The organism is Pseudomonas sp. B19(2017) (genome assembly GCF_002113165.1).
In the GTDB taxonomy this organism is placed as follows: Bacteria; Pseudomonadota; Gammaproteobacteria; order Pseudomonadales; family Pseudomonadaceae; genus Aquipseudomonas.
Map to the genome: position 1 here is coordinate 114,299 of NZ_NEJR01000011.1, position 57,169 is coordinate 171,467.

Annotated in this window: 49 protein-coding genes, 1 tRNA gene and 2 pseudogenes (1 of these 52 only partly in view); 30 read left to right on the top strand and 22 right to left on the bottom strand. The window is 64.1% G+C overall.

The window, feature by feature from the left end; translation table 11 throughout:
- Positions 1-104, top strand: the 3' portion of a protein-coding gene (locus CAF70_RS16465) for an HDOD domain-containing protein (RefSeq protein WP_085625866.1). The gene continues 703 nt to the left of window position 1, outside the view; only the last 104 of its 807 coding nucleotides appear in the window; the start codon falls outside the window, past its left edge; its stop codon occupies positions 102-104.
- Between the two features lie 114 nt (positions 105-218).
- Here the strand turns inward: CAF70_RS16465 and CAF70_RS16470 are convergent, their stop codons facing one another.
- Both CAF70_RS16470 and CAF70_RS16475 read right to left on the bottom strand, forming a co-directional pair.
- A complete protein-coding gene (locus CAF70_RS16470; RefSeq protein WP_085625865.1) occupies positions 219-1,598 on the bottom strand; it encodes a sensor histidine kinase in 1,380 nt (459 codons plus the stop codon).
- Positions 1,591-2,262, bottom strand: a complete 672-nt coding sequence (locus CAF70_RS16475; protein ID WP_085625864.1) for a response regulator — start codon at positions 2,260-2,262, stop codon at positions 1,591-1,593. Before CAF70_RS16475 ends, CAF70_RS16470 begins: the two co-directional genes overlap by 8 nt.
- Positions 2,263-2,461: 199 nt before the next feature.
- Between CAF70_RS16475 and CAF70_RS16480 the strand changes: the two genes are divergently transcribed.
- The 5 genes from CAF70_RS16480 to CAF70_RS16500 all read left to right on the top strand — a co-directional run bounded on the left by CAF70_RS16480 (position 2,462) and on the right by CAF70_RS16500 (position 7,915).
- Positions 2,462-3,751: an OprD family porin gene (locus CAF70_RS16480; RefSeq protein ID WP_085625863.1), complete on the top strand. Its 1,290-nt coding sequence runs from the start codon at positions 2,462-2,464 to the stop codon at positions 3,749-3,751.
- 46 nt (positions 3,752-3,797) lie between these two features.
- Complete coding sequence (locus CAF70_RS16485) at positions 3,798-4,778, top strand: tripartite tricarboxylate transporter substrate binding protein (RefSeq protein ID WP_085625862.1); 981 nt, start codon at positions 3,798-3,800, stop codon at positions 4,776-4,778.
- A 136-nt stretch (positions 4,779-4,914) separates the two neighbouring features.
- A complete protein-coding gene (locus tag CAF70_RS16490) occupies positions 4,915-5,373 on the top strand; it encodes a tripartite tricarboxylate transporter TctB family protein (protein WP_085625861.1) in 459 nt (152 codons plus the stop codon).
- Positions 5,374-5,376: 3 nt separating this feature from the next.
- Entirely contained in the window at positions 5,377-6,891 is a 1,515-nt protein-coding gene (locus CAF70_RS16495; protein WP_085625860.1) for a tripartite tricarboxylate transporter permease, read from the top strand.
- The gene (locus CAF70_RS16500) at positions 6,884-7,915 is read left to right on the top strand and encodes an AbrB family transcriptional regulator (protein WP_085625859.1); all 1,032 of its coding nucleotides are present in this window, start codon (positions 6,884-6,886) and stop codon (positions 7,913-7,915) included. Before CAF70_RS16495 ends, CAF70_RS16500 begins: the two co-directional genes overlap by 8 nt.
- 120 nt (positions 7,916-8,035) lie before the next feature.
- On the opposite strand, the gene ung is transcribed toward CAF70_RS16500, so the two are convergent.
- Positions 8,036-8,728, bottom strand: coding sequence for a uracil-DNA glycosylase (gene ung / locus CAF70_RS16505; protein ID WP_085625858.1), 693 nt, complete (start codon positions 8,726-8,728; stop codon positions 8,036-8,038).
- Between the two features lie 126 nt (positions 8,729-8,854).
- Here ung and CAF70_RS16510 point away from each other — a divergent pair, with 126 nt between their 5' ends.
- On the top strand, positions 8,855-9,961 hold the full coding sequence (locus tag CAF70_RS16510) for an enoyl-CoA hydratase/isomerase family protein (protein WP_085625857.1): 1,107 nt from the start codon (positions 8,855-8,857) through the stop codon (positions 9,959-9,961).
- A gap of 35 nt (positions 9,962-9,996) precedes the next feature.
- Here the strand turns inward: CAF70_RS16510 and CAF70_RS16515 are convergent, their stop codons facing one another.
- Positions 9,997-10,446 carry a hypothetical protein gene (locus tag CAF70_RS16515; protein ID WP_085625856.1) on the bottom strand — a complete coding sequence of 150 codons (450 nt, stop codon included), beginning with the start codon at positions 10,444-10,446 and terminating at the stop codon, positions 9,997-9,999.
- A 143-nt stretch (positions 10,447-10,589) separates the two neighbouring features.
- On the opposite strand from CAF70_RS16515, the gene CAF70_RS16520 reads away from it, so the two are divergent.
- From CAF70_RS16520 to CAF70_RS16555, 7 genes and pseudogenes are all read left to right on the top strand, one after another.
- Positions 10,590-10,802 carry a cysteine-rich CWC family protein gene (locus CAF70_RS16520; RefSeq protein ID WP_085625855.1) on the top strand — a complete coding sequence of 71 codons (213 nt, stop codon included), beginning with the start codon at positions 10,590-10,592 and terminating at the stop codon, positions 10,800-10,802.
- 9 nt (positions 10,803-10,811) lie between these two features.
- On the top strand, positions 10,812-11,504 hold the full coding sequence (locus CAF70_RS16525; RefSeq protein WP_085625854.1) for a pseudouridine synthase: 693 nt from the start codon (positions 10,812-10,814) through the stop codon (positions 11,502-11,504).
- Between the two features lie 448 nt (positions 11,505-11,952).
- Positions 11,953-12,840 carry a (R)-3-hydroxydecanoyl-ACP:CoA transacylase gene (phaG, locus tag CAF70_RS16530; RefSeq protein ID WP_085625853.1) on the top strand — a complete coding sequence of 296 codons (888 nt, stop codon included), beginning with the start codon at positions 11,953-11,955 and terminating at the stop codon, positions 12,838-12,840.
- 112 nt (positions 12,841-12,952) lie between these two features.
- A tRNA-Gly gene (locus CAF70_RS16535) sits at positions 12,953-13,026 on the top strand.
- Between the two features lie 165 nt (positions 13,027-13,191).
- Positions 13,192-14,898 (top strand): SulP family inorganic anion transporter, encoded by a 1,707-nt coding sequence (locus CAF70_RS16545; RefSeq protein ID WP_085625851.1) that lies wholly within the window; start codon positions 13,192-13,194, stop codon positions 14,896-14,898.
- 163 nt (positions 14,899-15,061) lie between these two features.
- The gene (locus CAF70_RS16550) at positions 15,062-16,069 is read left to right on the top strand and encodes a DUF4917 family protein (RefSeq protein ID WP_085625850.1); all 1,008 of its coding nucleotides are present in this window, start codon (positions 15,062-15,064) and stop codon (positions 16,067-16,069) included.
- A gap of 148 nt (positions 16,070-16,217) precedes the next feature.
- Positions 16,218-16,748 (top strand): annotated as a pseudogene (locus CAF70_RS16555) (helix-turn-helix transcriptional regulator); the annotation flags it as partial.
- 3 nt (positions 16,749-16,751) lie between these two features.
- Here CAF70_RS16555 and CAF70_RS16560 read toward each other — a convergent pair.
- Both CAF70_RS16560 and CAF70_RS16565 read right to left on the bottom strand, forming a co-directional pair.
- The gene (locus CAF70_RS16560; protein WP_085625849.1) at positions 16,752-17,975 is read right to left on the bottom strand and encodes an SAM-dependent methyltransferase; all 1,224 of its coding nucleotides are present in this window, start codon (positions 17,973-17,975) and stop codon (positions 16,752-16,754) included.
- A 185-nt stretch (positions 17,976-18,160) separates the two neighbouring features.
- Complete coding sequence (locus CAF70_RS16565; protein WP_085625848.1) at positions 18,161-18,778, bottom strand: TPM domain-containing protein; 618 nt, start codon at positions 18,776-18,778, stop codon at positions 18,161-18,163.
- 186 nt (positions 18,779-18,964) lie between these two features.
- Here CAF70_RS16565 and bglX point away from each other — a divergent pair, with 186 nt between their 5' ends.
- The 4 genes from bglX to CAF70_RS16585 all read left to right on the top strand — a co-directional run bounded on the left by bglX (position 18,965) and on the right by CAF70_RS16585 (position 26,089).
- Positions 18,965-21,256, top strand: coding sequence for a beta-glucosidase BglX (gene bglX / locus CAF70_RS16570; protein ID WP_085625847.1), 2,292 nt, complete (start codon positions 18,965-18,967; stop codon positions 21,254-21,256).
- Between the two features lie 148 nt (positions 21,257-21,404).
- The gene (locus CAF70_RS16575; protein ID WP_085625846.1) at positions 21,405-23,162 is read left to right on the top strand and encodes an ATP-binding protein; all 1,758 of its coding nucleotides are present in this window, start codon (positions 21,405-21,407) and stop codon (positions 23,160-23,162) included.
- Positions 23,156-24,490, top strand: a complete 1,335-nt coding sequence (locus CAF70_RS16580) for a sigma-54 dependent transcriptional regulator (protein WP_085625845.1) — start codon at positions 23,156-23,158, stop codon at positions 24,488-24,490. Before CAF70_RS16575 ends, CAF70_RS16580 begins: the two co-directional genes overlap by 7 nt.
- A gap of 279 nt (positions 24,491-24,769) precedes the next feature.
- Entirely contained in the window at positions 24,770-26,089 is a 1,320-nt protein-coding gene (locus CAF70_RS16585) for an MFS transporter (protein WP_085625844.1), read from the top strand.
- A 134-nt stretch (positions 26,090-26,223) separates the two neighbouring features.
- Here CAF70_RS16585 and CAF70_RS16590 read toward each other — a convergent pair whose 3' ends face one another.
- Complete coding sequence (locus CAF70_RS16590) at positions 26,224-26,976, bottom strand: hypothetical protein (protein ID WP_085625843.1); 753 nt, start codon at positions 26,974-26,976, stop codon at positions 26,224-26,226.
- Between the two features lie 344 nt (positions 26,977-27,320).
- Here CAF70_RS16590 and CAF70_RS16595 point away from each other — a divergent pair, with 344 nt between their 5' ends.
- The gene (locus CAF70_RS16595) at positions 27,321-27,686 is read left to right on the top strand and encodes a hypothetical protein (protein WP_063913218.1); all 366 of its coding nucleotides are present in this window, start codon (positions 27,321-27,323) and stop codon (positions 27,684-27,686) included.
- Between the two features lie 118 nt (positions 27,687-27,804).
- Entirely contained in the window at positions 27,805-28,410 is a 606-nt protein-coding gene (locus CAF70_RS16600) for a flavin reductase family protein (protein WP_085625842.1), read from the top strand.
- Here the strand turns inward: CAF70_RS16600 and CAF70_RS16605 are convergent, their stop codons facing one another.
- Entirely contained in the window at positions 28,411-28,644 is a 234-nt protein-coding gene (locus CAF70_RS16605) for a hypothetical protein (protein WP_085625841.1), read from the bottom strand.
- An 82-nt stretch (positions 28,645-28,726) separates the two neighbouring features.
- Positions 28,727-29,020, bottom strand: coding sequence for a putative quinol monooxygenase (locus CAF70_RS16610; RefSeq protein ID WP_085625840.1), 294 nt, complete (start codon positions 29,018-29,020; stop codon positions 28,727-28,729).
- 202 nt (positions 29,021-29,222) lie between these two features.
- Here CAF70_RS16610 and CAF70_RS16615 point away from each other — a divergent pair, with 202 nt between their 5' ends.
- Positions 29,223-30,143, top strand: coding sequence for an AraC family transcriptional regulator (locus CAF70_RS16615; protein ID WP_085625839.1), 921 nt, complete (start codon positions 29,223-29,225; stop codon positions 30,141-30,143).
- Between the two features lie 135 nt (positions 30,144-30,278).
- Here CAF70_RS16615 and CAF70_RS16620 read toward each other — a convergent pair whose 3' ends face one another.
- A complete protein-coding gene (locus CAF70_RS16620; RefSeq protein WP_085625838.1) occupies positions 30,279-31,916 on the bottom strand; it encodes a 5-guanidino-2-oxopentanoate decarboxylase in 1,638 nt (545 codons plus the stop codon).
- A 112-nt stretch (positions 31,917-32,028) separates the two neighbouring features.
- On the opposite strand from CAF70_RS16620, the gene CAF70_RS16625 reads away from it, so the two are divergent.
- Positions 32,029-32,904 carry a LysR substrate-binding domain-containing protein gene (locus CAF70_RS16625; protein ID WP_085625837.1) on the top strand — a complete coding sequence of 292 codons (876 nt, stop codon included), beginning with the start codon at positions 32,029-32,031 and terminating at the stop codon, positions 32,902-32,904.
- 98 nt (positions 32,905-33,002) lie between these two features.
- On the opposite strand, the pseudogene CAF70_RS16630 reads toward CAF70_RS16625, so the two are convergent.
- Both CAF70_RS16630 and CAF70_RS16635 read right to left on the bottom strand, forming a co-directional pair.
- Positions 33,003-33,625 (bottom strand): annotated as a pseudogene (locus CAF70_RS16630) (NAD(P)-dependent oxidoreductase).
- A 27-nt stretch (positions 33,626-33,652) separates the two neighbouring features.
- Entirely contained in the window at positions 33,653-34,528 is an 876-nt protein-coding gene (locus CAF70_RS16635; protein WP_085625836.1) for an MBL fold metallo-hydrolase, read from the bottom strand.
- 103 nt (positions 34,529-34,631) lie between these two features.
- Between CAF70_RS16635 and CAF70_RS16640 the strand changes: the two genes are divergently transcribed.
- Positions 34,632-35,537, top strand: a complete 906-nt coding sequence (locus CAF70_RS16640) for a LysR family transcriptional regulator (RefSeq protein ID WP_085625835.1) — start codon at positions 34,632-34,634, stop codon at positions 35,535-35,537.
- A 22-nt stretch (positions 35,538-35,559) separates the two neighbouring features.
- On the opposite strand, the gene CAF70_RS16645 is transcribed toward CAF70_RS16640, so the two are convergent.
- Positions 35,560-36,429 carry an oxaloacetate decarboxylase gene (locus tag CAF70_RS16645; protein WP_085625834.1) on the bottom strand — a complete coding sequence of 290 codons (870 nt, stop codon included), beginning with the start codon at positions 36,427-36,429 and terminating at the stop codon, positions 35,560-35,562.
- Between the two features lie 439 nt (positions 36,430-36,868).
- Here CAF70_RS16645 and CAF70_RS16650 point away from each other — a divergent pair, with 439 nt between their 5' ends.
- The gene (locus tag CAF70_RS16650) at positions 36,869-38,320 is read left to right on the top strand and encodes an MDR family MFS transporter (protein WP_085625833.1); all 1,452 of its coding nucleotides are present in this window, start codon (positions 36,869-36,871) and stop codon (positions 38,318-38,320) included.
- Positions 38,321-38,422: 102 nt separating this feature from the next.
- On the opposite strand, the gene ttgR is transcribed toward CAF70_RS16650, so the two are convergent.
- A complete protein-coding gene (ttgR, locus tag CAF70_RS16655) occupies positions 38,423-39,055 on the bottom strand; it encodes an efflux transport transcriptional regulator TtgR (protein ID WP_025340482.1) in 633 nt (210 codons plus the stop codon).
- A gap of 258 nt (positions 39,056-39,313) precedes the next feature.
- Here ttgR and ttgA point away from each other — a divergent pair, with 258 nt between their 5' ends.
- From ttgA to CAF70_RS16685, 6 genes are all read left to right on the top strand, one after another.
- Positions 39,314-40,468 (top strand): toluene efflux RND transporter periplasmic adaptor subunit TtgA, encoded by a 1,155-nt coding sequence (gene ttgA / locus CAF70_RS16660; protein WP_085625832.1) that lies wholly within the window; start codon positions 39,314-39,316, stop codon positions 40,466-40,468.
- 3 nt (positions 40,469-40,471) lie between these two features.
- Positions 40,472-43,624, top strand: coding sequence for a multidrug efflux RND transporter permease subunit TtgB (ttgB, locus tag CAF70_RS16665; protein ID WP_085625831.1), 3,153 nt, complete (start codon positions 40,472-40,474; stop codon positions 43,622-43,624).
- Entirely contained in the window at positions 43,621-45,078 is a 1,458-nt protein-coding gene (locus CAF70_RS16670; RefSeq protein ID WP_085625830.1) for an AdeC/AdeK/OprM family multidrug efflux complex outer membrane factor, read from the top strand. The genes ttgB and CAF70_RS16670 overlap by 4 nt, the downstream gene beginning before the upstream one ends.
- A 344-nt stretch (positions 45,079-45,422) precedes the next feature.
- On the top strand, positions 45,423-46,679 hold the full coding sequence (locus tag CAF70_RS16675; RefSeq protein ID WP_085625829.1) for an OprD family porin: 1,257 nt from the start codon (positions 45,423-45,425) through the stop codon (positions 46,677-46,679).
- A gap of 202 nt (positions 46,680-46,881) precedes the next feature.
- Entirely contained in the window at positions 46,882-47,805 is a 924-nt protein-coding gene (locus CAF70_RS16680; protein ID WP_085625828.1) for a LysR family transcriptional regulator, read from the top strand.
- Positions 47,806-47,999: 194 nt separating this feature from the next.
- Complete coding sequence (locus tag CAF70_RS16685; RefSeq protein WP_085625827.1) at positions 48,000-48,524, top strand: DUF962 domain-containing protein; 525 nt, start codon at positions 48,000-48,002, stop codon at positions 48,522-48,524.
- 131 nt (positions 48,525-48,655) lie between these two features.
- Here CAF70_RS16685 and pcaC read toward each other — a convergent pair whose 3' ends face one another.
- The 8 genes from pcaC to CAF70_RS16725 all read right to left on the bottom strand — a co-directional run bounded on the left by pcaC (position 48,656) and on the right by CAF70_RS16725 (position 57,107).
- Entirely contained in the window at positions 48,656-49,051 is a 396-nt protein-coding gene (pcaC, locus tag CAF70_RS16690) for a 4-carboxymuconolactone decarboxylase (RefSeq protein ID WP_016488879.1), read from the bottom strand.
- A 10-nt stretch (positions 49,052-49,061) separates the two neighbouring features.
- Positions 49,062-49,853, bottom strand: coding sequence for a 3-oxoadipate enol-lactonase (gene pcaD / locus CAF70_RS16695; protein WP_085625826.1), 792 nt, complete (start codon positions 49,851-49,853; stop codon positions 49,062-49,064).
- Positions 49,854-49,864: 11 nt separating this feature from the next.
- The gene (locus CAF70_RS16700) at positions 49,865-51,217 is read right to left on the bottom strand and encodes a 3-carboxy-cis,cis-muconate cycloisomerase (RefSeq protein ID WP_085625825.1); all 1,353 of its coding nucleotides are present in this window, start codon (positions 51,215-51,217) and stop codon (positions 49,865-49,867) included.
- Positions 51,218-51,226: 9 nt separating this feature from the next.
- On the bottom strand, positions 51,227-52,516 hold the full coding sequence (locus tag CAF70_RS16705) for an MFS family transporter (protein WP_085625824.1): 1,290 nt from the start codon (positions 52,514-52,516) through the stop codon (positions 51,227-51,229).
- 167 nt (positions 52,517-52,683) lie between these two features.
- A complete protein-coding gene (gene pcaF / locus CAF70_RS16710; protein ID WP_178076395.1) occupies positions 52,684-53,889 on the bottom strand; it encodes a 3-oxoadipyl-CoA thiolase in 1,206 nt (401 codons plus the stop codon).
- Positions 53,886-54,665, bottom strand: a complete 780-nt coding sequence (locus CAF70_RS16715) for a CoA-transferase subunit beta (protein ID WP_015271653.1) — start codon at positions 54,663-54,665, stop codon at positions 53,886-53,888. The genes pcaF and CAF70_RS16715 overlap by 4 nt, the downstream gene beginning before the upstream one ends.
- A complete protein-coding gene (locus CAF70_RS16720) occupies positions 54,662-55,522 on the bottom strand; it encodes a CoA transferase subunit A (RefSeq protein WP_015271654.1) in 861 nt (286 codons plus the stop codon). Before CAF70_RS16720 ends, CAF70_RS16715 begins: the two co-directional genes overlap by 4 nt.
- Before the next feature lie 238 nt (positions 55,523-55,760).
- Complete coding sequence (locus CAF70_RS16725) at positions 55,761-57,107, bottom strand: MFS transporter (protein ID WP_085625822.1); 1,347 nt, start codon at positions 57,105-57,107, stop codon at positions 55,761-55,763.
- Positions 57,108-57,169: the final 62 nt, after the last annotated feature.

Genomic DNA, 57,169 nt, shown 5'->3' on the forward strand with positions numbered 1-57,169 from the left:
ACCGGCCGCTGGCGGCACTGCCGGCGTACCGCCACCTGGGCTTGCCGTTTGGTACCGAGCTGGAAGTGGATGAACTGATCGAGGCGCGGAGCATGTTGCGCTGATCTGCGCCAGCCTGTGCCGGCCCTTTCGCGGGCACGCCCGCTCCCACAGTGGCAGCGCAAGCCTGAACCTGTGGGAGCGGGCTTGCCCGCGAAAGGGCCCGTACCGGCGCTGCATCAATCTGCGATAAAACTCACCCGCACCCGCAACCCACCCTTCGCACCGTCATGCAGGCTTACCTGCGCCAGGTGAGCCCGGCAGATCTCGCCAACAATCGCCAGGCCAAGCCCACTGCCCTGCGCACTGCGCCGGTAGAAGCGCTCGAACACCCGCTCACGCTCGGCCTCGGGAATCCCCGGCCCGTCGTCCTCCACCTCGAGCACCGCCGGTGCCAGCACCCGCAAGATCACGTTGCCGCCTTCGGGGGTATGGGCCAGGGCATTGTCCACCAGGTTGCTCAGCAGCTCATTGAGCAACATCGGCTCGCCCTTCAACCACACCGGCGCTTCGGCTTCCAGGGCCAGCGCTACCCCGCGCTTGTGCGCCAGCGGTGCCATGGCCATACCCAGCTCGCGAGCCAGCTGGCTCAGGTCCAGGCGCTGCGCGCCGCCCTCGGCTATCGCCCGTGCGCCGTTCTCGATCCGCGCCAGCGACAGCAGCTGGTTAGCCAGGTGGGTCAGCCGATCGGTGCCCTGGGCCGCAGACTCCAGCGTCTGCCGCCACTCCTGCGGCTCGGCCGAACGCAAGCCCAGCTCGACCCGCGCCTTCAGCGCGGCCAGTGGCGTGCGCAACTCGTGAGCGGCGTCGGCGATGAACTGCGCCTGGCGCTCGAACTGGCCGCGCAAACGCTCGGTGAAATGGTTCAAAGCCCGCACCAGCGGGCCCAGCTCACGCTGCACCTGTACCACCGGCAAGGCCCGCAGGTCGTCCGGCTGGCGCTCTTCAACCGCCGTGCGCAGGCGCTCCAGCGGCCGCAACGCGGCACTCACGGCAAACCACACCATCACCAACGCGCCCAGCGCCAGCATGCCCAGGCGCAGCAGGGTATCGGCCATCAAGCCACGAGCCATGCGCACCCGTGCTTCCTCGGTCTCGGCCACGCGGATTTCCGCCATGCCGTTCATGTTCGGCTCGCTCACCGGCTTCAGCAGGCTGACCACGCGCACGTCCTGGCCCAGGTAGGTGGCGTTGTAGAACCGCGCCAACGCCGGGTAATCGTCGGTACGCGGCGTCTCCGGCGGCGGCGGCGGCAGGTTCTCGTAACCGGATATCAGTCGCTGCTGGATGTCCAGCACCTGGTAGTAGATGCGCCCGGCGCTGTCGTAGGCAAAGGTGTCCAGGGCCACGTAGGGCACATCCGCACTCAGCGAACCGTCACGCTGCGACAGCCCGGCGGCGATGGTCCGCGCCGACGCCAGCAAAGTGCGATCGTAGGCTGTATCGGCGGCCTCACGACCGTTCCAGTAGGCGCTGAGGCCGCTGGCCAGCATCAGCACCACCAGCAGCAAGGCCAGGTTGCCGAGCAAGCGCCCGCGCAGGCTGCCGTTGTCACGCATCGCGGTGCTCAAGCAGGTAACCCAGGCCGCGGAAGGTGACAATGGCCACCGGCTGGCCATCGAGCTTCTTGCGCAGGCGGTGGATGTAGATTTCGATGGCGTCAGGGCTGGCCTCTTCATCCAGGCCGAACACCTGGGCGGCCAGTTGCTCCTTGCTCATCACCCGGCCCGGCCGGGCGATCAGCGCTTCCAGTACGCTTTGCTCGCGTGAGGTCAGGGTCAGATGGTCACCACCCAGCGTGAAGCGCCGGGTGTCGAGGTCGTACACCAGCGGCCCGCAGCGTTGCTGGCGCTCGCCACCGAGCACACTACGGCGCAACAGGGCCTTGACCCGTGCTTCCAGCTCGGTCAGTTCGAACGGCTTGGCCAGGTAGTCGTCAGCCCCCAGGTTCAGGCCGTGGACCCGGTCCTTGACGTCGCTGCGCGCGGTCAGCATCAGCACCGGCAGGGTCTTGCCACGGCCACGCAGACGCGCCAGCACCTCGAAACCGTCCATGCGCGGCAAGCCGACATCCAGCACGGCCACGGCGTATTCCTCGCTGGCCAGGGCCAGGTCGGCGGCCACGCCGTCATGCAGCACATCCACGGTCAGGCCATGGCTTTTCAAGGCCTGGGCCACGCTTTCGGCCAGTTGCAGGTGGTCTTCGACCAGCAACACACGCATCGGATTCTCCCTGCTCGGGTGGGACGGTGGCGCGGAGTGTACCGCTGTCGGCAGGCCTGTGAAGCCCTGTCGACAAACCTTTCACGCTGAAAGGTTAGCGAAAGGTTGGTTGCCTAGCATCGCACCACGGTCGCCCTTCGCGCCGAGAAAAGCACCAGCAAGGTGCAACGAATAAGAACAATAAACGGAGCCAACAGTGATGCTGTCATTGCAGCCGAAGGCGTTCGCGCCTACCCGTTACTTTGCCGCACGCCCCTCCGCCATCGCCAGCGCCGTTGCGCTTGCCGGTGTCGCCCCGATCAGCCAGGCCGCCTTCTTCGAAGACAGCACGGCTACCTTCGAAACCCGCAACATGTACTTCAACCGTGACTTCCGCGACGGCACCAGTGCGCAGCAATCCAAGCGCGACGAGTGGGCCCAGGGCTTCATTCTCAACTTCGAGTCTGGCTACACCGATGGCACCGTGGGCTTCGGCCTGGATGCGCTGGGCATGCTCGGCATCAAGCTCGATTCCAGCCCCGACCGCACCGACACCGGCCTGCTGCCGACCCACGATGACGGCAAGGCTGCCGATGAATACTCCAAGCTAGGCCTGACCGGCAAGGTGAAGATTTCGCAAACCGAACTGAAGATCGGCACGCTGATCCCCGAATTGCCGACCCTGCAGCCAAACGATGGGCGCATCCTGCCGCAAACCTTCGAAGGCGGCCTGCTCACCTCGAAGGAGGTCAAGGGCCTGACCTTCACCGGCGGCCGACTGGACAAGGCCAAGGACCGCAACGACACCAACTGGGAAGACCTGGCCCTGAACAACAAGAACGGCCGCTTCGGAGGCTCGTTCAGCGCCGACAACCTGGACCTCGCCGGCCTCGACTACCAGTTCACCGATCGCATCACCGGCAGCTATCACTTCGCCCAGCTCGACGATATCTACCGCCAGCACTTCATCGGCATGGTCGCCACCCAGCCATGGGGCCCCGGCACCTTGGGCGCCGACCTGCGCCTGGCCGTGAGTGACGACGCCGGCGCCGCCAAGGCCGGCAACATCGACAACACCACCTTCAATGGCATGCTCAGCTACGCCCTGGGCGGGCACAAGGTCAGCGCCGCCTGGCAGCAATTGTCCGGCGACAGCGCGTTCCCGTACGTCGATGGTGCAGACCCGTACCTGGTCAACTTCGTTCAGATCAACGACTTCGCCGGCGCCGACGAGCGCTCCTGGCAGGCGCGCTACGACTACAACTTCGCCGCGCTCGGCGTGCCCGGCCTGACCTTCATGACCCGCTACATCAGCGGCGACAACGTCAGCCGCGCCGCCGGTGGCGAGGGCAAGGAGTGGGAACGCGATACCGAAATGAAGTACGTGGTACAAAGCGGCCCGTTGAAGAACGTCGCCGTGCGCATGCGCAACGCCACCTTCCGCTCCAACTTCGCCCGCGACGCGGACGAGGTGCGGCTGCTGGTGAGCTACAGCGTGGCGCTGTGGTAACCCCATAGCGATAACTTGATAACAACAACGCTCACGGAGAAAGACGATGACCTACTCACTGCGCCGCCTCGTCCTCGCTACCGGCTGCCTGCTGCTGGCCGGCAACGCCCTCGCTGCCGAACCGAAACGCCCCGAATGCATCGCCCCGGCATCGCCCGGCGGTGGTTTCGACCTGACCTGCAAGCTGGTGCAGAGCGCCCTGGTGCAGGAAAAGATCCTCAGCAAGCCAATGCGCGTCACCTACATGCCTGGCGGTGTCGGCGCGGTGGCCTACAACGCCGTGGTCGCCCAGCGCCCGGCCGATGCCGGCACCCTGGTGGCCTGGTCCAGTGGCTCGCTACTGAACCTGGCCCAGGGCAAGTTCGGCCGCTTCGACGAAAATGCGGTGAAATGGCTGGCTGCGGTCGGTACCAGCTACGGCGCCATCGCGGTGAAAAGCGATTCGCCCTACAAGACCCTCGACGACCTGGTCGCGGCGTTGAAGAAAGACCCGAGCAAGGTGGTGATTGGCTCCGGCGGTACCGTCGGCAGTCAGGACTGGATGCAGACCGCCCTGATCGCCAAGGCCGCCGGCATCAACCCGCGTGACCTGCGCTACGTGGCCCTGGAAGGCGGCGGCGAAATCGCCACGGCGTTGCTGGGCGGGCATATCCAGGTCGGCTCGACCGACATCTCCGACTCCATGCCGCACATTCAGAGCGGCAACATGCGCATCCTCGCGGTGTTCTCGGAAAACCGCCTGGACGAGCCCGAGATGAAAGACATCCCCACCGCCAAGGAGCAGGGCTACGACATCGTCTGGCCAGTGGTGCGCGGCTTCTACCTGGGGCCAAAGGTGAGCGACGAAGACTACGCCTGGTGGAAGCAGTCGTTCGACAAGATGCTGGCCTCGGAAGACTTCGCCAAGCTGCGTGACCAGCGCGAGCTGTTCCCGTTCGCCATGACCGGCGAAGAGCTGGACGGCTATGTGAAGAAGCAAGTGGCTGACTACAAGGCACTGGCCAGGGAATTTGGCCTGATCCAGTAAGCCTGTCGGATTCACCACAATCCCTGTGGGAGCGGGCATGCCCGCGAACACCGGCAAAGCCGGTGCCATGCACCGCGGTGTTTGTTTCGCGGGCACGCCCGCTCCCACAAGGTCGGCGTTCAATGAGGACTATCCAATGATCCTGCAACGCATCTTCGCCCTGGCCCTGCTGGCGGTGTGCGCCGCCCTGGCCGTGATGGCCTGGCCTTACCAGGCGGCGTTTTCCTATGAACCGGTGGGCCCGCGCGCCTACCCGCTGTTGATGCTCGGCCTGATGGGCCTGGGCCTGCTGTACCTGGTGTTCCGCCCCACGCCCATCGTGCGCAAGGACGACGAGCCGGAACTGGACCGCGAAACCCTGATCAAGATCGCCGCCTGCGTCGGCCTGCTGATCGTATTCGCCAGCACCTTCGAAGCCCTGGGCTTCATCCTCAGCGCCATCCTGGTCGGCGTGCCCATGGCCCGCCTGTACGGCGGCCGCTGGCTGCACAGCGCCCTCGTGGTGGCGGGCATGAGCCTGTTCCTCTACTGGCTGTTCGACCGCGTGATGGACGTGCCCCTGCCCCTTGGCCTGCTCAGCGTACTGGAGAACTGACACATGGATACCTTGAGCTACCTGGGCCAGGGCTTCGGCGTCGCCCTGTCCCCCTACAACCTGGTCACCGCCCTCACCGGCACGCTGATCGGTACCGTGGTCGGCCTGCTGCCGGGCCTGGGCCCGATCAACGGCGTGGCCCTGCTGATCCCAATTGCCTTCGCCCTTGGCCTGCCGCCGGAATCGGCGCTGATCCTGCTGGCGGCGGTGTACCTGGGTTGCGAGTACGGTGGGCGCATCAGTTCGATCCTGCTGAACATCCCGGGCGAAGCCTCGACCGTCATGACCACCCTCGATGGCTACCCGATGGCGCGCAACGGCCTGGCTGGCGTGGCGCTGTCGTTGTCGGCCTGGAGTTCGTTCATCGGCGCGCTGATCGCTACCTGTGGCATGGTGCTGTTCGCCCCGCTGCTGGCGAAATGGGCGATCGCCTTCGGCCCGGCGGAGTACTTCGTGCTGATGGTATTCGCCATCGTCGCCCTCGGTGGCATGGCCGGCGACAAGCCCCTGAAAACCTTCATTGCCGCACTGATCGGCCTGTTCCTGTCGGCAGTCGGCATCGATGCCAACAGTGGCGTGTACCGTTTCACCGGCGACAGCGTGCACCTGGCCGATGGCATCCAGTTCGTAGTGCTGGTGCTGGGCCTGTTCTCTATCAGCGAAATCCTCCTGCTGCTGGAAAAGACCCACCATGGCCACCAGGCGGTCAAAGCCACCGGGCGCATGCTGTTCAACTTCAAGGAAGCGGCCTCGGTGTTCATGGTCAACATCCGCTGCGGCCTGCTGGGCTTCATCATGGGGGTGCTGCCAGGTGCCGGTGCAACGCTGGCCAGTGCCGTGGCCTACATGACCGAGAAACGCCTGGCAGGTGAAAAGGGCAAGTTCGGCAAGGGCGACGCCCGTGGCCTGGCCGCCCCGGAAACCGCCATCGGTGCCTCCTGCTGTGGCGCCCTGGTGCCGATGCTGACCCTGGGTGTACCCGGTTCGGGCACCACTGCAGTGATGATCGGTGCTCTGACCCTGTACAACATCACCCCCGGCCCACTGTTGTTCGAACAGCAGCCAGACATCGTCTGGGGCCTGATCGCCTCGCTGTTCGTCGCCAACATCATGCTGGTGATCCTCAACATCCCGATGATCCGCATCTTCACCCGCATCCTCGCCGTGCCGAACTGGGCGCTGGTACCGGTGATCGCCATCATCACGGCGATCGGCGTGTACGCCGTGCATGCCACCACCTTCGACCTGTTCCTGATGGTCGGCATCGGCATCATGGGTTATATCCTGCGCAAGCTGGACTTCCCGCTGTCACCGATCCTGCTCGGCTTCATCCTCGGTGGCTTGATGGAACAGAACCTGCGCCGGGCGCTGTCGATCTCCAACGGCGAACTGGGCATCCTCTGGTCGAGCCCGATCAGCATGTCGGTGTGGGTACTGACCCTTTGCATGCTGACCCTGCCGCTGCTGCGCAGCTGGCGCAAACGCAGCCAGCAGCGCCGGGCGATGGCCGATGCCTGATCGCTGGTTGCCGTTGTTTGTCGCGACCGGGCTGGTCGGCCTTGCTGGCGGTATTGCCGCCAGCAAGGTCGGCTGGCCTTTGCCGTGGATGGTCGGCTCGTTGCTGGCGATCATCCTGGTGCGCTGCCTGACGCCCTGGCAGCTGCCGGAAATTCCCAATGGCCGCAAATGCGGGCAGTGGATCATCGGTATAGGCATCGGCTTGCACTTCACCCCGGCGGTGATCGAACAGGTGGCCAGCCATTTTGCGCTGATCTTCTTCGGCGCGCTTTTCACCACCCTGTCCAGCGTGATCAGCGTATGGCTGCTGCGGCGCACCGGCGAGGACCGTGCCACGGCATTCTTCGCCAGCATGCCGGGCGGCTCGGGGGAAATGGTCAACCTCGGCGCGCGCAATGGCGCGGTGCTCAGCCAGGTGGCGGCGGCGCAGAGCCTGCGCGTACTGGCGGTGGTGCTGTGCGTGCCGGCACTGTTCAAGTTCCTGCTGGGTGACGGGGTACCGCTGAATCACACCGGCAGTGTGAGCTGGGGATGGCTGGCATTGATTGCCCCACTGGGCGTTGCCGTTGCCCTGCTGTGGCAGCGCCTGCACCAGCCCAACCCATGGTTGTTCGGGCCATTGCTGGTTGCAGCTACGGTGAGCCTGGCGGGCAACCTGCAGATAACCCTGCCCAATGGCGCCAGCCAGATTGGTCAGTGGCTGATCGGCAGTGGCCTGGCCTGCCACTTCAACCGGGCATTCTTCCGCCGCGCACCCTCGTTCCTTGCGCGCACCCTGGTGGCCACGGCGTTGTGCATGGCGATTGCCGGCAGTGCCGCTTGGGTGCTGAGCGTGATGACTGCGCTGGACTTGCGTTCGCTGACGCTAGGGATGATGCCGGGCGGGATTGCCGAGATGAGTCTGACGGCAGAGACCCTGCAGTTGTCGGTGCCGCTGGTGACGGCGCTGCAGGTGATGCGCTTGTTGTTCGTGCTGTTTCTGGCGGAGCCGTTGTTCCGGGTGTGGAATGCAACCCCGGAATGACTGTGACGGCCCCTTCGCGGGTAAACCCGCTCCCACAGGGACCACACAGGCCCTGAGGGTAGCGCTGTACCTGTGGGAGCGGGTTCACCCGCGAAGAAGGCGACGCGGTCTTTCAGGTGATCACAACGGTGGCAACGCCCAGTTGATCGGCGCCAGCCCGCGCTGCTGGAGGAAACTGTTGGCCCGGCTGAAATGCCCGCACCCCAGGAACCCACGATAGGCCGACAACGGCGACGGATGCACCGATTTCAACACCAGGTGCCTGGTCCCGTCGATCAGCTTCTGCTTGCTTTGCGCATGCGAGCCCCACAGCAGGAACACCACGTTCGGGCACTGCTCGCTGACCACCTGGATAACCCGGTCGGTGAAGAACTCCCAGCCCTTCTTGGCGTGCGACGCGGCATTGGCGCGCTCCACGGTCATGGTCGTGTTGAGTAACAGCACGCCCTGCTCGGCCCAGCTCTGCAGGTAGCCATGATTGGCAATCGGGATGTTCAGGTCGCGCTGCAGCTCCTTGTAGATGTTGACCAGCGACGGTGGCGTGGCCACGCCCGGCTGCACCGAGAAGCACAGGCCATGCGCCTGGCCCGGCCCGTGGTAAGGGTCCTGGCCAAGGATGACCACCTTCACCTGGTCCAGCGGTGTGGAGTTGAGCGCGTTGAAAATCAACGGCCCCGGCGGGTAGATCTCTTTGCCGGCGGCGTACTCGCTGCGCAGGAACTCGCGCAACTGATGCATGTACGGCTGGTCGAATTCGGCGCGCAAGGCGGCCTTCCAGCCGGGTTCGAGTTTGATGCGATCGTCGTCAGTCATGGGGCCTTCCATAAACAATGGCGCGACACTAGGTAAGCCTTTCCCGCTTGTCAAACGATCCGACCGACGACCGGCATGTTCGGCCAGGCAAGCCATACTTGTGCGATGACCTGCACGAGGTAGTCCATGGCCATTCATTGCGAGGTACTCACCGGCGCCGATGGCGCCCGCATCGGCATCGCCACCCTGGATGCACCCAAGGCGCTCAATGCCCTGAATCTGCCAATGATCGAGGTCTTGGGCGAACAGTTGCACGCCTGGGCTCGCGACCCGGGGATCGTCTGTGTACTGCTGCGCGGCAACGGTGCCAAGGCCTTTTGCGCCGGCGGCGATGTGCGTGCGCTGGTGCAAGCCTGCCGCGACCACCCCGGCAGCGTGCCGCCGCTGGCCGCCAGCTTCTTCGCCGCCGAATACCGCCTGGACTTTGCCCTGCATACCTATCCCAAGCCGCTGCTGTGCTGGGGCCATGGGCATGTGTTGGGCGGTGGCATGGGCCTGCTGCAGGGCGCCAATGTGCGCATCGTCACCCCCAGCAGTCGGCTGGCCATGCCGGAAATCAGCATCGGCCTGTACCCGGACGTGGGCGCCAGCTGGTTCCTTGCCCGCCTGCCGGGCAAGCTGGGGTTGTTCCTTGGCCTGACGGGCGCGCCGATCAATGCCCACGACGCCCTTCACCTTGGCTTGGCCGACCGCTTCCTGGGCGAACACCAGCAAGAGGCGCTGATCGAAGAACTGCTGCAATTGAACTGGCAGGAACAGACCGCCCTGCAATTGAACAGCCTGCTCAAGGCCGAACAGCACCGCGCCTGCGCCGAGTTGCCCGAAGCCCAGTGGCTGCCGCGACGGCAGGTGATCGATCAGTTGCTGGACGTGGCCGACGCCGCCGCTGCCTGGCGTGCGCTGGAGGGGCTCAAGCAGCATGCCGACCCGCTGCTGGCAGATGCCGGCCAACGGTTGCATGAAGGTTGCCCGCTGACCGCCCACCTGGTGTGGGAACAGATCCGCCGGGCACGGCACCTGTCGTTGGCGCAGGTGTTCCAGATGGAATACACAATGAGCCTGAACTGCTGCCGCCACCCGGAATTCAGCGAAGGCGTGCGTGCGCGCTTGCTGGACAAGGACAACCAGCCGCACTGGCACTGGCCCGATGTGGCGCAAGTGCCGGCGGCGGTGGTCGAGGCGCATTTTGCCAAGGTATGGGAGGGGCGACACCCACTGGCGGATCTGGGTTAACTTCGAGTACCTGGGGCTGCTTTGCAGCCCATCGCCTACCGCTGCCAGTTCCCCCCTTGCCCGTGCCCACGCCGCCCGTCCCCACGCCGGTCACCATCCCCCCGCCCACTGGAATGCCAACGGTCATTCTGGTAACGCTGGCTACCACCTCGATAATCATGACGGTCCCGGTCGCGTCCATAGTCATACCGCTGGCGGTTGCCATAGTCATAGCGCGGGTTGCCATGCCACTGCTTCATCCCCGGCTGCGGATAAGACCGGTAATGAGGCGCTGGCGCCGAGCGGTAGTAATAGCGCGGTGCCGGCTGGTAGTAATAGCGCGGTTGCGGCGTTACGTAATAGCGGTCATAGCGGTAATAATCCGGTGACACATAACGGTCGGAGTAGTAGTGGTCCGATCGGTAATAGCCCCCGCTCTCGTAGTACGGAACGCAGGCGGAAGTCATCAGCCCCAGCAGGGCGATCAACAGGATTCGATAGGACATGGCGGCCTCCTGGACCGCTGGAGTGCCCGAACAGCGGCGCTGGCGAGCGTCGATGCGAAATGCGATCATCGACATTGAATAAGACAGTACCGCCAAGGTGCAGTGCCATTTCCGCAACAATTTGATACAGGTGAGCGGCAGCCATGCCCGACAACCAGCACTGCCCCGCGTGTGGCGCCCTCAACCAGTGCAGCCTGGCCGACCCGCGCCGGGCCACCCAGGCCTGCTGGTGTTACAGCGTGACCATTGACCGTGCCGTGCTCGAGGCCCTGCCCGCCGAGCTGCGCGACAAAGCCTGCCTGTGCCCGCGCTGCGCCGCCGTCGAAGAACAACTTCGTTCCCCCGCTTCCGACTGACCGTTTGTCATGCGCCTCGACCGTTTCCTCGCCAACCTGCCCAGCCACAACCGCCAGCAAGTCCGCCTGATGCTGGCGCAGCGCCGTGTGCGGCTGGATGGCCAGGTGGTCAGCGACCCGCTGACCGAGGTGCGCGAATTCAGCCGCGTGGAGCTGGACGACCAACTGCTGCAGGCAGGCCGCCCGGCGCGCTACCTGATGTTGCACAAGCCCACTGGCTGCGTCAGTGCCACCCAGGACCCACAACACCGCACCGTGCTCGACCTGCTGCCCGCCGCGCTGCGTGAGGACCTGCACATTGCCGGGCGGCTGGACTTCAACACCACCGGCCTGATGATCCTGACCAACGATGGCCAATGGTCACGGCGGCTTACCCAGCCCGCGACCAAGCTGCCCAAGCACTACCTGGTGGAAACCGAGGACGAGATTGGCGAGCACTATGTGGCCAAGTTCCTCGAGGGCTTCTACTTCGCCTTCGAGGGCCTCACCACCCTGCCGGCCCAGCTGGACATCCTTGGGCCGCGCCAGGCGCGGCTGGCGATCGTCGAAGGGCGCTACCACCAGGTGAAGCGCATGTTCGGCCATTTCGATAACAAGGTGGTGGGGTTGCACCGCGAGAGCATGGGGGCGATCCGGCTGGACCCGGGGTTGGCGCCTGGCGCGTTTCGTGAGCTCACGGCGGATGAAATAGCGACGGTCTAGTTGGACTGTTCGGGCCTCTTCGCGGGCTCGCCCGCTCCCACAGGGATCACATCAACCCTGAGGCCTGTGGTGTACCTGTGGGAGCGGGCAAGCCCGCGAAGAGGCCCGAAAAGACAGCTCAGGCTCGTCATACGACCGCTCAGCGACAAAAGTCACATTTCCTCCCGAACGGCACTTGCGGGATCCCCGCTCCACTGCTTGAATCCAAATCGTCAGTCCGCATGTGACTAACAAGTCACGCTCGCGGTCGAAGACACTTTTTGCCGGCCACCCAGGGCCTTGATGCCTTGGGGCACGGCAAATTGCCCGCCAAAAACAATACCGTCGACGCACGTGCCAAGGATCGACACAGGGCCACCCGGTTTCTCTTCAGGCAAATGCCTACCTGTCATAAAGAACGTGCACCCTAGGTGACGCGAATACCCTTTTTGCGCCAGGAGTCGATGACATGAGGCCAGAAATCGCTGTACTTGATATCCAAGGTCAGTATCGGGTTTACACGGAGTTCTATCGCGCGGATGCGGCCGAGAAAACGATCATCCTGATCAATGGCTCGCTGGCCACCACGGCCTCGTTCGCCCAGACGGTACGTAACCTGCACCCGCAGTTCAACGTAGTGCTGTTCGACCAGCCATATGCCGGCAAGTCCAAGCCGCATAACCGCCAGGAACGACTGATCAGCAAGGAGACCGAGGCGCATATTCTTCTTGAGCTGATCGAGCACTTCCAGGCAGACCACGTGATGTCGTTCTCGTGGGGGGGCGCAAGTACGCTGCTGGCGCTGGCGCACCAGCCGCGGCACGTGAAGAAAGCGGTGGTAAGCTCGTTCTCGCCGGTGATCAACGAACCGATGCGCGACTACCTGAACCGTGGCTGCCAGTACCTGGCCGCCTGCGACCGCTATCAGGTCGGCAACCTGGTCAACGACACCATCGGCAAGCACCTGCCGTCGCTGTTCAAGCGCTTCAACTACCGCCACGTCAGCAGCCTGGACAGCCACGAGTACGCGCAGATGCACTTCCACATCAACCAAGTGCTGCAACATGACCTGGAGCGGGCCCTGAACGGCGCACGCAATATCGACATCCCGGTACTGTTCATCAACGGCGAACGCGACGAGTACACCACCGTCGAAGATGCCAGGCAGTTCGGCAAGCATGTGGGCAAGAGCCAGTTCAGCGTGATCCGTGACGCGGGCCACTTCCTCGACATGGAAAACAAGGCCGCCTGCGAGAACACCCGCAGCGTCTTGCTCGGTTTCCTCAAGCCGACCGTGCGCGAACCTCGTCAACGCTACCAGCACGTACAACAGGGGCAGCATGCATTGGCCATCTGAGCGCATCGGCGCCCCGTAGGCGATACCCGCAGGCTAATGGGGTGCCGACAAGCTTTTTTATAACTTGGGCTTCTAATTCGTGGAGGGTTCTGGTAAAAAGTGCAGCGCAGATGCGGGTATAGTTTAGTGGCAAAACGAAAGCTTCCCAAGCTTTAGTTGAGGGTTCGATTCCCTCTACCCGCTCCACATCGCATTCCCGCATGGCGTTCCCGCAACGTCATCGCTGTCAAAAGGAGCCCAGGCTCCTTTTTTCGTTTCACCCCCTTCCCTTTGACCTGCCCCATGGCCATTTGCCTGCCGATCCGCTTCAATGCGTGGATGGACTCGTGAAGCATTTCGAAAGGACGACGCATGTTTCTCTCCCGCTGGCTACCGGGCCTTGCCAACCTGCTGCGCTACCGCCGAGAGTGGTTCCACGCCGACCTGCAGGCCGGCCTGTCGGTGGCAGCCATCCAGATTCCCATTGCCATCGCCTACGCGCAGATCGTCGGCCTGCCGCCGCAGTACGGCCTGTACGCCTGTGTGCTGCCGATGATGGTCTATGCCCTGATCGGCAGCTCACGCCAGTTGATGGTCGGCCCCGACGCCGCCACCTGCGCGATGATCGCCGGTGCCGTGGCGCCGCTGGCCATGGGCGAGCCGCACCGGATTGCCGAACTGTCAGTGATCGTCACCCTGCTGGTCGGGGTCATGCTGATTGCCGCCGGTGTGGCCCGGGCCGGGTTCATCGCCAGCTTCTTCTCGCGGCCGATCCTGATTGGCTACCTCAACGGCATCGGCCTGAGCCTGATCGCCGGGCAGTTGTCCAAGGTGGTGGGGTTCAGAATCGAGGGCGACGGTTTCATCCTCAGCCTGATCAACTTCTTCCAGCGCCTGGGCGAAATCCATTGGGTAACACTGTTCATCGGCCTCGCCGCACTGGGCCTGCTGATCTGGCTACCACGGCGCTACCCGCGCCTGCCCGCGGCACTGACAGTGGTCGCGCTGTTCATGCTGCTGGTCGGCCTGTTCGGCCTCGACCGCTTTGGCGTCGCCATCCTCGGCCCGGTACCCGCCGGTATCCCGCAGTTGGCTTGGCCACACAGTAACCTGGCAGAAATGAAAAGCCTGCTGCGCGACGCCCTGGGTATCGCCACCGTCAGCTTCTGCAGCGCCATGCTCACCGCACGCAGCTTTGCCGCCCGGCACGGCTACGCGATCAACGCCAACCACGAATTCGTCGCCCTGGGCGTAAGCAATCTGGCAGCCGGAGTTTCCCAGGGCTTTGCCATCAGCGGTGCAGACTCGCGCACTGCGGTCAACGACATGGTCGGTGGCAAGAGCCAACTGGTGGGCATCATCGCAGCACTGGTCATCGCCCTGATCCTGCTGTTCTTCACCGCGCCGATGGCGTGGATCCCGCAGGCCGCGCTGGGTGCCGTGCTGCTGATGGCAGGCTGGGGACTGATCGACATCAAGTCGCTTAAGCATATCCGCCGCCTGAGCCGCTTCGAGTTCTGGCTGTGCCTGCTGACCACGGTCGGTGTGCTGAGCCTGGGCGTGCTGCCCGGCATCGTGTTTGCCGTGACCCTGGCGATCCTGCGCCTGCTGTACAGCATCTATCAGCCCACCGACGCGGTGCTGGGCTGGCTGCCGGGCACCGAAGGCCAGGTGGACATCCGCAAACACAAGGATGCCCGTACCGTGCCCGGGCTGGTGGTGTACCGCTTCGACGACGCGATCCTGTTCTTCAACGCCGACTATTTCAAGATGCGCCTGCTCGAAGCGGTGCAGAGCCACGACCAGCCCAAGGCCGTGCTGTTCGATGCCGAAGCGGTAACCAGCATCGACGTCAGCGGCATCGCCGCCCTGCGCGAAGTGCGCGACACCTTGGCGGCCCAGGGTATCCTGTTCGCCATAGCCCGCGCCCGCGGCACCTTTCTGCGCATGCTGGTGCGCTCGGGGATGGCCCGGGAGATGGAAGACAAACTGCTGTTCGGCTCGGTGCGGGCGGGCATCCGTGCGTATCGGGTGTGGCGTAACAGGAGCCGCAGTGTGGAAGTGGCTGAGCAAAATTGAAAGATGCATGGTTGCCACTGGCCCTATCGCCGGCAAGCCAGCTTCCACAGGTATTGCGCTGCCGTCAGTGCCGCCGCAAGGCCGTTGGCTGAATACAACCCTCGCACACCTTGCATGACATGCTAAAGTCGCCCCGTTTTCGCTCCACCCAACGGACCCCAGCATGCCCGCACTCGACGCCACCCTCATCCCCTGGCCAGAACTCGCCGCCCTGCACCCTTGCGACGCACTGCTGCTGGGCAACGGCGCCAGCCGCGCGTTGTGGAAGCCGTTCGGCTACTTCTCGCTGTTCGAGGAAGCGCAACGCGCCGGTCGCAAGAAAGGCCTGGCCGTCAGCGACCAGGCACTGTTCAAGTCACTGGGCACCGAACTGTTCGAGCCGGTGCTCAGCGCCCTCAACACCACCGTACGCACCAACGCCGCGCTGGCCATCAACTCCACCGCGCCGCTGAACCGCTACTACTCGATCAAGGAAGCGCTGATTCACGCCGTCCGCACGGTGCACCTGCCGTGGCCACTCATGCCGGCGGCCACCCTGGCAACCCTCAACCAGGCCCTGCGCGGCTACCGCAGCGTCTACACCAGCAACTACGACCTGCTGCTACCGTGGGCTGTGCAACACGCCCCGCACGGCTTCACCAAACTGTTCGACGAGCAAGGCTTCTTCGACGTGCGCCGCACCCGCGGCGAAGGCACCCGCGTGCTGCACCTGCATGGCGGCCTGCACCTGCTCAAGCTACCCGACGGCACCACCCGCCACCGCAGCGCCGACAGCGCCGAATTGCTCGATGGTTTTGCCGTGAACATTCCGGGCGAAGTGCCGTTGTTCGTCAACGAAGATCGCAGCGACGAGAAACTGCGCGCCATCCGCAACTCGGATTACCTTGGCTGGTGCCTGGGGCAGCTGGCGCAGGAAAGCCAAGGGCTATGCCTGTTCGGGCAGCATCTGGACAGCAGTGACCAGCACCTGCTCGAAGCCATCCGACAGGCCCGGCCGAAGCATCTGTCTATTGCCATAAGGCCGTTGAGCGAGTCATCGGTGATCAACCAGAAGCAGCATTTTATGAATAGGTTCAGGGATATGTCAGGGACGGAGCTGCATTTCTTTGATGCCAGTACGCATCCCCTCGGACAGGCAGAATCGGCTATTGAGGCGCCAGCTCGCACCTGAGCGAATAACGCGGTCAGCTGTAGGCATCAAGGCGCCGATGCCGTTGTCACCTGCACGGCCGGGCCTACTGCAACCGGCTCAGGCATCGCTACGTCGCCGCCCAGCTGGCGGATTTGCCGAATCTGCTGGACCCTGTTCAGGTTTTCCCACGCGACTCAAGCAGCTTTGCGACATCCGCCGCGCCAGCAAGGCCTCAGGCAATGCGCAGCGCATCGATCACCTCCCCTCCCTGCCCGACAGCATTCGCCTGACCGGCGAACACCACAAGCATCAGGCGCTCAGCAAGGTCATGCCGTACATCGACCAGCACTTTCGCGAATGCGTCGATCAAAAGGACCTCGCGCAGCGCTGCGGCATGACCACGGCCCGCTTCAGCCGCCTGTTCAAGGAAGTCAACGGCGTAGGGTTTCTGGATTACATCCTGAGCAAGCGCATGAACCTGGCCATGGACCTCGTCAACAGCCAGATGCCGATTACCAGCATCGGCTATGAGGCCGGCTTCAAGGACCCTTCCTACTTCGCCCGTGCCTTCAAGCAGGTCAGCAACTGCACGCCCAGCGAGTACCGCCAGGCACGCCAACTCGGTGCATCGGTCGGTGAAACCGAGCCCCTGAAAGGTTCAGATGCGCCACTGCTGGATAACGTGTTGACGAGTGCGGCGCTTCACAAGAGCCGTTGAAGATCACACGCCAGCCAGCAACCCGTCCGCCCGCAACAACGTCTCCAGGCAATGCTCCTGTACACCATAGAACGCCTTGAGCTGCCCGATCTTTTCCAGCAACGCGCCGTTGTCCCCCACCTGCCGCCGCTTCACTGCAAGAATCATCTTGTTCTTGTTGGTGTGCTCCAGCGAGATGAACTCGAACACCTTGGTCTCGTACCCGCAGGCCTCCAGGTACAGCGCGCGCAGGCTGTCGGTCAGCATCTCGGCCTGCTGGCCCAGGTGCAGGCCGTACTGCAGCATCGGTTGCAACAAACCCGGGCTGTGCAGTTGCGGGCGGATCTGTTTGTGGCAGCACGGCGAGCACATGATGATCGCGGCGTTGCAACGGATGCCGGTGTGAATGGCGTAGTCGGTGGCGATGTCGCAGGCATGCAGGGCGATCATCACCTCGATGGCCTCGGGCACCACGCTGCGCACATCGCCACACTGGAACTCCAGGCCCGGGTGCTCCAGGCGCGAGGCGGCGGCGTTGCACAGGTCGACCATGTCCTGGCGCAACTCGACGCCGGTTACCTGTGCCTCGCGGCCCAGGCTGTTGCGCAGGTAGTCGTGCATGGCAAAGGTCAGGTAGCCCTTGCCCGAACCGAAGTCGGCCACCCGCAGCGCCTGATCCGCCGGCACCGGGGCGCCGGCCAGGGCGTGGTCGAAGACTTCGATGAACTTGTTGATCTGCTTCCACTTGCGCGACATGGACGGGATCAGCGCACCTTGTGCATCCGTCACGCCGAGGTCGCGCAGGAACGGCCGTGACAGCTCCAGGTAGCGCTTCTTCTCGCGGTCATGGCTATTGCTGGTGGCTGCTTCGCGCGGTGCCTGTGCGCCGTGGCGCTGGAGCATGGGCTTGCCCTTCTTGCTGAAGGTCAGCTGCACTTCACCGTCGGCGTCGAACAAGTGGGCGTTACGGAAGCTGTCCGGCAACAGCTCGGCGACCAGCGCCTGGGCCTGGTCCAGCGCCAGGTTGCGGGTGATGTCGCGGGTCTGGTGGCGGTAGACCAGCGACAGGCACGGCTGGCCCTTGACCTGCAGCGGCTTGGCAACGATCCGCTGCAAGGTCTGGTCGGCACCTACATGGCGCGCCAGCACCAGTTTGACCAAGGTATTGCCGTGCAGGGCGGCGTTCAGCAGGTCGAGAAACTGGGCGCGCGCATCTGGCGCGGCGGGGGCGGAAGAACTGGCGGACATGGAAAAACGGTGCCTCGGATAGCGGGGAGCGCATGGCGCAATGCACGCATTCTACAGGGTGCTCAACTTCCTGTGGGAGCGGGCTTGCCCGCGAACACCGGCGAAGCCGTTGCCATACACCGCGTCGCCAGTTTCGCGGGCGCGCCCGCTCCCACAGGGGAAGCGTCAAGCCATCGCACGCCGACTCAATCGAGAATCACCAGCCGGTTGGGCAACTCATTACGCGCATGGGTAGGCGGCACGTGCTCGCTGAGCAGTTCGCCGCACGCCTCGATGCATTCGACAAAACCCTGCAAGGTGCGGCCCTGGCGTACCTGTTCGGCAAAGCGGGCGACGATGGCCGCGCGGACCGTGGCATCCAGGTAGTGCTCAATGCCGCGGTCGACCAGGATTTCCACGTGCCGCTCCGCCTCGCTGACAAAAATCAGCACACCCGTGGCGCCTGCCGTGCCCTGCAGGTTCTGCTCGCGAAATTGCTGGCGGGCCAGGCGCGAAGCGCGCCAGCGGCGCAATGCCCGGGGGATCAGCCAGCCGGCCAGGCGCGGGTTGCGCAGCAGCAGGCACAGGCTGACGAACAGCAACACATTGGCCACCAGCAGGCCACGCACGCCGGGCCAGCCCAGCAGCCAGTGCAACAGGGCCGGCACGGCCAGCGCCAGCACGGCGGCACAGAGCAAAGGCCAGTAGGCGTAGTCATCGGCCCGGCGGGCCAGCACTGTCACCAGCTCGGCATCGGTACGCCGTTCGGCACGGGCAATGGCTTCGGCGATCTGGCGCTGGTGATACTCGTCTAAGGGGGTCATGCCGTCGGTCTCTTGGGCGTTCTTATAGTTGTTGTCCCGGCATTCGGGGCTTCCTCCGCAGGCGCTATATTCAGGCATAATCCGCCGCTGGAAGAAATGCCTGCAAATCGTACAACAATAGCCGCCTGAAAACTTCGGCCGCGCACGTATCACCGCGGATACGGCAAAGGCCCCATAACGGAATTGATGATGAAACTGTCTTTGCTGGGCCTGGCCATGGGCCTTGCCAGTCAGGCGGCCCTCGCCGCCCCCTCCGCCCCGCCCCTGCAGGACAAGCAGGCGTTCATCGACCATCTGATCAGCCAGATGACCGAAGCCGAGAAGATCGGCCAACTGCGCCTGATCAGTATCGGGCCGGAAATGCCCAAGGATAAGATCCGCGAGGAAATTGCCGCCGGGCGCATCGGCGGTACCTTCAACTCACGCACGGCCCCCGAGAACCGCCCCATGCAGGACGCGGCGATGCGTAGCCGGCTGAAGATTCCGATGTTCTTCGCCTACGACACCGTCCACGGCGAACGCACCATTTTCCCGATCGGCCTGGGCATGGCCGCGACCTGGGACATGGACGCCGTCGCCAAGGTCGGCCGCACCGCCGCCATCGAAGCCGCGGCGGACGCCCTGGACATGACCTTCGCGCCAATGGTCGACATCGCCCGCGACCCGCGCTGGGGCCGCACCAGTGAAGGCTTCGGCGAGGACACCTACCTGACCTCGAAGATCGGCCAGGTGATGGTCCGCTCGTTCCAGGGCAGCAGCCCGGCCAACCCCGACAGCATCATGGCCATCGTCAAGCACTTCGCCCTGTATGGCGCGGTGGAAGGCGGGCGCGACTACAACACGGTCGACATGAGCCTGCCGAAAATGTACAACGACTACCTGCCGCCCTACCGCGCCGCACTCGACGCGGGTGCCGGCGGGGTGATGGTGGCGCTGAACTCGATCAACGGCGTGCCGGCCACCTCCAACACCTGGCTGATGAACGACCTGCTGCGCAAGGAGTGGGGCTTCAAGGGCGTGACCATCAGCGACCACGGTGCCATCCAGGAACTGATCCGCCATGGCGTCGCCCGCGACGGGCGCGAAGCCGCCAAGCTGGCTATCAAGGCCGGCATCGACATGAGCATGAACGACACCCTGTACGGCGAAGAGCTGCCAGGCCTGCTGAAGTCTGGCGAAGTGACCCAGGCCGAACTGGACCAGGCAGTGCGCGAAGTGCTCGGTGCCAAGTACGACATGGGCCTGTTCAAGGACCCGTACGTGCGCATCGGCAAGGCCGAAACCGACCTGAAGGACTACTACGGCAACGACCGCCTGCACCGCGACGCCGCGCGTGACGTGGCGCGCCGCAGCCTGGTGCTGCTGGAAAACCGCAACCAGACGCTGCCGCTGAAAAAGGCCGGCACCATCGCCTTGGTCGGCCCACTGGCCGATGCCCCGATCGACATGATGGGCAGCTGGGCTGCCGACGGCAAACCGATGCACTCGGTGACCGTGCGCGAAGGCCTGCGCCGCGCCGTGGAGGGCAAGGCCAGGCTGGTCTACGCCAAAGGCTCCAATGTCACCGGCGACAAGGCGATGTTCGATTACCTGAACTTCCTCAACTTCGATGCTCCGGAAATCGTCGACGACCCGCGCCCGCCTGCGGTGCTGATCGACGAAGCGGTGAAGGCGGCGAAGCAGTCTGATGTTGTGGTGGCAGTGGTCGGCGAATCCCGCGGCATGTCCCACGAGTCGTCGAGCCGCACCACCCTCGAAATCCCGGCCAGCCAGCGGGAGCTGATCAAGGCCCTGAAGGCCACCGGCAAGCCTCTGGTGCTGGTGCTGATGAACGGCCGCCCGCTGTCGATTGCCTGGGAGCGTGAGCAGGCCGACGCCATCCTGGAAACCTGGTTCGCCGGTACCGAAGGTGGCAACGCGATCGCCGACGTGCTGTTCGGCGATTACAACCCGTCTGGCAAGCTGGCCATCACCTTCCCGCGTTCGGTAGGGCAGATCCCGATGTACTACAACCACACCCGTATTGGCCGGCCCTTCACGCCGGGCAAGCCGGGCAACTACACCTCGCAGTACTTCGAGGAGCCCAATGGCCCGCTGTACCCGTTCGGCTATGGCCTGAGTTACAGCAGCTTCGAGCTGTCGGGGCTGAAGCTGTCGAACAAGGACCTCAAGCGTGGCGACACGCTGGAAGCCAAGGTGACGGTGAAGAACACCGGCAAGCTGGCAGGCGAGACCGTGGTGCAGCTGTACCTGCAGGATGTATCGGCGTCGATGAGCCGCCCGGTGAAGGAACTGAAGAATTTCCAGAAGCTGATGCTCAAGCCTGGCGAGTCGCGTACGTTGAGCTTCCGCATCAGCGAAGAAGACCTGAAGTTCTACAATGGCCAACTGCAGCGGGTTGCCGAGCCTGGGGAATTCAATGTCCAGGTCGGGCTGGATTCCCAGGCGGTGCAACAGCAGAGCTTTGAACTGCTGTAACTGACAGGTTTTGCCTGTACCGGCCCCTTCGCGGGCTTGCCCGCTCCCACAGGTACTGCACAAGTCCATCGGGCTGTGAATTTCCTGTGGGAGCGGGCAAGCCCGCGAAGAGGCCGGCACTGATATCCCATCCATCCGGATCCGCCCCATGCCCTTTTCCGTTCGCGCCCTGCGTCTGGGGCTGATCACCTTGTTGATCGTGCTGGGCACTGCCCTCAGCGCCGGCTGGGCCATGTACCAGGCCAAGCGCCAGGCCATGGAAGCCGACGCCCAGCGTGCCAGCCAGCAGTTGAGCCTGTATGCCAATACCCTGCACACGCTGATCGACCGTTACCGCGCCCTGCCCGCCGTGCTGGCGCTGGACCCGGAACTGATCGCTGCCCTGCGTGGCCCGGTCAGCGAACCGGTGCAGGACGCCCTGAACCGCAAGCTCGAACGCATCAACGGTGCCGCCAATTCCTCCACCCTCGAACTGCTCGATCGCACCGGCCTGGCCATCGCCGCCAGCAACTGGCGGCTGCCCAGCAGCTACGTGGGCTCCAACTACGGTTTCCGCCCCTACTTCAAGCAAACCCGCAGCCAGGGCAGTGGCCGCTTCTACGCCGTGGGTGTGACCAGTGGCGTGCCGGGCTACTTCCTCGCCAGCGCGGTGAACGACGAGCATGGCCGCTTCCTTGGTGCCATGGTGGTGAAACTGGAATTCCCCGAACTGGAACGCGAGTGGCGCCAGGGCAGCGATATCCTGCTGGTCAGCGATGCCCGTGGCATCACCTTCATCGCCAACCAGGACGGCTGGCGCTACCGCGAACTGCAGCCACTCAGTGGTGCCGACCGTGCCGAACTGGCCGAAACCCGTCAGTACGACAAGCAACCGCTGGTGCCGCTGCAACACCAGGTGCTGAGCCGTTTTGCCGCCAACAGCACCCTCAGCCGCGTGCAAGGCCCGGAAGGCAGCACCGAGTACCTGTGGGAAAGCCTGCCGCTGGAAGGTGAAAACTGGACCTTGCACCTGCTGCGCAAGCCGCAGGTCGCCGCCGACGGCCGCAATGCTGCCCTCGGCGCCGCCGCCGTATGGCTGAGCCTGGTGTTCGCTGCGCTGTTCGTCAGCCAGCGCCTGCGCCTGGCCCGCCTGCGCCAGCGCAGCCGGGAGGAGCTCAAGCGCCAGGTCGAGGAGCGCACCCGTGAGCTGCGCACCGCCCAGGAGGGGCTGGTGCAATCGGCCAAGCTGGCCGCACTGGGGCAGATGTCGGCAGCCATGGCCCATGAAATCAACCAGCCGCTGACTACCCAGCGCATGCAACTGGAAACCCTGCGTCTGCTGCTCGACCATGGCCGATATGACGAAGCACGCCAGGCACTGGAACCGTTGGAGCAGATGCTCACGCGCATGGCCGCGCTCACCAGCCACCTGAAAACCTTCGCCCGCAACAGCCCGGTCGGCCTGCGCGAACGCCTCGACCTGGCCACCGTGGTCGACCAGGCCCTGCACCTGCTGGAAGCGCGCATCCGCAGCGAAGACGTGGAGGTAGCCCTTTACCTCGCGCGCCCGGCCTGGGTACGCGGCGATGCCATTCGCCTGGAACAGGTGCTGATCAACCTGCTGCGCAATGCCCTCGACGCCATGGCCGACAAGCGCTACAAACGCCTGGAGATCCGCATCGAGCCCGACGGCGAGCAGTGGCGGCTGAGCGTGCTGGATTCGGGTGGCGGCATTGCCGAGGCCGACCTGGCCAAGGTTTTCGACCCGTTCTTCACTACCAAGCCGGTAGGCGAAGGCCTGGGGCTGGGCCTGGCCATTTCTTACGGTATCGTTCATGAGGCCGGTGGCCAGCTGCAGGCCGAAAACCTGCCCGGCGGCGCGCGCCTGAGCCTTACCCTGCCCCGTGACCTGGAGCCTGTATGTTGAATTCAGTGATCGTCATTGATGATGAAGCCAGTATCCGCACCGCGGTCGAACAATGGCTGAGCCTGTCCGGCTTCAGCGTGCAACTGTTCGCCCGCGCCGAGGAATGCCTGGCGCATCTGCCGCGGCACTTTCCCGGGGTGATCATCAGCGATGTGCGCATGCCGGGCATGGATGGTCTGCAATTGCTCGAACGCCTGCAGGCGGACGACCCCGACTTGCCGGTGATCCTGCTGACCGGCCACGGCGATGTGCCCATGGCGGTGGAAGCCATGCGCAGCGGGGCCTACGACTTTCTGGAGAAACCCTTCACCCCGCAGCACCTGCTGGGTAGCCTGCGCCGGGCCCTGGAAAAGCGCCAGCTGGTGCTGGAAAACCGCCGGCTGCACGAGCAGGCCGATCTCAAGTCACGCCTGGAAGGCACGCTGCTGGGCATGTCCCAGGGCCTGCAACAACTACGGCGGCAAGTGCTGGACCTGGCCAGCCTGCCGGTCAATGTGCTGATTCGCGGCGAAACCGGCAGTGGCAAGGAGCGCGTGGCCCGCTGCCTGCACGATTTTGGCCCGCGCGCCGACAAGCCGTTCGTCGCCCTCAACTGTGCAGCCATCCCCGAGTCGCTGTTCGAGGCCGAGCTGTTCGGCCATGAAAGCGGTGCCTTTACCGGGGCCCAGGGCAAGCGCATCGGCAAGCTGGAGTACGCCAACGGTGGTACGGTGTTCCTCGACGAAATCGAAAGCATGCCACTGGCCCAACAGGCCAAGCTGCTGCGGGTGATCCAGGAACAGAAGCTGGAGCGCCTGGGGGCCAACCAGAGCATCGACGTCGATCTGCGCATCATTGCCGCGACCAAGCCCGACCTGCTCGAAGAGGCCCGCGCCGGGCGCTTCCGCGAAGACCTTGCCTATCGCCTGAACGTGGCCGAATTGCGCCTGGCGCCGTTGCGCGAGCGGCGTGAGGATATTCCGCTGCTGTTCGAGCACTTTGCCCGTGCTGCTGGCGACAAGCTTGGCCGTACGGCCCCGCCGCTGTCGGGCGCGCAACTGGCGCACTTGCTGTCGCATGACTGGCCGGGCAACGTGCGTGAGCTGGCCAATGCGGCGGAACGCCATGCGCTGGGGCTGGGTTCGCTGAACATCGAGGTGGCGCCTGCCGGGCAATCGCTTGGCGAGCAGATGGAAGCGTTCGAGGCGCAATGCCTGCGCGCGGCGCTACGCCAGCATGGGGGCGAGATCAAGGCGGTGATGGAAGCCTTGCAACTGCCGCGGCGTACGCTGAACGAGAAGATGCAACGGCATGGCTTGGTGCGCGAGGATTTTATCGGGCGAGAATGAGCGGAAATCCGCCTATCACGCTTGGCCAGTAAGCAAAAGTCCGCTCACGCATAGGGTTGGGAGGGGGGCTGCGTTGCAGCCCTTCGCGGGCATGCCCGCTCCCACAGAGAAACGCGACAAGCCAGACATCACGCAGTCCCTGTGGGAGCGGGCGCGCCCGCGAAGGGCGCAAGGCGCCCCCATCTGGGTCATGCCGCACCCATTTGGCACACCTTCTGCAATCGCCTTGGCAAGCTGCGCCACGGCGCGCTCCACAAAAACAACGAGAAGGTATCCCTGATGGATAACGCCACCTCCCTGCCCACCGGGGCGGCCACCGCGCCTGCCGCAGAAAAAACCACCGCCAGCCGCCTGAAGTCGATCTTCAGCGGGTCCATCGGCAACATGGTCGAATGGTACGACTGGTACGTCTACGCCGCATTCTCGCTGTACTTCGCCAAGGCCTTCTTCCCGGCCGGCGATTCCACCGCACAATTGCTCAATACCGCTGCGATCTTCGCCGTGGGCTTCCTCATGCGCCCGATCGGTGGCTGGCTGATGGGCCTGTACGCCGACCGCAAAGGCCGCAAGGCTGCACTGATGGCTTCGGTGCTGCTGATGTGCGCCGGCTCCCTGGTCATCGCCCTGACCCCGGGCTACGAAACCATCGGCGTCGCCGCGCCAATCCTGCTGGTCATCGCCCGCCTGATGCAGGGCCTGTCGGTGGGTGGTGAATATGGCACCTCGGCCACCTACCTCAGTGAAATGGCCAGCAAGGACCGCCGTGGCTTCTTCTCCAGCTTCCAGTACGTGACCTTGATCTCCGGCCAGCTCATCGCCCTGGCAGTACTGATCGTTCTGCAACAGACCCTGACCACCGAGCAGCTGTATGCCTGGGGCTGGCGCGTACCGTTCGTGATCGGTGCGCTGTGCGCCGTGGTTGCCCTGTACCTGCGTCGCGGCATGGAAGAAACCGCCTCCTTCACCAAGAAGGAAAAGGCCAAGGAAAGCCTGATGCGTACCCTGCTGCGCCACCCCAAGGAGCTGATGACCGTGGTCGGCCTGACCATGGGCGGCACCCTGGCCTTCTACACCTACACCACCTACATGCAGAAGTACCTGGTCAACACCGTCGGCATGAGCATCAGCGACTCGACCACCATCTCGGCTGCCACGCTGTTCCTGTTCATGTGCCTGCAGCCAGTGATCGGTGGCCTGTCCGACAAGATCGGCCGTCGCCCGATCCTGATCGCCTTCGGCGTGCTCGGCACCCTGTTCACCGTGCCGATCCTCAGCACCCTGCACACCATCCAGACCTGGTGGGGCGCGTTCTTCCTGATCATGGCGGCGCTGATCATCGTCAGCGGCTACACCTCGATCAACGCCGTGGTCAAAGCCGAGCTGTTCCCCACCGAAATCCGCGCCCTGGGCGTGGGCCTGCCGTACGCCCTGACCGTGTCGATCTTCGGCGGCACCGCCGAGTACGTGGCCCTGTGGTTCAAGAGCGCCGGCATGGAGAGTGGCTTCTACTGGTATGTCACCGCCTGCATCGCCTGCTCGCTGCTGGTTTACGCGACCATGAAGGACACCAAGCAGCACTCGCGGATTACCACTGAGTGAGTGTGAGCTTGCGGTAATGAAGAAGGGCGCCCCGTTTTCGGGGCGCCTTTTTTCATACATGCGAATGCATCATGCAACCAAGATGTACGGCTTGAGGCCCCAGTTAATCTGCTCACCGGTATTGGATAGCAGTCTCAGGACATCTCCAACGCCTGACGCGGTTCACGGCGCTGGTACCAGGTGGCCATCAGTACCAGTACCAGCAATACCCCGCCCAGCACCGCTGAAGAGCCGACCGTGCCAAAGTCCAGGCCGCCCTTCTCGTGGGGCTTGGTGAGGAAGTCGCCCAAGGTGGCGCCGAACGGCCGGGTGAGCACGAACGCAACCCAGAACAACACCACGCCTGGAATGCGCGTCCAGTAGCGAGCCACTACCACAACGGCGATGGCGCTGCCGATCAGCAGTGCACCACCGGCAAAACCTAGCCCCGAGTCATCGGCCAGGTAATCGCCCAGCGCGGTGCCGAGGGTGTTGGAGAACAGGATCGCCACCCAGTAGAACAATTCACCCGTGCGGTTCTTGATGCGGGTGACATCCAGCGGGTTGCCGCTCAGGCGCCATATCACGAAGGTCAGCAGCAGAATGCCGATGAGGATGGCCGAACCCGCGGCGTAGCCCAGGCCCAGGGTGCGGTCCATGAAGTCGGACATGGTGGTGCCGGCGGTGCTGGTGGAGAGGATTACCAGCCAGTACAGCATCGGATGGTAGCGGCGCGAGTACAGCTGGCCGAGCAAGGTCAGCAGGAACACGCTGATCAGCAGCAGCGAGCTGAGGGCATAACCGATGTTCAGGGTCATCGACAGCAAGTCACCTGCCGTTTCGCCAAGAGTGGTAGCGCAGATCTTCATGACCCAGAAGGCCAGGGTGATTTGCGGAAGTTTGTTCATTGTTGTGCCGCTCCGGTTTGAGGTGCCGCGATGGTGCTGAGCAGCATTTGAAAAAACGGTTGGTGATGGATGAAAAATGCGTTGAGCAGCCTTCAATGAAAAAATCTTCATCCGTAATGCCTCGTTAATTCCACCCCCTCAACCTGCAACTACCTGGCAGAGCGTCGGCAAACAGGCAGACGCGTCGTGAGCAGAACCACTGCCTGATCCACGCGATGCGCGCCAACACATATCGAAATAGTCGATTCTTAAGCGCAATTATTTGCGCTTTTTAATCAAATTAATCGGCGTAGGATTAAACCCATAGAAACAAACAACCTCAAGCACCCCCTGGAGCAACGACCATGAAAAACAAACTGATCCTCACCCTCGCCCTCTCGGTTTTCGCTACTGGCGCCTTCGCCGAAGATGGTTTCAACCGCACCAACGCCCACACCTTCGCAGCGGCCCAAAGCCAATCCGCTGCCTACGCTGAAGATGGTTTCGACCGCACTGGCGGCCAGCGCTTCGCTGAAGACGGTTTCGACCGCACCGGCGGCCAGCGCTTCGCTGAAGACGGTTTCGACCGCACCGGTGGCCAGCGCTTCGCTGAAGACGGCTTCGACCGCACCGGTGGCCAGCGCTTCGCTGAGGACGGTTTCGATCGCACTGGCGGCCAACGCTTCGCTGAAGACGGCTTCGAGCGCACCAACGCCCACCGCATCAGCTGATCCCTGATGCGTGCACCCAGCCCGGCTTCGGCCGGGCTTGATCATTTGCAGGCGGGCAAAGGCTTGGCACACTAGGCACATTGTCCACCAGGAGGTAGGGCCAACAAGCCCAGCACAGATGCATTACTACGAACCCGCCAAAGGCCACGGCCTGCCCCACGACCCATTCAACGCCATCGTCGGCCCCCGCCCTATCGGCTGGATTTCCTCACAGGACCGCGAAGGCCGCCTGAACCTGGCGCCCTACAGCTTCTTCAACGCCTTCAACTACATTCCGCCGATCATCGGTTTCTGCAGCGTCGGGCGCAAAGACAGCCTGAACAACATCGAGCAGACCGGCGAATTCGTCTGGAACCTGGCCACCCGACCGTTGGCCGAGCAGATGAACCAGAGCTGCGCACCGGTTGCCGCCGAAATAAACGAATTCGAATTGAGCGGCCTCACCGCCACGCCATCGCGCATCGTCAAGGTGCCGCGTGTTGGCGAAACCCCGGTGGCCTTCGAGTGCAAGGTCAGCCAGATCGTCCAGCTCAAGCGGGCCGATCAGGAACTGGTGCCCAGCTGGCTGATCCTGGGTGAAGTGGTGGCGGTGCACATTGCCGAGCACCTGTTGAAGAACGGCATCTACGATACCGCTGCTGCCGAACCGATCCTGCGTGGCGGTGGCCCGGCGGACTATTTCGAACTGGGCAACCTGTTCAAGATGGCCCGGCCGCCGGCCTGATCACCAGACCAGCTCACCTTCTTCGCTGACGCCCTGCAGGCGTTGCAGCTCGGCTGTGGCCGCTTCGTCGGCGGCCACGGCGCCCTTGAACACCTGGCCGTCGAGAATCTTGTGAAAACGCGGCGCGCCGCCCATGCCCAGGGCCTTGACCGCGATGGCCGCGTTGTAGCCGCCGCCTTCAACCGGGACCATCGCCGAAACCGCTTCGAAATGCGGGAACTCCCTACGTGCCATGTTGCTATCCGCTTCGTTGATCGAGGGCTGGCATTTTACCCTATTTGCCTGTTCCGGCCCTATCGCCGGTACCAGCGACAGATCAGTCAAAGGTATGCAAGTCCAGGCTGCTGACCACCTGTGCCTGTACCAACTCACCAAACACCTGCAGCGTCGGCGAAGCAAAGTACCCACTCATCGCCTGCTGGTCCCGCCAGCTGCCACTGAGCAACCACAAGTCGGCATCAGCCTGCGAACGCTGCACGGTGAAACTCAGGCAACCCGGTGCCCGCAGCGAGGGCTCGAGCAAGTCACGCAAACGCGCGCCCAACTCCGCCGAGCGCCCGCTGCTGGCACGGATGAAAGCAAGGTGGGTGACCGGTTGTGTCGAGGTCATTGCACGATCTCCTTGAAGCAGGCAAACGGGAAAGCCAGGCTGCCAAGGTTAGAGACTCACCCGCGCAGCGCGTTAGGCCATTACTGCTCGCCGATTGCCTGATCCTGCAGCGCGGCAGGATCAGGCAATCGACGTGCAGCTTTTGACTAGCGCCCGCCATTGCCCAAACCTATGCTGCGTCGGTCAGCAGAGGAAAGCCATCATGACCACCGCCACGTCCATCGACCCGAGCCTGGAACTGCAACGCCAGGAGCTGGCCGAGCTGATCAGCCGCCACGCCGGCGAACCCCACGGACCGGCATCGGCCATCGATGACCTGTACCTGGTGCGCTACACCGAAAACGTGCGCTCGGTGCCGACCCTGGCGCAACCCGCGCTGTGCATCCTCGCCCAAGGCAGTAAAAGCCTGTTTCTCGGGGACGAGCAGTACGCCTACGACCCGCTGCACTACATGGTGGTCTCGGTCACCTTGCCGCTTAGCGGTGTCAGGCTCGACGCCAGCCCCGAGCACCCGAGCCTCGGCCTGCGCATGGACCTGGACCCGGCCGAAATCAGCCAGCTGATCGCCGAAAGCGGGCCGATGCTGGTGCCCAACCGGCCTTCCGGTCGTGGCCTGTATGTGGAAAGAACCGATGCCGCGTTGCTCGACGCTCTGCTGCGCCTGATCCGCCTGCTGGATACCCCGCGTGACATCGCGATGCTGGCGCCGCTGTTCCGCCGGGAGATCCTCTACCGCCTGCTGCGTGGGCCGCAGGGCTATCGGTTGTACGAAATCGCCTTGGCCAACAGCCAGACCCACCGGGTTTGCCAAGCCATCACCTGGCTCAACCAGAATTATCAAATGCCTTTGCGCATCGAGGACCTGGCCCGGGAGGTCAACCTCAGCATCTCGACCTTGCACCACCGGTTCAAGGCCGTGACGTCGATGAGCCCGTTGCAGTACCAGAAGCAACTGCGCCTGCAGGAGGCGCGGCGGTTGATGCTCAATGACGGGCTTGAGGCAGCGGTGGCGGCTTACAGGGTAGGCTATGAAAGCCCGTCACAGTTCAGCCGTGAGTACAGCAGGCTGTATGGCGCGCCGCCGATTCGTGATGTGGCCAGGTTGCGGGCGTCTGCTGGCTGAAGTTCTGGATGGCAGTACTGGCCTCTTCGCGGGCTTGCCCGCTCCCACAGGTACAGCACAACATTCAGAATCTGTGCAGAATCCTGTGGGAGCGGGCAAGCCCGCGAAAGGGCCCGTACAGGCAACAGCGCTACGTCAGCCCCGCACAGCCCCCTGCCACTGATTCTGGTCAACCTGGATCAGGGTCGGCCCCTTGCGCTCCACTGCCTGCCCCAACGCCACTTGCAGTTGCGCCACATCCGCCACCTGCTCCGCCGCAGCACCCAGGGCCCGTGCCACCCCAATGAAGTCCGGCGTATGGATATCCACTCCGACCGGCTCGATCGCCCGGTTGACCATGTACTTCTTGATTTCCTCGTACCCCTGGTTGTTCCACAGCAGCACGATCAGCGGCACTTGCGCCTCCACCGCACTGGCCAGCTCCGGCAAGGTGAATTGCAAACCCCCATCACCAATCAGGCACACCGCAGGCGCACGCTCGTCGACCTGTTCCGCACTACCCAGCCAGGCACCCATGGCCGCCGGCAGTGCATACCCCAAGGTGCCGTAGCCGGTCGAGGCATTGAACCAACGCCGTGGCTGATCCATGTCCAGGGTCAGGTTGCCGGTGTACACCGGCTGGGTCGAATCGCCCACCAGAATGGCATTGGGCAGGCGCTCGAGAATCGCATTCAACAAACGCGTCTGGCTCAAGGTCGGCTGGTCCCAACCCGCCGCCAGTGCCTGGCGCAGCTTGGCCACCCGGGCCGTCCCCCACGTGCTTTCACGCACAGGTTGCGGCAGTGGCTGCAAGGCGCCGAGCAGCGCCTCGGTAGCCAGTTCGGCATCGGCCACCAGCGACAGCGTCGGCAGGTAATTGCGCACGGTCTGGTCCGGGTCGATGTCGATACGCAAGAGGCTGCCGGGAATTTCGAAACCACCTTTGAAGGTCACGTCATAGTCGGTTTCGGCCAGTTCGGTGCCGATCGCCAGTACCACATCGGCCTCGGCCACCAGTGCCCGCGTGGCCGGCAGAGACTGGGTCGAGCCGATCTGCAGCGAGTGGCTGGCCGGCAGCAGCCCCTTGGCATTGATGGTCAGCGCCACCGGCGCCTGCAGGTGTTCGGCCAGGCGCGCCAGCGCGGCGCCCGCGGCCAATGCGCCGCCACCGGCCAGGATCAATGGCCGCCTTGCATTGGCCAGGCGCTCGGCCATCTGCGCCACGGCCTGCGGCGCTGCCCCTGCCCTGCTGCTGCGCACCACGCGCCCCGGCAACAGGTGATCGGCCGGCTCGACCAGCACGTCGAGCGGGATCTCGATGTGCACCGGGCGCGGTCGGGCACCTTCGAACACGGCGAATGCCCGGGCCAGCACCTGCGGTAGGTCATCGGCACTCATCAGGGTGTGGGAAAACGCCGCCACACCCGAGACCAGCGCTGCCTGGTTGGGCAACTCGTGCAGCTTGCCGCGGCCACCGCCCAGCTGGTCGCGCGACTGCACGCTGGAAATCACCAGCATCGGGATCGAGTCGGCATAGGCCTGGCCCATGGCAGTGGTGATGTTGGTCATGCCCGGGCCGGTGATGATGAAGCACACTCCCGGTTTTCCGCGGGTGCGCGCATAGCCGTCGGCCATGAACCCGGCGCCCTGCTCGTGGCGCGGGGTGACATGGCGGATCGACGATCCCGCCAGGCCGCGGTAGAGCTCCACGGTATGTACACCAGGAATGCCGAAGACATGGTCCACGCCATAGCCTTCAAGGAGTTTTACCAGTACTTCGCCGCAGGTTGCCATCGGTTTCACCATGAATCTTGGTTGGGTTATGCCTTATTGGACCCAGCCACGGCTATCGCCACAATGCAAAAAAACACATACTAGCCATGTCTTGTAATCATGGCTCAGCACAATGAAACGCCTCCCGCCCCTGCCTGCCCTGCATACCTTTCTGGTCACCGCCCAACACTGCAACTTCACCCGTGCCGGGCAGCAGTTGCATATCACCCAGGGCGCGGTCAGCCGGCAGATTGCAGCCCTCGAGGAACATCTGGGTTATGCCTTGTTCCAGCGCCAGGCCCGTGGGCTGAGCCTGACCCGTGAAGGCCAGGACTGGCTGCCAAGGGTGCAGCAGGTGTTCACGCTGATCGAACAAGGGGTGCGCGAGGTGGGTGGACGCACCGCTACCTTGCAGCTCAAGGCTCCGACCTGCGTGATGCGCTGGCTGCTGCCGCGCCTGATGGAATGGCAGGCGTTACGCCCGGATGTGCCGGTGGAGCTGAGCACCACCGTGCAGCATGGGGTGGATTTCCGCCGCGAGGGTTTCGATGCGGCGGTGGTCTACGGCGATGCACCGAACCACGGGTTGCGCGTGCGCAAGTTGTTCGATGAACAGCTGACGCCGGTGTGCGCGCCGTCACTGCGAGAGGGGCCGGTACCGTTGCAGCAGGTCGAGGACCTGGCGCGACACATGCTGCTGCACCCGTCGCGAGATGAGCATGACTGGCGGTTATGGCTGCAGGCAGCCGGGGTGACGCTGGGCACTCAAGGGCCGAAACAGCATTTCGAAACGCTGGACATGGCCATGGCCATGGCCTCGCAGGGGACCGGCGTGGCCATCGGCGACTGGTCGCTGATAGGCGATGACTTGCGCGGAGGGCGGCTGTGCATGCCGTTTGCGCTGAAGGTGATGACCGGCAAGGGGTATTACCTGGTGAGCCAGAGCAAGAGCTTGCCGTCGGGGTTGGTGGAGTTGCTGGACTGGCTGGAGGGCCAGGCCAGCCAGTGAGTGCCCCTTCGCGGGCACGCCCGCTCCCACAGGTACCGCACAAAATCCAGGACCTGCACTGTACCTGTGGGAGCGGGCAAGCCCGCGAAGCAGGCGACTCAGTAGCCGACAGTGAAACGCTGCCGCGAGTGCTGCGGCTTTTCCAGTTCGTCGAGCATGGCAATCGCGTAATCGGCGAAGGTGATCCAGCTTCTGCCATCCGCGCCGATCAGCAGATGATCCTTGCCCAGTTTGTAATGCCCGCTGCGCTCACCTTCAACGAACTCCGCCGACGGCGACAGGAAGGTCCAGTCCAGGTTCGGCTCCCGCTGCAACACCTCCAGAAAATGCACACCGGCATTGGCCTCGGCCTTGTACGCCTCGGGGAAGTCCGGGCTGTCGATCACCCGATGGCCCGATGGCCCGATGGCAGCAACAGGCTGCCGGCACCGCCAACCACCAGCAATCGCCTGACCCCGGCGTGCTTGACCGGCTCGATGATGGCGTGTGGCTCGATGGTCGAGAAATGCGCCGCACTCAGCACCGCATCCACATCCGCGACCGCCGCTTGCAGGGCTGCGCTGTCCTTCACATCCAGCGCCTTGACGGTGACCCCGTCCCGCCCTTGCAAGCGCGACGGGTCGCGGGCGATGGCCAGCACACTGTGGCCACGGCGCAGGGCCTCCTCCAGCAACTGGCTGCCAGCGCGGCCAGTGGCACCGATGATTGCAATCTTGCTCATGGGATACTCTCCATCAATTGAACGGAATTACCATTTCATCTCGCCCTTGGCGACCTTGGCCCCCAGCTCCAGCGAGCTTTCATCGGCCAGGCCCGGGTAACGTCGCTTCATCGCCGCGATCAACGCGCCGGCGTCCTTCGCCTTGGCGGTCTCGGCATCGAAGTCACGTATGTAGTTCGCCGTGAAACGCACGGCCTCGAGCGATCGGCTGCTGTCGCCCAGGTAATGCCCCGGGATGACCGTGCGCGGCGCCAGCGCTTCGATGTGCGCCAGGGTGCCGAGCCAGTCGGCGTGGGACTTGGCCGTTTGCGTGTCGGCCATCCATACATGGATGTTCTCCGACACCACCACGCCACCGACCACCGCCTTGATCGACGGGATCCACACAAAACTGCGATCAGGTTGCGGGCCGTCCAGGCCGACCACATCGAGGGCCTGCCCTTCCAGCGTCAGGCGGTTGCCTTCGAGCACCTGTGGCAGCACCAGACGCGCCGGTTTGTCCGCGCCCATCTGCGGGCCCCAGTAGGCCAGTTTGGCATCCATGGTCTGGCGGATATGGGCAACCGTGGCGGCCGACGCCAGCACCTTGGCGTCGGGGAAGGCCTGGGTCAGGGTATCCAGGCCGAAGTAGTAGTCCGGGTCGCCGTGGCTGATGTAGATGCTGGTCAGCTGCTTGCCACCTGCCCGCAGGCGCTGCACCAGTTGCTCTGCCTGTGCCTTGCCGAACTGGGCATCGACAAGAATGGCATCGTGCTCGCCGCTGACGATCACCGAACTGACCGGGAAGATCGCCTCATGTCCGGGGTTGTATACCTCCAGCCGCAAGGGTTCGGCAGCCAGCACCGGCCCGGCCAGGGTCACGCAGGCCAGCAGCAGGCCACGCAAGGGAGGGAAAAGAGACATCGCAAACACCCGTCAGATGAACAATGCCCAACAGCTTAGTTGCCCGATCCATCACAAAAAATGCGATGCTCGAACATAGTTTGTTTCTGAAACCGGGCAAATCATGGACCGTCTCAACGCCATGCGCGTTTTCGTCACCGTTGTCGACCTGGGCAGCCAGTCGGCAGCGGCAGATCATCTGCAACTGTCCCGGCCGGTGGTGTCGCGCTACCTGGCGGAGCTGGAAGACTGGGTTGGCGCACGGCTGATGCAGCGCACCACACGCAAGCTCAGCCTCACCGCCGCCGGTCAGGAAACCCTGCCCCGCTGCCGCCAACTGCTGGAACTGGCAGGCGACCTGCAGGCCGCGGTGCAGCAACCGGATGACGCACCCAAGGGCGCGCTGCGCATCAGTGTCAGCACTTCGTTCGGCCAGGCCCAGCTGGTGGATGCAGTGGCCGACTACGTCCGGCGTTACCCCGGGGTAAAGGTGGAACTGCAGATGCTCGATCGCACGGTGAATCTGGTGGACGAGCGCATCGACCTGGCCATCCGCACCAGCAATGACCTGGACCCCAACCTGATCGCCCGGCGCTTGAGCGTCTGCCGCTCGGCGGTGTGTGCGGCACCGGCGTACCTGCGCGAGCACGGCACGCCGCAACGGGTCGAGGAATTGAGCCAGCACAACTGCCTGACCCATGCCTACTTCGGCCACAGCCTGTGGCATTTCGAGGTAGCCGGCCAGCAGGTCGCCGTGCCGGTGGCCGGGAATATCAGTGCCAACGAGGCGATGACACTACAGAAGGCGGCGCTGGCCGGCGCAGGTATCGCCATGTTGCCGACCTACCAGGCCGCACAGGCCTTGCGCTGCGGCGAGCTGGTGCGCTTGCTGCCCGAGGCGAAGCCACGCGAGCTGAACCTCAATGCGGTGTACACCTCGCGCAAGCACATGCCGGCGACCCTGCGCAGCATGCTGGACTTTCTGGTGCAGCGGTTCAAGGACGAACCGGAGTGGGACCAGGGCCTGTGACGCTCCTAGCGGGATCGCGCCATCACTCCTCGACGCTCATGTATTCCTTGGCCCAGCGGATGTAGTCCTCGGGCTGGGTGTAGGTGTGCGAGAGTTCGGTGGCGCTGAGGTTTTCCGACTTGTTCTGCTGGCCGCGCTGCAGCCGCAGGCAGTCGTAGGTGGCCTTGATGGCGGCAAAGTAGGCCGCGTGACCATCGACCACGATGCGTACGCCCAGGCGTGCCAGGCGCTCGTCATCGCGCAGGTTCGGGTTGCCGTAGGTCACCAGCATCAGCGGCACCGTCAGGTGCTCGGCAATCTGCTCGAGCTGCGCGAAGTCCTTCACCCCCACCATGCAGATACCGTCGGCCCCGGCCTTCTGGTAGCTCTGGGTGCGCACGATGATTTCTTCGGTGGAGAGTACGCCAGCGTTGGTCCGGGCAATGATCGACAACGACGAATCGACCCGCGCCTCCAGCGCTGCACGGATCTTGCCGACGCCCTCTTCAACCGGGATCAGGTCGGTGGACTTGCGCCCGAACTGGGCCGGCAGCAGGGTGTCCTCGATGGTCAATGCTGCCACGCCAGCGCGCTCCAGTTCGATGACCGTGCGCATGACGTTCAGCGCGTTGCCATAGCCATGGTCGGCGTCCGCCAGCACGGGCAGTTGCGCCACACGACCGATACGGGTGGCCTGCTCGACGAACTCACTGAGGGTGATGAGGGCGAAGTCCGGCGCAGCCAATACCTGCAACGAAGCGACGGAACCACCGAGGATGCCGACCTCGAAGCCCAGGTCTGCGGCAATGCGCGCCGACATCGGGTCGAACACCGATGCGGTGTGATAACAGGAACCTGAAGCGAGCAGCTCGCGGAAGGCAAAACGCAGATCTTGATGGGAAGCCTTGGGCATGATCACTCCGCAAAATAAGTTGAAATTCGAACGGTAACTACCGACCCCTGTAATCGGGTCTACCTGGCTGTTCCAACCGTCGCCATCCGGGCGGTCATGCTCGACATGCAGGCAGAGGAATAAAAGGTGTGGGAGACAGCGGCTTGAAAACCCTGCGGCATAATGCTGCACCATGCTGGTGCAAGCCCCGGTTTTCAGCCTCTGTGGCATACCAACGATATCACGCAGCCATGCAGCACTGGATGAATGCGCCAATGCCGATCTTGCATAGGGGATGCAGATAGTACATAGGAAGCTACCTAACTCAGGTTACAATTCCGGGGCCATTTCGCGGGCACGCCCGCTCCCACAGGTACACCACAACCTTCAAGCCCTGTGTTGCCCCTGTGGGAGCGGGCGTGCCCGCGAAGAGGCCTCAACCGATGAACAAGGTATCCCCGTGACCGCCGCCCTGCCCCCCACCACCCTGCGCAACGTGCTCACCGCCCTGATGCTGGCGATCTTCCTCGGCGCCCTGGACCAGACCATCGTCGCTGTCTCGCTGCCAGCGATCTCGGCGCAGTTCAACGATGTCGGCCTGCTGGCGTGGGTCATCTCCGGCTACATGGTGGCGATGACCGTGGCCGTCCCCATCTACGGCAAGCTGGGCGACTTGTACGGGCGGCGTCGGATGATTCTCACCGGCATCAGCCTGTTCACCCTGGCCTCGATCGCCTGCGCCCTGGCCCAGGACATGCAGCAACTGGTACTGGCCCGGGTACTGCAGGGCATTGGCGCCGGCGGCATGGTCTCGGTGAGCCAGGCGATCATCGGCGACTTCGTGCCCCCGCGAGAGCGCGGCCGCTACCAGGGCTACTTCAGCAGCATGTACGCGGTGGCCAGTGTCGCAGGGCCGGTGCTGGGCGGGTGGCTGACCGAATACCTTTCATGGCGCGGGGTATTCTGGATCAACCTGCCGCTGGGGCTGGTTGCACTGTGGGCGATCCGTCGCGCCCTCGGCGGCATGCCGGCGCAGCGCCGCGAGGCGCAGGTGGACTACCTCGGCGCCGTGCTGCTGATACTCGGCCTGGGCAGCCTGTTGCTGGGCATTACCCTGGTCGGCCAAGGCCATGCCTGGGCCGACCAGGCCGTGCTGGCCCTGTTCGCCTGCGCCACACTCGGCCTGGTACTGTTCATCGCCCATGAACGCCGCTGCCCGGAGCCACTGCTGCCGCTCGGCCTGTTCGGCAACCGCGTGGCGGTACTGTGCTGGGGCGTGATCTTCTTCGCCAGCTTCCAGTCGATCTCCCTGACCATGCTCATGCCGTTGCGCTACCAGGGCATCACCGGCGCCGGCGCCGACAGCGCGGCCCTGCACCTCCTGCCGCTGGTGATGGGGCTGCCTATCGGGGCCTTCACCGGCGGGCGCATGACCAGCCTGACCGGGCGCTACAAGCCGCAGATCCTGGCCGGGGCACTGCTGATGCCGCTGGCCATTTTCGCCATGGCGCTGACCCCGCCGCAGTCCGCCTTGCCCAGTGCACTGTTCATGCTGCTGACCGGTATCGCTTGCGGTCTGCAGTTCCCGACCTCGCTGGTAGGTACGCAAAGCGCGGTGGACAGCAAGGACATCGGCGTCGCCACCAGCACCACCAACCTGTTCCGCTCGCTGGGCGGGGCCATGGGCGTGGCGTGCATGTCCAGCCTGCTGCTGGCACTGCTGCACCAGGGCGGGTTCGACTCGCTGGGTAATCCGTTGCTGGGGAGCCTGACTGCTGGTGAGGTGGACCCCGTGACCCAAGGGCGGTTGCTGGAGACGTTCCGGCAGTTGCTGATGGGGAGTGCCGGGGTGGCTGTGCTCGGACTGCTAGCGGCAGTGGCATTGCCGGATCGGCAACTTCGCGGACGCTAAGAGGCCGCTCCTACAGGATTTGCACCTGTCCCTGCCACCTGAAGGCATTAATCTCCCCTTAACACAAAGGGGTAACACTCCCTCACAATCCTTAACAAAGTGTCATTTGCGCAGAGCCGGGCTCAAGCGCAGCATATCCAGCCCGGTGTCGACCCATTTTTCGACATCCTTCAACAGATCGACACTGTCAGGCAGCAACAGCCAGCGCCCGATCAGGCCATCGACATAGGCGAACATGGCCACCGCCGCGCGCTCGACATCCAGCTCGCCTGGCAACTGGCCCCGGCGCACGGCATTGGCCAACGCCAGGGTGATGCCCTTGTGGCAATCCAGCACCGCACCCTGGCGCTGCTGGCGAATTTCACACATGTCATCGGTGAACTCGCACTTGTGATGCAGTATTTCATTGATACGCCGGGTTCGGGCATCGAGCACCAGCTCGTTGAACACTTGCAACAACAGCTTGCGCATGCAGCCAAGCGGGTCCACTTCGTCCTCGCTTTCGCTCGCCCGCGCCAGGTGGTCATGGGTTTCATGCAGGCTGTCGAGCAGCGCCTGCACCAACTCGGCCTTGTTGTTGAAGTGCCAGTAAATCGCCCCTCGCGTCACACCTGCCAGTTCGGCGATGTCGGCCAGGGTGGTTCGCGCAACCCCGCGCTTGTAGAAGGCCTTTTCCGCCGCCTCGATGATCTGGGCGCGGGTTTCCTGGGCTTCTTCTTTGGTTCGACGGACCATGGCAGTACAAACCTCATCTGCCCCGAACGCGCGGCGCGTGCGGGGAACACTCCGGGGGCACCTCTGCAGGGTGCCGCGCGGAGCAGCTAATCAAGGACTGTGGCAGTACCCAAGTACAACCCAGCGGTATTTACAAACAACCATGAATGTAAGTATATTCCTTAGCAAGCTATTTATCCACCGGATAGCAATTTTTCCAGATCAAGACTCTTCCATTACTCTTGAGCGTCTCCCAGCTCCAGCGACCCGAGGATCCTCATGCAATTCAAGCCAGCCGTTACCGCTCTGGTTTCCGCCGTCGCCCTGGCAACCCTGCTCAGTGGCTGTAAGAAAGAAGAAGCAGCGCCAGCGGCGCAGGCTCCTCAGGTCGGCGTCGTGACCATCCAGCCCCAAGCCTTCACCCTGACCTCGGAACTGCCGGGGCGTACCAGTGCCTACCGCGTCGCCGAAGTGCGCCCGCAGGTCAACGGCATCATCCTCAAGCGCCTGTTCAAGGAAGGCAGTGAGGTCAAGGAAGGCCAGCAGCTCTACCAGATCGACCCTGCCGTGTACGAAGCCAACCTGGCCAATGCCCAGGCCAACCTGCAGGCTACCCGCTCGCTGGCCGAGCGTTACAAGCAGCTGATCGACGAACAGGCTGTCTCCAAACAGGAATACGACGACGCCAATGCCAAACGATTGCAGGCCGAGGCTTCGCTCAAGAGCGCGCAGATCGACCTGCGCTACACCAAGGTCCTGGCACCGATCAGCGGCCGTATCGGCCGTTCTTCGTTCACCGAAGGTGCACTGGTGAGCAATGGCCAGGCCAACGCCATGGCCACCATCCAGCAACTCGACCCGATCTACGTCGACGTCACCCAGTCCACCGCCGAGCTGCTCAAGCTGCGCCGTGACCTGGAAAGCGGCCAGCTGCAAAAGGCCGGCGACAACGCCGCCTCGGTGCAGCTGGTGCTGGAAGACGGCAGCCTGTTCAAGCAGGAAGGCCGCCTGGAGTTCTCCGAAGTCGCGGTTGACGAGACTACCGGCTCGGTCACCCTGCGCGCCCTGTTCCCCAACCCCGATCACACCCTGCTGCCAGGCATGTTCGTGCATGCGCGGCTCAAGGCCGGGGTCAACGCCAACGCCATCCTGGCCCCGCAACAGGGCGTGACCCGCGACCTGAAAGGCGCGCCGACCGCACTGGTGGTCAACCAGGAGAACAAGGTCGAACTGCGCCAGCTCAAGGCCAACCGTACCCTGGGTAGCGACTGGCTGATCGAGGAAGGCCTGAACCCGGGTGACCGCCTGATCACCGAAGGGCTGCAGTACGTGCGCCCGGGCGTCGAGGTCAAGGTCAGCGAGGCCACCAACGTCAAGAAGCCGGGCAGCCCTGATCAGGCCAACGCGGCGAAAGCAGACGCCAAAGCGGAGTAAACCATGTCGAAGTTCTTTATCGATCGCCCGATCTTCGCCTGGGTGATCGCCTTGGTGATCATGCTGGTCGGCGCCTTGTCGATCCTGAAGCTGCCGATCAACCAGTATCCCAGCATCGCGCCACCGGCCATCGCCATCGCCGTGACCTACCCGGGCGCCTCGGCGCAAACCGTGCAGGACACCGTGGTCCAGGTGATCGAGCAGCAGCTCAACGGTATCGACAACCTGCGTTATGTGTCGTCGGAAAGCAACTCCGACGGCAGCATGACCATTACCGCCACCTTCGAGCAGGGCACCAACCCCGACACCGCGCAGGTACAGGTGCAGAACAAGCTGAACCTGGCCACCCCGCTGCTGCCGCAGGAAGTGCAGCAGCAAGGTATCCGCGTCACCAAGGCAGTGAAGAACTTCCTGCTGGTGATCGGCCTGGTGTCCGAAGACGGCAGCATGACCAAGGACGACCTGGCCAACTACATCGTTTCCAACATGCAGGACCCGATCTCGCGTACCGCAGGTGTGGGTGACTTCCAGGTGTTCGGTGCCCAATACGCCATGCGTATCTGGCTCGATCCGGCCAAGCTGAACAAGTTCCAGCTGACCCCGGTCGACGTCAAGACCGCCGTGGCTGCGCAGAACGTGCAGGTGTCCTCCGGCCAGCTTGGCGGCCTGCCGGCCATGCCGGGTACCCAGCTGAACGCCACCATCATCGGCAAGACCCGCCTGCAGACGGCCGAGCAGTTCGAGAAGATCCTGCTCAAGGTCAACAGTGACGGTTCGCAGGTACGTCTGGGAGACGTCGCCCAGGTTGGCCTGGGTGGTGAAAACTATGCCGTCAGCGCCCAGTTCAACGGCAAGCCGGCGTCCGGTCTGGCAGTCAAGCTGGCCACCGGCGCCAACGCCCTGGACACCGCCAAGGCCTTGCGCAAGACCATCGCCGACCTGGAACCGTTCTTCCCGCCCGGGGTGAAGGCAGTATTCCCGTATGACACCACCCCGGTGGTCACCGAATCGATCAGCGGCGTGATCCACACCCTGATCGAAGCCGTGGTCCTGGTGTTCCTGGTGATGTACCTGTTCCTGCAGAACTTCCGCGCTACCATCATCACCACCATGACCGTACCGGTGGTATTGCTGGGCACCTTCGGCATCCTTGCCGCAGCAGGCTTCAGCATCAACACCCTGACCATGTTCGCCATGGTCCTGGCCATCGGCTTGCTGGTGGACGACGCCATCGTCGTGGTGGAGAACGTCGAGCGGGTAATGTCCGAGGAAGGTTTGCCGCCCAAGGAAGCGACCAAGCGCTCGATGGAGCAGATCCAGGGTGCCCTGGTGGGTATCGCCCTGGTGCTGTCGGCGGTACTGCTGCCCATGGCGTTCTTCGGCGGCTCCACGGGTGTGATCTACCGGCAGTTCTCCATCACCATCGTCTCGGCCATGGGCCTGTCGGTGCTGGTGGCGCTCATCTTCACCCCGGCCCTGTGCGCCACCATGCTCAAGCCGCTGAAGAAGGGTGAACACCATGTGGCCAAGCGCGGCTTCTTTGGCTGGTTCAACCGCAACTTCGACCGCAGCGTTACTGGCTACGAGCGCAGCGTGGGTACCATCCTGCGCAACAAGGTACCGTTCCTGCTGGCCTACGCGTTGATCGTGGTCGGCATGATCTGGCTGTTCGCCCGCATCCCTACCGCGTTCCTGCCGGAAGAGGACCAGGGCGTACTGTTCGCCCAGGTACAGACCCCGGCCGGTTCCAGTGCCGAGCGCACCCAGGTGGTGGTCGACCAGATGCGTGAGTACCTGCTCAGCGAAGAGGCCGACACCGTGGCTTCGGTGTTCACCGTCAACGGCTTCAACTTCGCCGGCCGTGGCCAGAGCTCGGGCATGGCGTTCATCATGCTCAAGCCGTGGGACGAGCGCTCCAAGGAAAACAGCGTGTTCGCCCTTGCCCAGCGCGCCCAGCAGCACTTCTTCACCTTCCGCGATGCGATGGTGTTCGCCTTTGCCCCGCCTGCGGTGCTGGAGCTGGGTAACGCCACCGGCTTCGATGTGTTCCTGCAGGACCGCGGCGGTGTCGGCCATGCCAAGCTGATGGAAGCGCGCAACCAGTTCCTGGCCAAGGCCGCGCAGAGCAAGATCCTCAGCGCCGTGCGCCCCAACGGCTTGAACGACGAGCCGCAGTACCAGCTGACCATCGATGACGAACGTGCCAGCGCCCTGGGCGTGACCATCGCCGACATCAACAACACCCTGTCGATTGCCCTGGGTGCCAGCTACGTCAACGACTTCATCGACCGTGGCCGGGTCAAGAAGGTGTACATCCAGGGCGAGCCAAACGCGCGGATGAGCCCGGAAGACCTGCAGAAGTGGTACGTGCGCAATGGCGCCGGCGAAATGGTGCCGTTCTCCTCCTTCGCCAAGGGCGATTGGACCTATGGTTCGCCGAAGCTGTCGCGTTACAACGGCGTCGAGGCAATGGAAATCCTTGGTGCGCCGGCCCCGGGCTACAGTACCGGTGAAGCCATGGCCGAGGTCGAGCGCATTGCTGGCGAACTGCCAAGCGGCATCGGCTTCTCCTGGACCGGCATGTCCTACGAGGAAAAACTCTCCGGTTCGCAGATGCCGGCGCTGTTCGCCCTCTCGGTACTGTTCGTGTTCCTGTGCCTGGCAGCCCTGTACGAAAGCTGGTCGATCCCGATCGCCGTGGTGCTGGTGGTACCGCTGGGTATCATCGGTGCCCTGATCGCTACCAGCCTGCGCGGGTTGTCCAACGACGTGTACTTCCTGGTCGGCCTGTTGACCACCATCGGCCTGGCGGCGAAAAACGCCATTCTGATCGTCGAGTTCGCCAAGGAACTGCATGAACAAGGCCGCAGCCTGTACGACGCGGCGATCGAGGCGTGCCGCATGCGTCTGCGCCCGATCATCATGACCTCGCTGGCGTTCATCCTCGGCGTGGTACCGTTGACTATCGCCAGCGGCGCCGGCGCCGGCAGCCAGCACGCCATCGGTACTGGCGTGATCGGCGGCATGATCAGTGCGACCGTGCTGGCTATCTTCTGGGTACCACTGTTCTTCGTCGCAGTGTCGTCACTGTTCGGTAGCAAAGCGCCGGAAAAAGACGTCACCCCTGAAACTCCACGTTATGAGGCTGGGCAATGACCAAGTCTTTGTTGTCCCTGGCAGTAACCGCTTTCATTCTTGGCGGCTGCTCGCTGATCCCTGACTACCAGACCCCGGAATCGCCGGTGGCTGCGCAGTGGCCGCAAGGCCCTGCATACTCGCCGACGCAATCGGCCGAGGTCGCCGCCGCCGAGCAAGGCTGGCGTCAGTTCTTCCACGACCCGGCCCTGCAGCAGCTGATCCAGACCGCGTTGGTCAACAACCGCGACCTGCGCGTTGCCGCGTTGAACATCGATGCCTATCGTGCGCAGTACCGCATCCAGCGTGCCGACCTGTTCCCGGCGGTTTCGGCCAACGGCAGCGGCAGCCGCCAACGCGTACCGGCGAACATGTCGCAGACCGGCGAAGCAGGCATCACCAGCCAGTACTCGGCCACCCTGGGCGTCAGTGCCTATGAGCTGGACCTGTTCGGCCGCGTGCGCAGCCTGACCGAGCAGGCCCTGGAAACCTACCTGTCCAGCGAGCAGGCGCGTCGCTCCACGCAGATCAGCCTGGTGGCCAGCGTGGCCAACGCCTATTACACCTGGCAGGCCGACCAGGCGCTGTTCAAGCTGACCGAAGAAACGCTGAAGACCTACGAGGAAAGCTACAACCTCACCCGTCGCAGCAACGAAGTCGGCGTGGCCTCGGCACTCGACGTCAGCCAGGCGCGTACCGCCGTGGAAGGCGCCCGGGTCAAGTACTCGCAGTACCAGCGCCTGGTCGCCCAGGACGTCAACAGCCTGACCGTGCTGCTGGGCACCGGCATTCCCGCCAACCTGGCCAAGCCGCTGGAGCTCGATGCCGACCAGCTGGCCGAAGTACCGGCCGGCCTGCCGTCGGACATCCTCCAGCGGCGCCCGGACATCCAGGAAGCCGAGCACCTGCTCAAGGCCGCCAATGCCAACATTGGCGCGGCCCGCGCAGCGTTCTTCCCGAGCATCAGCCTGACCGCCAATGCCGGCAGCCTGAGCCCCGACATGGGCCACCTGTTCTCGGGCGGCCAGGGCACCTGGCTGTTCCAGCCGCAGATCAACCTGCCGATCTTCAATGCCGGCAGCCTGAAGGCCAGCCTGGACTACTCGAAGATCCAGAAGGACATCAACGTCGCCAAGTACGAAAAGACCATCCAGACCGCCTTCCAGGAAGTCTCCGATGGCCTGGCGGCGCGCAAGACCTTCGAAGAGCAGCTGCAGGCGCAACGCGACCTGGTGCAGGCGAACCAGGACTACTACCGTCTGGCCGAACGCCGCTATCGCATCGGTATCGACAGCAACCTGACCTTCCTCGACGCCCAGCGCAACCTGTTCAGTGCCCAGCAGGCGCTGATCGGCGACCGCTTGTCGCAGCTGACCAGCGAGGTCAACCTGTACAAGGCGCTTGGCGGAGGCTGGTACGAGCAGACCGGGCAGGCCAACAACCAGCAGGCAGCGGTGGAAGCACCGAAGAGCTGACTGAAGCTGTCAAAGCATCAAGCCCACCCTCGCGGTGGGCTTTTTGTTTTGTGTTGCCTGAACCGGCCTCTTCGCGGGCTTGCCCGCTCCCACAGGGGAACCACGCCTCCCTCTGTGGGAGCGGGCAAGCCCGCGAAGAGGCCAGCACAGGAAACAATTAACCAACCGGAACATTCCGTTCGATTATCGCCCGCTTCCGTTTGCGGCGAATTGCCTCTCCCCAGCCCTACCCCGCACCATCCTCCCCACGCAACGTTGCCCCGGTTCATCCCAAAAGACCCGCACCTGCAGGCCGCATCCTGCAGCGTACCGGCTCGCCCATAAAAACAAGAGATCCACGACAGATGAGCACTTTGCAACCCGCACGCCAGCTGCTGCCCGGCCTGTTGGCCATGTCCTGCGCACTCCAGGTGTTCGCCGCCGACAACGGCGGTTTTCTGGAAGATGCCAAGGCCACCCTCAACCTGCGCAACTTCTACATAAACCGCAACTTCGTCGACCCGGCCCATCCGCAGGCCAAAGCCGAGGAATGGACGCAAAGCTTCATCCTCGACGCCCGCTCCGGCTTTACCCAGGGCACCATCGGTTTCGGCGTGGACGTACTGGGCCTGTATTCGGTCAAGCTCGATGGCGGCAAAGGCACCACCAATACCCACCTGCTGCCGGTGCACGACGATGGCCGCCCCGCCGATGACTTCGGCCGCCTGGGCGTGGCACTGAAAGCCAAGCTGTCCGAAACCGAGCTGAAAGTGGGCGAGTGGATGCCGGTACTGCCGATCCTGCGCTCGGACGATGGCCGCTCGCTGCCGCAGACCTTCCGCGGCGGTCAGCTGACCTCGAAGGAAATCGCCGGCCTGACCCTGTACGCCGGCCAGTTCCGCGACAACAGCCCGCGCAACGACGCCAGCATGGAAGACATGTCGATGAACGGCAAGGCAGCGTTCACCTCCGACCGTTTCAACTTTGGCGGCGGCGAATACACCTTCAACGACAAGCGCACCATGATCGGCCTGTGGAATGCCCAGCTCAAGGACATCTACCGCCAGCAGTACCTCAACCTGGTGCACAGCCAACCCTTGGGCGACTGGACCCTGGGCGCCAACCTGGGCTACTTCATCGGCAAGGAAGACGGCGCCGAACGCGCCGGCGAACTGGACAACCGCACCGCCTCGGCCATGCTCTCGGCACGCTACCAGGGCCACACCTTCTACGTCGGCCTGCAGAAGGTCAGCGGCGACGACGCCTGGATGCGGGTAAACGGCACCAGCGGCGGCACTCTGGCAAACGACAGCTACAACTCCAGCTTCGACAACGCCAAGGAACGCTCATGGCAGGTGCGCCATGACTTCAACTTCGCCACCGTCGGCGTGCCAGGCCTGACCCTGATGAACCGCTACATCAAGGGTGACAACGTCACCGCTGGGGGTGTGGACGATGGCAAGGAATGGGCACGGGAAACCGAGTTGGCCTATGTGGTGCAGTCGGGCAGCTTCAAGGACCTGTCGGTGAAGTGGCGCAACTCCACCATGCGCCGCGACTTCAGCACCAACTCGTTCGATGAGAACCGGTTGATCGTGAGTTATCCGCTGAATCTCCTCTGAATTCTTCGCGGGCACGCCCGCTCCCACAAGGGCCGCACCAGCCTTGAAACCTGTGCGGTCCCTGTGGGAGCGGGCGTGCCCGCGAAGAGTCCAGAAGCCACAACAAATAACCTGAAGCTATAAACAAATCAAAAAACCTTCTTTGACGACATATACAGCAACCGCTTGAATAGGCCCTTGATCCCCGCCCCAGAGCCGTGAAATGGACCTCCGTCAGCTGCGTTACTTCATCGCCCTCACCGAATACCGCAGCTTCGTCCGTGCCGCCGAGGCCATGGGCATTACCCAGCCAGCCTTCAGCCGAGCCATCCAGAGCCTGGAACACAGCTTCGGTTGCCCCCTGGTCGACCGCGCCAGCAAAGCCCTGCTGCCCACCCCCGAAGGCCTGGTGGTGCTGCAACATGCTCGCCGCCTGGTACAAGGTGCCGCACAGCTGAGCAACGAAGTGCTGCAAATGACCAAGCTCGACGCCGGCGAGCTGCATTTCGGCAGCGGCCCTGCGCTGGCCGTACGCCTGGTGCCCGATGCCCTGCGCCACTTCATCGAACGCCACCCGGGCATCCGCACCTCGCTGCTGGTGGACAACGCCGAACGCTTGGGCCAGGCCCTGCGCCGCGAGCAGATCGAGTTTTTTGTCGACGACATCCGCCCGTTCGAAGCCGACCCCAACTTCCACACCGACCCCCTTTCACCGCGCCCCGGCCTGTTCTTCTGCCGCCCGGGGCACCCGTTGCTGGCCAAGGACAGCTTGTCGACCAACGACCTGTTCAGTTACCCGCTGGCCAGCGCCCTGCTCGCCCCTGGGGTGCGCAAGCGCCTGGCCAACCTGAGCGGGCGCAGCGATTTCACCCCGCACCTGCAAACCGAGCACCTGGCCGTGCTGCGTAGCGTGGTGCAGGCCAGCGATGCGATTGGCACCGCCAGCGAGGAAGCCGTGGCCGAAGACCTGGCCAGCGGCCGCCTGGTGCGCCTGCACTGGCGCAACCTGCCACCGGCGCTGGAAGTGCTGAGCGTGCGTTGCGGTGTGGTCAGCCGCAGCGGTTACCGACTGTCGCCGGCGGCGCGGGCGATGATCGAGACGCTGGTGGGGCTGGATATGCCAATGCGGGCTACTGCCATTCGCTGAGCTGATGATGGTGGTGGCTGCGGGCTATCCTGATCACTATCCGGTCACAAGTTGCCTGTACTGGCCTCTTCGCGGGCTCGCCCGCTCCCACAGGTAATCCACCAAGCTTGAAAACTGTGGTGATCCTGTGGGAGCGGGCAAGCCCGCGAAGAGGCCGGTTCAGGCACAACAAAGCTGAACAGGGAGGCACAACAATGAAAACCCTCGTCGACCACCTGAGCCAATACGCCAGCTACCACCGCGACCCACGCAACATCGCCACCCACTTCATCGGCATCCCCATGATCGTGCTGGCGGTCACCATCCTGCTGTCGCGCCCTGGCTGGGACGTGGCCGGCCTGTGGCTGTCCCCTGCCCTGCTGGCAGCGGCCGCCTCGGTATGGTTCTACCTGCGTCTGGACCTGCGTTTCGGCCTGGTGATGGGGTTGTTGCTGGGGCTGTGCCTGTGGGTCGGCCAGGTGCTGGCCATGCAGACGACAGGGCTATGGCTAGGCGCTGGCCTGGGAGCGTTCGTGGTGGGCTGGATCATCCAGTTCGTCGGCCATTATTACGAGGGCCGCAAGCCGGCGTTTGTAGACGATGTCAGCGGCCTGATCATCGGGCCGTTGTTCGTGGTGGCAGAGGCGGCGTTCATGCTCGGCCTGTGCCCGGCCCTCAAGCGCGACGTGGAAAGCAGCGCCGGCCCGGTGGCCATGCGGCAGAAGAATGCGACCCTGTAAACATTCAATGGCCCCATCGCCGGCAAGCCAGCTCCCACAGCGACCGCGCTGCCCTCAAGACCTGCACTGTCCTCAGGCCTGATGCAATCCCTGTGGGAGCTGGCTTGCCGGCGATGGGGCCGGTACAGGCATTACTGTTGTCGCGACTCTACACCCAACTCATCCCACACCGACTCAGCCAGGTGAAAGGTGGCATTGGCCGCCGGAATGCCGCAATAGATCGCACTCTGCATCAGCACTTCCTTGATCTCGTCACGGGTCACGCCGTTGTTGGCCGCCGCGCGCAGGTGCAGCTTCAGTTCGTCGTTGCGGTTCATGCCGATCAGCATGGCGATGGTGATCAGGCTACGGGTATGACGCGGCAGGCCTGGGCGGGTCCAGATGTCACCCCAGGCGTGGCGGGTGATCATCTCCTGGAACTCGCCGTTGAAGTCGTTGAGCTTCTCCAGGCTGCGGTCCACATGGGCATCGCCAAGCACGGCGCGGCGTACTTGCATGCCGGCGTCGTAACGTTGTTTCTCGTCCATGGCAGTGTCCTCAGTGAGCCAGCAGGAAGTCGAGCACGCGGCGGCTGAACGCCTCGCCGATTTCGACGTTGGACAGGTGCGCCGCCGGGAAGTCGACGTACTCGGCACCCGCGATACCGGCCTGCATGAAGCGGCCGTGCTCCGGGGTGGTGACCACGTCCTCGGTACCGGCAACAATCAGCGCCGGCACCTGGATGCGGCCCAGTTGCTCGCGGTAATCGGCATCACGCACAGCCGCGCAGTTGCCGGCATAACCTTGCGGGCTGGTTTGCGCCAGCATCTGGCAGATGCGCTGGGCCTGCGCTGGCTGGGCCTGGGCGAAGCCCGGGGTGAACCAGCGGGCAATGGAAGCATCGCGCAAGTCGACCATGGCCTGCTGGCCGCCCTTGAGCACGGTGTCGATACGGGTGTTCCACACCTCGTCGTTGGCAATCTTGGCGGCGGTGTTGCACAGGGTCAGGCTGTGCAGGCGCTGGCCGGCATGGACGCCCAGCCACTGGCCGATCAGGCCACCCATCGACAGGCCGACGAAGTGCGCCTTGGCGATATCCAGCCCATCGAGCAGGGCCAGCACGTCACGGCCCAGCTGTTCGATGCTGTAAGGGCCTTCAGTGACCAGCGACCCACCGTGGCCACGTGTGTCATAGCGCAGCACACGGAACTGTTGGCTCCACAGTGGAATCTGCGTGTCCCACATGCCCAGGTCGGTACCGAGCGAGTTGGACAGGACCAGCACCGGGGCGTTTTCCGGGCCATCGATCTGGTAATTCAAAACGCCATCGGCCAGTTGCAAATGCGCCACAGCGGTCTCCTTCAGGCAGTGAAACGTTGATGTTCGGACACGGCGCGCGCCACCCAGACGCGGGCCTGGCCCAGGTAATGGGCAGGATCGAGCAAGCGATCGAGCTCTTCGGCGGACAGTTCGGCACTGACCTGCGGCTCCTCGCCCAGCACGCTGCGCAGGTGGCGCTGTTCGGCCACCGCACGCTGGCAGCATTGCTCCAGCAGGTGGTGGGCGTGGTCGCGGCCCAGGCGCTGGGCGAGGACGATGCTCACCGCTTCGGCCAGCACCAGGCCCTGAGTCAGGTCGAGGTTACGGCGCATACGCGCGGCATCCACCTCCATGCCCTCGGCAATCACCTGGGCCTGGCGCAGCGCCCCGGATACCAGGCAGCAGATGTCGGGCAGGGTTTCCCATTCGGCATGCCACAGACCAAGGCTGCGCTCGTGCTCCTGGGGCATGGCGGCGAACAACGTCGAGACCAGCCCTGGCACCCGGGTCGCCGCACCGATCAGCACCGCGGCGCCGACCGGGTTGCGCTTGTGCGGCATGGTCGAAGAGCCACCCTTGCCCGGCGCGGAAGGCTCGAACAGCTCCCCCGCCTCGGTCTGCATCAGCAAGCTGACATCACGGCCGAACTTGCCCAGGCTACCGGCGACCAGGCCCAGCACCGAGGCAAACTCCACCAGGCGGTCGCGCTGGGTGTGCCAAGGCTGCTCGGGCAAGGTCAGCTTGAGCTGCTCGGCCAGGGCTTCGGCCACGGGCATCGCCTTGCTGCCCAAAGCCGCCAGGCTGCCCGAGGCGCCGCCGAACTGCAGCACCAGCAAGCGTGGACGCAGCTCCCGCAGGCGCTGGCGGTGACGGGTCAACGCGCCCAGCACACCGGCCAGTTTCATCCCCAGCGTCACCGGGGTGGCGTGCTGCAGCCAGGTGCGCCCCACCAGCGGCGTGTCGGCGTGCTGCAAAGCCTGGCGCGACAGGGTACCGGCGAGCTTGCCGAGGTCGGCTTCGATCAGGTCGAGGGCAGCACGCAACTGCAGGACCAGGCCAGTGTCCATCGCATCCTGGCTGGTGGCGCCCAGGTGCACATAGCGCTCGGCCTCGGGCACGCCACTGGCAATCACCTTGCCCAACGCCTTCACCAGCGGGATCGCCGAGTTGCCGGCAGTGGCGATGGCGTTGGCCAGCGCACCGACGTCATAACGCTCGGCGTGGCATGCCGCCTCGATGGCCGCTACCGCGCTGTGCGGGACCAGCCCGGCAGCCGCCTCTGCCCGCGCCAGCGCCGCTTCGAAATCGAGCATGCCCTGCAGGCGGCCACGGTCGGAGAAAATCTCGCGCATGGCTGGTGCGGTGAAATAGGCGTCGAACAGTTGGTTGGTCATGCCACGTCCTTAATCATCGTGGTGCAGATACGCCGCCTGCTTTGGCAGGCGCAGGCTGAACAGGAAGGCAATCGCCATCATCGCCGTCACGTACCAGTAGAAAGTGTTTTCCATGCCCAGGGTCTTCAAGCCCAGGGCAACGTACTCGGCCGAACCGCCGAAAGCCGCATTGGCCACGGCATAGGCAAGGCCCACACCCAGTGCGCGTACTTGCGGCGGAAACATCTCGGCCTTCACCAGGCCGCTGATCGAGGTGTAGAAACTGACGATACACAACGCCAGGCTAATCAGCACGAAGGCCATGAACGGGCTGCTCACGGTTTTCAGCGCCATCAGCAGCGGCACGGTGAACAGCGTGCCCAAGGCACCGAACAGCATCATCGAATTACGCCGGCCGATGCGGTCGGAGAGCATGCCGAAGAACGGCTGCAGCACCATGAACAGGAACAGCGCGCCAGTCATCACGTAGCTGGCGTTTTTCGCGGTCATGCCGGCGGTGTTGACCAGGTACTTCTGCATGTAGGTGGTGAAGGTGTAGAAGATCAGCGAACCACCTGCGGTGTAGCCGAGTACGGTGATGAAGGCCGCCGCATGGTTGCGGAACAGGCCCTTGATGGTGCCGGCGTCCTTGTCCTGGCGGGTTTCGGCGCTGCTGGTCTCATGCAGCGAGCGGCGCAGCATCAGCGAGATCAGCGCGGCGATGGCACCGACCACGAACGGAATGCGCCAGCCCCAGGCGCGCAGCTCTTCTTCGGTGAGCAGCTGCTGCAGGATCACCACCACCAGCACCGCCAGCAACTGGCCACCGATCAAAGTCACGTACTGGAACGAGGCGAAGAAGCCGCGCTGGCCGCGCAGGGCCACCTCACTCATGTAGGTGGCCGTGGTGCCGTACTCGCCACCAACCGACAGGCCCTGGATCAGGCGGGCCAGCAGCAACAGCGCCGGGGCCCAGGTGCCGATGCTGGCGTAGGTAGGCAGGCAGGCGATCATCAGGGAGCCGAAGCACATCATCAGCACCGAGATCATCAGGGAATTCTTGCGACCATGGCGGTCAGCGAGGCGGCCGAAGATCCAGCCACCGATGGGGCGCATCAGAAACCCCGCGGCGAACACGCCCGCCGTGTTCAACAACTGCACGGTGGGATCGTCGGAGGGGAAGAAAGCCGGGGCAAAGTAGATCGCGCAGAAGGCATAGACATAGAAGTCGAACCATTCCACCAGGTTGCCTGAAGAGGCACCAACGATAGCGAAGATGCGTTTGCTGCGTTCTTCGCCGGTGTAATAGGCTGAGGTCATGACGGTTTTACTCCTGGAGGGTCGCAGGTAATTCTAGACACACCTGGTAACACACTCGTTCCGCTAGCTGGCTGGCAATTGGCCTCTTCGCGGGCACGCCCGCTCCCACAGTGGGAGGCGTGGTTCCCCTGTGGGAGCGGGCGTGCCCGCGAAGAGGCCGGTACAGGTCAAACCCGTTCGATGGCCAGCGCCAGACCTTGGCCGACACCCACACACATGGTCGCCAGGCCTTTACGCCCACCGCTTTTCTCCAGCTGGTGAAGCGCAGTCAGCACCAGGCGCGCACCGCTCATGCCCAGCGGGTGGCCCAGGGCGATGGCACCGCCGTTGGGGTTCACCTGCGGCGCATCGTCAGCCACACCCAGCTCACGCAGCACCGCCAGCCCCTGGCTGGCAAAGGCTTCGTTGAGTTCGATCACATCGAAATCATTCACCGCCACACCCAGGCGCTCGGTGAGCTTGCGCACCGCCGGCACCGGGCCAATGCCCATCACCCGCGGTGCAACACCGGCACTGGCCATGCCCAGCACCCGGGCACGTGGGGTCAGGCCGTGTTTCTTCACTGCTTCGGCCGAAGCCAGGATCAATGCCGCAGCGCCGTCGTTCACGCCTGAGGCGTTGCCGGCGGTGACGGTCTTGTCCGGGCCGTTGACCGGCTTGAGCCTGGTCAGGGCCTCCAGTGTGGTTTCCGGGCGCAGGTGTTCGTCATGCTCGACGATGGTCTCGCCTTTCTTGTGCGCAATACGTACCGGCACGATCTCTTCGGCGAAGAAACCGGCGGCCTGGGCGGCAGCTGCCTTCTGCTGGCTGCGCAGGGCGAAAGCGTCCTGGTCAGCGCGCGAAACCTGGTAATCGTCGGCCACGTTGTCGGCGGTTTCCGGCATGGAGTCCACGCCGTACTGGCTCTTCATCAGTGGGTTGATGAAACGCCAGCCGATGGTGGTGTCCTCGAGCTTCATGTTGCGCGAATAGCCGCTTTCGGCCTTGCCCATGACGAACGGGGCACGCGACATCGACTCGACGCCGCCGGCAATCGCCAGCTCCATTTCGCCGCTGGCAATGGCGCGGAAGGCAGTGCCGATGGCATCCATGCCCGACGCGCAGAGGCGGTTCAGGGTAACGCCCGGGATGCTCTGCGGCAGGCCGGCCAGCAGCAGCGCCATGCGCGCCACGTTACGGTTGTCTTCACCGGCCTGGTTGGCGCAGCCGAAGAACACTTCGTCAACCTGGTCCCATTGCACGCCGGGGTTGCGCTCGATCAGCGCCTTCAGCGGTACGGCGGCCAGGTCGTCGGCCCGCACGCCGGCCAAGGCGCCGCCGAAGCGGCCGATCGGGGTGCGGATGGCGTCACAGATGAATACGTCGCGCATCAGGCTTCTCCTGCCACCTGGCCATGGGCCGCGGCGGTACGGGCTTCGAGGTCGCGCAGGGCGGACAGCTCGACTTCGGTAGGTTCGGCAGTGGTCTGCACATCGTCGGCAAAGCGGATCGCCCAGCCAGTGGCGGCGATGATCTGCTCGCGGGTCACGCCCGGGTGGATGGCAGTCACTACGAATTCGTGGGTGCCGGCTTCCGGCTCCATGATGCACAGGTCGGTGATGATGCCGACCGGGCCGTCGCCTGGCAGGCCAAGGCGTTTGCGCGAGTCGCCGCCCTCACCGTGGCCAACCGAGGTGATGAAGTCCAGTTTGTCGACGAAGGCACGCGGCGACTGCTTGAGGATGATCAGCACCTGCTTGGCGGAACCGGCGATTTCCGGTGCGCCACCGGCACCCGGCAGACGGGTTTTCGGCGCGTGGTAGTCACCGACCACGGTAGTGTTGATGTTGCCGAAACGGTCGACCTGGGCGGCGCCGAGGAAGCCGACGTCGATGCGCCCACCTTGCAGCCAGTAGCGGAAGATCTCGCCGGTCGGCACCACGGTGTCAGCGGTTTCGGCCAGCTCGCCGTCACCGATCGACAGCGGCAGCACGCTTGGCTTGGCGCCGATCGGGCCGGATTCGTAGATCAGCACCACATCTGGCGACGAGGTCAGGCGCGCCAGGTTGGCGGCCTTGGACGGCAGGCCGATGCCGACGAAGCACACCGCACCGTTGCGCAGGCGACGGGCTGCGGCGACGGTCATCATTTCGGAAGTGGAGTAGCTCATTGTGCGGCCTCCGCAGTACTGGCCAGCTTGGCCTTGAATTCGTTGAAATCGGCAGTGCCACGGATGTAGGTGTCGATCCAGGCGGTGAACGATTCGCGGCTACGCGCGATCGGGTCCCAGGCCTGGTAGAAGCGGTTGTCACGCTCGTAGTAGCCGTGGGCATAGGACGGGTGCGCACCACCCGGCACCAGGCATACCGCGCTCAGCGCCCAGGTCGGTAGCACGCAAGCGTTCATAGGGGCTTGCAGGTCGTCGACGATTTCCTCGACGGTGACGATGCAACGCTTGGCGGCCAGGGCGGCTTCCTTCTGCACACCGAGGATGCCCCACAGCAGCACGTTGCCTTTGCGGTCGGCTTTTTGCGCGTGAATCACGGTCACGTCCGGGCGTACCGACGGCACGGCTGCCAGCACTTCACCGGTGAACGGGCAGGTCACGCTCTTGATCAGCGGGTTGACCTTCGGCAGGTCGGAGCCAGCGTAGGCACGCAGCACGGCGAACGGCAGGCCCGAAGCACCGGCGACATAGGCGTTGGCCAGGTCGGCGTGGCTGTGTTCTTCGATTTCGATGGCGTGTGGCCACTGCTTCTCGACGGCATCACGCAGGCGGTGCAGCGAACCGACACCTGGGTTGCCACCCCAGGAGAAGATCAGCTTGCTGGCGCAACCGGCGCCGATCAGCTGGTCGTAGATCAGGTCCGGAGTCATGCGCACCAGGGTCAGGTCGCGCTTGCCCTGACGGATGATCTCGTGGCCGGCGGCAGTCGGGATCAGGTGGGTGAAACCTTCGAGGGCGACGGTATCGCCATCCTGGATGAACTGCTTCACGGCTTCGTGAAGCGGGAGAATTGCAGCCATTTGGAGACTCCTGGTCAGGGTGCTTCGGTAAGCTCAGATTAAGGAGACTGGTGGGTGGCTTACAATCCGATAATCGACTATTCGTGCGATTATCGAACTGTTTGTTACCCTGCTATTCATCTCCACGCTGGGGCTGCTGCGCAGCCCTTTCGCAGCACAAGGCTGCTCCTACAGGGGGTCGCGCTTCCCTGTAACAGCGGCCTTGGGTCGCGACGGGCCGCAAAGCGGCCCCAATGTCTCAGGTCGCGTCAGCGTGGCTCACCAGCCCTTTCACGATCACACCCACGGTCGCCAGCCCCGCCGGCACAAGCAACGCCGTCAGCACCTGTTCGAAGTTCCAGCCCAGCCCCAGCAGCGTCGCACCGCTCCAGGCTCCAAGAATCGCCCCGAAGCGGCCGATCCCCAGCATCCACGATACCCCCGTGGCACGCCCCTGGGTCGGATAGAAGCGCGCCGCCAGCGACGGCATCGCCGACTGGGCGCCGTTCACGCACATGCCGGCAACCAGCACCAGCGTGGCCAGTACGGTGATATTGCCCAGGCTCTGTCCCACGGCGTAGGCGAACACCCCGGCCAGCAGGTAGAAAATGCCGATCACCTTGTGCGGATTGAAGCGGTCCATGGCCCAGCCCACGCCGACGGCACTCAGCACGCCGCCGAACTGGAACAGTGCGCCGATGAAGGCAGCCTGCTCCATGCTCGCGCCACTGTCGCGCATCAAGGTGGGCAACCAGCTGGTCAGCAGATAGACGATCACCAGGCCCATGAAGTAGGTCAGCCACAGCAGCAGAGTGCCCATGCCGTAGGTGCCGGAGAAAATCAGCGCAAACACATTGCGCGCGGCCACCGCCTTCTGCTCGGGCACGCTGAAGCTGCCCGCCTCGGCCACCACCTGCGGCGCGATGGGCGACAAGGTCTTGCGCACCTTGTCGGTACCCCGGTTGCGCACCACCAGAAACCGCGCCGACTCTGGCAGCCACACCATCAGCACCAGCGCCAGCAGCAGCGGCAGCACGCCACCGATCACCAGCAGGCTGTGCCAGCCGTAGGCCGGTATCATCTTGGCGGAAATGAATCCACCACCGGCCATGCCCAGGTTGAAGCCACAGAACATGCTGGTCACCAGCAGCGACTTGAGGCGCTCGGGGGTGTACTCAGACAACAGGGTCGTGGCATTGGGCATGCCTGCGCCAAGGCCCAGGCCGGTCAGAAAGCGCAGCACCAGCAACTGGTCGACGTTGGTGGCATAAGCCGAGGCCAGGCTGAAGCCGCCGAACACCAGCACCGCGCCCACCAGCACGCCCTTGCGGCCAAAACGGTCGGCCAACGGGCCGGAGCCGAGGGCACCGAACACCATGCCGATCAATGCCGCACTCATGACCGGGCCGAGGCTGGCACGGTCAATCCCCCACTCCTGCGACAGGGCCGGGGCGATGAAGCCCATCGCGGCGGTGTCCAGGCCATCGAGGAAGACGATCAGGAAGCACAGCAACACCACCCGCCACTGGTAGCGGGATAGCGGCTGCTGATTGATGAACGACTGGACGTCGAGGCTTTTGCCGACGTTGATTTGCGCTTGGTTCATTATTGTTATCCAGAATGGGGGCACAGCCAGGCCACTGCACGCGATCAACGGTACAGAGGACG

Excerpts from the sequence above, each read along its gene's own strand:
- ttgR (WP_025340482.1), bottom strand. The coding sequence starts at position 39,055 with ATGGTCCGTCGAACCAAAGAAGAAGCCCAGGAAACCCGCGCCCAGATC.
- CAF70_RS16510 (WP_085625857.1), top strand. The coding sequence starts at position 8,855 with ATGGCCATTCATTGCGAGGTACTCACCGGCGCCGATGGCGCCCGCATC.
- CAF70_RS16700 (WP_085625825.1), bottom strand. The coding sequence starts at position 51,217 with ATGACCAACCAACTGTTCGACGCCTATTTCACCGCACCAGCCATGCGC.
- CAF70_RS16580 (WP_085625845.1), top strand. The coding sequence starts at position 23,156 with ATGTTGAATTCAGTGATCGTCATTGATGATGAAGCCAGTATCCGCACC.
- CAF70_RS16615 (WP_085625839.1), top strand. The coding sequence starts at position 29,223 with ATGACCACCGCCACGTCCATCGACCCGAGCCTGGAACTGCAACGCCAG.
- CAF70_RS16585 (WP_085625844.1), top strand. The coding sequence starts at position 24,770 with ATGGATAACGCCACCTCCCTGCCCACCGGGGCGGCCACCGCGCCTGCC.
- CAF70_RS16470 (WP_085625865.1), bottom strand. The coding sequence starts at position 1,598 with ATGCGTGACAACGGCAGCCTGCGCGGGCGCTTGCTCGGCAACCTGGCC.
- CAF70_RS16600 (WP_085625842.1), top strand. The coding sequence starts at position 27,805 with ATGCATTACTACGAACCCGCCAAAGGCCACGGCCTGCCCCACGACCCA.
- CAF70_RS16485 (WP_085625862.1), top strand. The coding sequence starts at position 3,798 with ATGACCTACTCACTGCGCCGCCTCGTCCTCGCTACCGGCTGCCTGCTG.
- CAF70_RS16575 (WP_085625846.1), top strand. The coding sequence starts at position 21,405 with ATGCCCTTTTCCGTTCGCGCCCTGCGTCTGGGGCTGATCACCTTGTTG.
- ttgA (WP_085625832.1), top strand. The coding sequence starts at position 39,314 with ATGCAATTCAAGCCAGCCGTTACCGCTCTGGTTTCCGCCGTCGCCCTG.
- CAF70_RS16720 (WP_015271654.1), bottom strand. The coding sequence starts at position 55,522 with ATGGCTGCAATTCTCCCGCTTCACGAAGCCGTGAAGCAGTTCATCCAG.
- CAF70_RS16725 (WP_085625822.1), bottom strand. The coding sequence starts at position 57,107 with ATGAACCAAGCGCAAATCAACGTCGGCAAAAGCCTCGACGTCCAGTCG.
- CAF70_RS16525 (WP_085625854.1), top strand. The coding sequence starts at position 10,812 with ATGCGCCTCGACCGTTTCCTCGCCAACCTGCCCAGCCACAACCGCCAG.
- phaG (WP_085625853.1), top strand. The coding sequence starts at position 11,953 with ATGAGGCCAGAAATCGCTGTACTTGATATCCAAGGTCAGTATCGGGTT.
- CAF70_RS16545 (WP_085625851.1), top strand. The coding sequence starts at position 13,192 with ATGTTTCTCTCCCGCTGGCTACCGGGCCTTGCCAACCTGCTGCGCTAC.
- CAF70_RS16560 (WP_085625849.1), bottom strand. The coding sequence starts at position 17,975 with ATGTCCGCCAGTTCTTCCGCCCCCGCCGCGCCAGATGCGCGCGCCCAG.
- CAF70_RS16680 (WP_085625828.1), top strand. The coding sequence starts at position 46,882 with ATGGACCTCCGTCAGCTGCGTTACTTCATCGCCCTCACCGAATACCGC.
- CAF70_RS16625 (WP_085625837.1), top strand. The coding sequence starts at position 32,029 with ATGAAACGCCTCCCGCCCCTGCCTGCCCTGCATACCTTTCTGGTCACC.
- CAF70_RS16675 (WP_085625829.1), top strand. The coding sequence starts at position 45,423 with ATGAGCACTTTGCAACCCGCACGCCAGCTGCTGCCCGGCCTGTTGGCC.
- CAF70_RS16635 (WP_085625836.1), bottom strand. The coding sequence starts at position 34,528 with ATGTCTCTTTTCCCTCCCTTGCGTGGCCTGCTGCTGGCCTGCGTGACC.
- bglX (WP_085625847.1), top strand. The coding sequence starts at position 18,965 with ATGATGAAACTGTCTTTGCTGGGCCTGGCCATGGGCCTTGCCAGTCAG.
- ung (WP_085625858.1), bottom strand. The coding sequence starts at position 8,728 with ATGACTGACGACGATCGCATCAAACTCGAACCCGGCTGGAAGGCCGCC.
- CAF70_RS16515 (WP_085625856.1), bottom strand. The coding sequence starts at position 10,446 with ATGTCCTATCGAATCCTGTTGATCGCCCTGCTGGGGCTGATGACTTCC.
- CAF70_RS16495 (WP_085625860.1), top strand. The coding sequence starts at position 5,377 with ATGGATACCTTGAGCTACCTGGGCCAGGGCTTCGGCGTCGCCCTGTCC.
- CAF70_RS16715 (WP_015271653.1), bottom strand. The coding sequence starts at position 54,665 with ATGAGCTACTCCACTTCCGAAATGATGACCGTCGCCGCAGCCCGTCGC.
- CAF70_RS16480 (WP_085625863.1), top strand. The coding sequence starts at position 2,462 with ATGCTGTCATTGCAGCCGAAGGCGTTCGCGCCTACCCGTTACTTTGCC.
- pcaC (WP_016488879.1), bottom strand. The coding sequence starts at position 49,051 with ATGGACGAGAAACAACGTTACGACGCCGGCATGCAAGTACGCCGCGCC.
- CAF70_RS16475 (WP_085625864.1), bottom strand. The coding sequence starts at position 2,262 with ATGCGTGTGTTGCTGGTCGAAGACCACCTGCAACTGGCCGAAAGCGTG.
- CAF70_RS16620 (WP_085625838.1), bottom strand. The coding sequence starts at position 31,916 with ATGGCAACCTGCGGCGAAGTACTGGTAAAACTCCTTGAAGGCTATGGC.
- CAF70_RS16685 (WP_085625827.1), top strand. The coding sequence starts at position 48,000 with ATGAAAACCCTCGTCGACCACCTGAGCCAATACGCCAGCTACCACCGC.
- CAF70_RS16490 (WP_085625861.1), top strand. The coding sequence starts at position 4,915 with ATGATCCTGCAACGCATCTTCGCCCTGGCCCTGCTGGCGGTGTGCGCC.
- CAF70_RS16605 (WP_085625841.1), bottom strand. The coding sequence starts at position 28,644 with ATGGCACGTAGGGAGTTCCCGCATTTCGAAGCGGTTTCGGCGATGGTC.
- CAF70_RS16595 (WP_063913218.1), top strand. The coding sequence starts at position 27,321 with ATGAAAAACAAACTGATCCTCACCCTCGCCCTCTCGGTTTTCGCTACT.
- CAF70_RS16670 (WP_085625830.1), top strand. The coding sequence starts at position 43,621 with ATGACCAAGTCTTTGTTGTCCCTGGCAGTAACCGCTTTCATTCTTGGC.
- CAF70_RS16645 (WP_085625834.1), bottom strand. The coding sequence starts at position 36,429 with ATGCCCAAGGCTTCCCATCAAGATCTGCGTTTTGCCTTCCGCGAGCTG.
- CAF70_RS16640 (WP_085625835.1), top strand. The coding sequence starts at position 34,632 with ATGGACCGTCTCAACGCCATGCGCGTTTTCGTCACCGTTGTCGACCTG.
- ttgB (WP_085625831.1), top strand. The coding sequence starts at position 40,472 with ATGTCGAAGTTCTTTATCGATCGCCCGATCTTCGCCTGGGTGATCGCC.
- CAF70_RS16550 (WP_085625850.1), top strand. The coding sequence starts at position 15,062 with ATGCCCGCACTCGACGCCACCCTCATCCCCTGGCCAGAACTCGCCGCC.
- CAF70_RS16565 (WP_085625848.1), bottom strand. The coding sequence starts at position 18,778 with ATGACCCCCTTAGACGAGTATCACCAGCGCCAGATCGCCGAAGCCATT.
- CAF70_RS16590 (WP_085625843.1), bottom strand. The coding sequence starts at position 26,976 with ATGAACAAACTTCCGCAAATCACCCTGGCCTTCTGGGTCATGAAGATC.
- CAF70_RS16500 (WP_085625859.1), top strand. The coding sequence starts at position 6,884 with ATGCCTGATCGCTGGTTGCCGTTGTTTGTCGCGACCGGGCTGGTCGGC.
- CAF70_RS16520 (WP_085625855.1), top strand. The coding sequence starts at position 10,590 with ATGCCCGACAACCAGCACTGCCCCGCGTGTGGCGCCCTCAACCAGTGC.
- CAF70_RS16705 (WP_085625824.1), bottom strand. The coding sequence starts at position 52,516 with ATGACCTCAGCCTATTACACCGGCGAAGAACGCAGCAAACGCATCTTC.
- CAF70_RS16610 (WP_085625840.1), bottom strand. The coding sequence starts at position 29,020 with ATGACCTCGACACAACCGGTCACCCACCTTGCTTTCATCCGTGCCAGC.